Genomic DNA, 53,627 nt, shown 5'->3' on the forward strand with positions numbered 1-53,627 from the left:
ATTCATCCAGTTCCAATACTCGTTAACGGAGATAAAAGGTGGATTCATCCAGTTCAAATACTCGTCAACGGAGATAAAAGGTGGATTCATCCAGTTCAAATACTCGTCAACGGAGATAAAAGGTGGATTCATCCAGTTCCAATACTCGTTAACGGAGATAAAAGGTGGATTCATCCAGTTCCAATACTCGTCAACGGAGATCAAAGGTGGATTTATCTAGTTCAAATACTCGTCAACGGAGTTCAAAGACTTATTATTGCATTATTTAAGACGCATCTCTTCTGGCTCCATGCCCGATGCCCATTAAATTTTAGGCGAACTGAGGGCATTCAATAATAGCAGCGACCACGGCAGTTTAATATCAGGTATGAGCCATGAGTACTTTCTCAGTACAGGCAATGCAGCCGGGAGTACAAAACGTAGAGAGCGTAGGGATGTAGGCCGATCGCCATTTTCATCTACGAGATTATATTTCTGAGCTAATTCGGCAACAATCTGCACGCGTCCTGTATGGCGGATTATATTTGGCTCACTAGCAAGTGCAGCGATCGCTCGTCCAGTTAATAAGGGAGTTTCCCAGTTGTAGCGATCGCTTAAAAATGAGAAATTATTTTCAGTAACATTGGTTTGATTCATTTCCGAAGCAAAACGCGAAAAAAGCTCAGTACCAACAATACCCGGCCAAATTGAAACAGAAGTGACGTTATGGGGCTTTAACTCAACAGCCATATTAGCAGCTAGGCGATCGCAAGCTGCTTTGCCAACACCATAAACTGTATTAAAGAGATAAAACATACTACCCCATGAGGAAATAGTGCAAATGAGTCCAGAGTTACGCTTAGTCATCATCCGAGCCGCAAAAACACTTGCAACATAGTGGCTCCGAAGTCCAACGTTGTTGCTAGCATCCCAAAGACTAGGTTCAGAATCCCAAAAGGGTTGTCCCTGAGCGTCTTTTAATGCCTGAACTCCTGAATAAGCATTATTTACTAGTAGGTTGAGTTGGCCATTTTGCTCATCTTGAATGCGATCGAAAAGCAAACGCACCTGCTCATCGTCGCTGTGGTCTACTTGGACGGGAATGCATACACCACCGACTTCCTCGATGGCTGATTTCGTTTCACTAAGACTTCCTGAAACCCCATCACTGGAAGAGTTGTTGAGGCTGCGACCCGTGATGTATACAGTTGCACCTGCTTCACCAAGGCCAATGGCAATTCCCCTACCAATTCCCCGCGTAGCACCTGTTACTAAAGCCACTTTACCTTCAAGATGTTTCATGAGCGCTCATTTCTAATCTTTTACCGTTAAATATTGATTATTACAATATTCTTTTGTAGCTGTGACTGAAACAACTTCTACTTCTATCGGTTTTTCTTTAGTTCCTTCGATCAGAAACTCACTAGCTCCTTCACGAGGTTTTTTCGGATTTCCCCAATCATAGGTGTAACCTAAACCCGTCCAAGGATAATGTTCTTGATTAGCGACTGCATAAGAAGCTGTGTATATCTCTTGCAAAATCGGATAACTAGCAGGAATCGGTATCTTAAAAACATTACAACTAGAATCATTAATTTCTGGGTCTATGCATGGTCTACTTAAATCCTCAGCTTTCACCCACATTTCGACAAAATGCGTTTTATTTGAATTTCTATTTAAAATTAAGCCTAAATACTGCTGTAACCTCAGAGAAAGCATAATATTACCGGGAATATTTATACCGATCCCCTTACAATTTTGACAAAATTCCTTAACTTGAGGAACGGCTGTTAACCAAGTCCGTGCTTCGATACTTTTTTTTGTACCTACTTTCCAATCCTCGGTTGGGTTTTGGACATATTTCCAACTTGCCATCAGATATTCAATTTTGCCGTTATTTTCTCTCCACTTTATTTGAGGATTAGTTTTTGATAATAACCAAAGATTTTTTACTACTTTATCTTCACTCGGTTTTTTGGCATCCTCAATAGCTGCATCTAACTGCTTTTTCAGAGCTTTATAACTTTCTGGTTTATTTTTCTCCAGATACTCATTGACATTGGGATTAGTTTCTAATTGCGCTACTAAATCCTTTCTCAGGTTTGATGTACTCTGTATGGGAATTTCTGTAGCTAGCAAACTGGAATATCCGACTGCCAAAAATGCACCTGTCAAGCCTAAAAATACTTGAGCCTTTAATTTTTTCATTAAAATAATCCTGCGGATTTCCAACAATAGGGTGAATGTTCCAGCCCATGTAATATATGGGTTCAACTCAAAGATTGAATCTGATTTTATATTTATGTTTGGCTGAGATAATATTGTGCTTAATATTTTTAATTAACTCTATCTGTAGAAAAATGAATAGAGCTAGTAGTCTGTCACAGGTATCACAAGAGATTAATAGAACTCATAATCAACAGGGGCTAATATTAGACAAAATTCGCCCTCATCCCCCAACCCCTTCTCCCAATTTTGGGAGAAGGGGAGCGAATTTAAAAGTCCCTCTCCCAAGCTTGGGAGAGGGATTTAGGGTGAGGGCTTTTGATTCATGCAACAAGTCTATTGTTTACTCAGCACTTTCTTTTTCCGACTGACATATCTGCGACAAGAAGCGATCGCAGTTGAGCAAAACAAATTTACGTATAATCACTTACAAAATCCAGCCATTTTCAGATAAATCAACTATATCTTACGGATACAGTAATGCTCATTAGTATGCATTTGCAAAATCTTACAACGCAACACTAACAATCAATCCCCTGCGGAAAACATTGTTTTTTCGTTTATATGAGGGGTCTAACCCTCTATTTATCATCTGTATTCACTACTGGGAAGGGGTTTTGGTCAAGCCATGCTTGTTGTTAATCGGCTTGAGCGTTTATTCACAGGATGACGCTGGCTAAACAAGCGATTAAACTATGGATAATGTCGAGCAATTGTTGCTTTTAACACCACTTACATAAATTTAATCTCATTGTTAAATCTAAAACCTCATCCTGTTATATAAAATACCAGTTATGTCAGCGTATCAAGGAAGTTGTGGGGAGACCACTGATGTGATTATTAGTGTTCACAACCAAGAAAACCTCGAATTACCAGCAAAATCTGCTCCTGTGGGTGCTCTTGCCACAAGACAAGGAACTTTTTCTACGTTTCTTGCTCCCTTGACTCAGGATACTTTTAAACAGGTGGTTCAGGATGTCGAGCAAAAATTACAGATTGTTCATCAAACCCTATCAATGCTTGATTCTCATGGGTTTGAAACCATTCTGCAAGAAATGTTGCATTCCATTACCTTAAAAACCGGGGAATTACTAGGGGCAGACCGGACGACGATATTTTTATTGGATGAAGAAAAACAAGAACTTTGGTCAATTCTAGCTGAGGGCGAGGGCGGTCGCTCTTTAGAAATTCGCATCCCCGCAAATAAAGGTATTGGTGGTGAAGTCGCCACTTTTAAAGAAGTTATTAATATTCCCTTTGATTTTTATGACGATCCGCGATCGCATTTTGCCCAAGAACAAGAAAAGAGAACTGGCTATCGCACCTACACTATGTTAGCTTTGCCACTCTTAAATGAACATGGGCAATTAGTTGCAGTAGTGCAATTACTGAATAAATTAAAATCTGTAAATAATCACGATGCTCCACTTGCAGAGCGCATTGATACCAGAGGTTTTAGCCGTGCTGACGAACAATTATTTCAAGAATTTGCCCCTTCGATTCGTCTGATTTTAGAGTCCTCGCGCTCTTTTTATGTAGCTACTCAAAAACAAAGAGCAGTGGCGGCGCTGATGAAGGCAATCAAGTCACTTTCTCAAAGTAGTCTTGACTTAGAAGACACCCTCAAACGGGTGATGGATGAAGCCAAAGAATTAATGAATGCCGATCGCAGTACACTATGGTTGATAGACCGCGATCGTCATGAATTGTGGACGAAAATCACTCAGGATGATGGTTCAACGAAAGAGTTACGAGTTCCTGTAGGTAAGGGCTTTGCTGGGATAGTAGCGGCTTCTGGCAAGAAACTGAATATTGGCTTTGATTTGTACTACGATCCTGACTCAGAGACAGCCCAAAAACTAGACCAGCAAAATGGCTATCGCACCTGTAGCTTGCTTTGTATGCCAGTATTTAATGCCGATCAACAACTGATTGGCGTTACCCAACTCGTCAATAAAAAGAAATCCGGGGATTTTCCCCCTTATAATCCAGCTGATTGGCCCAAAGCTCCCGACTGCTTCCAAGCTAGCTTTGACCGCAACGATGAAGAGTTCATGGAAGCTTTTAATATTCAAGCGGGAGTAGCGCTGCAAAATGCCCAGTTGTTTGCCACAGTCAAGCAACAAGAACAAATGCAACGGGACATTTTGCGTAGTCTTTCCAATGGAGTGGTTTCCACTGATAAAACTGGGTTGATTATCGCCGCTAATGAAAGCGCTCAACGTTTGCTAGGACTGGCTGTAGATGACCGTTTAGAAGGTAAATTAGTTAATGATGTCATTGCCATCAAAGAAGGTGACTTTAGCAAGTGGTATCAAGATGCTTTACATGCAGTTGACTTAAAAGGCCGCCAGCAATATTACCCCGATCGCACACTCTTAACCACTGGTACAGAACAACATAGTATCAATTTATCGATTAACACAATAGCCGATGCTAGCGACCAAGAGCAAGTCCGGGGAGCGCTGGTGGTGATGGAAGACATCAGTGATGAAAAGCGGCTCAAGAGTACGATGTACCGCTACATGACCCAGGAATTAGCCGAAGAATTGCTGAAACTAGATGATGCTAAACTAGGAGGCGATCGCAAAGAAGTTTCTATATTATTTTCCGATATTCGCGGCTACACCACATTAACAGAAAACTTAGAAGCAGAAGAAGTGGTGAGTATGCTCAATGAATATTTTGAATCAATGGTGGAGGCAGTCTTTAAACATAAAGGCACTCTTGACAAATATATCGGCGATGCCATCATGGCTGTATTTGGTTCTCCTCTACCATTAGAAGAACACGCTTGGATGGCAGTACAAACATCCTTAGAAATGCGCGTTCGTCTACACGAATTTAATCAACGTCGCCATACGGATGATAAGCCCAGAATTAAAATTGGTATTGGCATCAACTCAGATACCGTAATTAGTGGGAATATTGGCTCTAGTAAGCGGATGGAATTTACCGCCATTGGCGATGGCGTTAATCTTGGCTCTCGATTAGAAAGTGTTAGTAAACAGTATGGTTGCGATATTATTATTAGCCATAACACTTTTAAACCATGCCAAGAAAACATTTGGGCTAGAGAACTAGATTACATTCGTGTCAAGGGTAGAAACGAACCAGTAGCCATATACGAATTACTAGGTTTGCGTTCCAATCCGATTGAAAGCGAAAAATTGCAAGTGATTGAGCACTATCATAAAGGGCGTGAGTATTACCTCCAGCGGCAGTTTTCTCGTGCCAGGGCTGAATTTGCTAATGTTTTGGCAGCAGACAGCCAGGACAAAGCTGCTATGTTGCATCTGTTGCGTTGTCAGCATTGGTTACAATCACCCCCAACAGAATCAGATTGGGATGAAGGAGTCTGGACATTTCAGGAAAAATAACCCTACCTACTTTTAGTTTAGGGCTTGTAACTAATATCAATTTTAAAAAAGCTGTACATTAGGGACTTATATCGTGTCCGGTTAAAGATTTATGATTAAGACGGCAGGGGAGCAGGGGACAGGGGGAAAGAGGGTTTCCTGGTTTTTGTACAGATGCGGGAATTATAACTAATTAGGCGGACATGATATTACAAGAAATAAATTATCCAATCTTGTGGGGTGGGCATCTTGCCCGCCTTTGACTATGGGCTCTCGTGTCGCCCACCCCACAATAAATAGTTGTATATTTTTTTTTGGGAGTCCCTTAACTGATTATTTGTCACTGTTAACAACTTGTGTAGCAGATTTCAAGTAGGTGAGGTACACAAGCTAAGTCTTTTACCCAAGTATAAAGCGTATTTTTCTCCTGAATTCAGAATTCTGCTGTATTAATCTGTCTCTATAAGGGAATGATTAATTCTCACTCACTCAGACAATATTCTATAACCATAATGATAGTGAAGCAGATAACATTCAACCTTAAATATTTAAAACAATAGGCTGTTTAATATAGATTAGCTTGCTATATTAGGAAATTAAACAATATGTTGAAAAATAACTTTTAGTAAATCTCCTTGTTTAAAAGGCTTAGTTAAATAGCCTGATGCTCTCACCATCTTAGCTTTAGCTCTATCTAGGAATCCTACTTTTTCTGACACCATAATCACAGGTGTATTTTTAAAATATGAGTGTTTACGCAGCAAAGAGCAGAGTTCATATCCATCGAGATTAGGCATTGATATATCCAACAAAATTATGTCGGGTTTTATACGGATAATCTGCATTAAAGCTTTTAAAGAATCAGTGACTCCGATAACGGAAAAGGTCTGCTCATCTAAATAACTTTTAATAGCATTCAATACCGTAGGACTGTCATCAATACACAAGATTGTGTAGATTTTTCTGTCAGCAGGTGGTTGGATGATTTGCTGACCTCTGTGTTCATTAGTATTAATCGAGTAAGCTGCTGGCTTATAGCCGTTTATTTTAGGCAACTTTGGCGTAGTTTTGGCTTTAGATTGTAGCTCATTTATTTGGAAAAATTGTGAGGTATGCGATTGATAACTTGGTGATGTTTGACGATAAACCGCTTCTCTTTCAGAGACGCTAACGCGAACATTTTGGGGCGTTAAACATCGTTCAACTAATAAACGAACATTTAGATGACAAAACTTTGGCATATCATCCAGAAAACTCTCAGGAATAAATTCATAACTTCCCTCCTCTAAATTCAGAAATGACTCTATAACTTCTAGCGCCAATTGCTCTATCAGCATTGCTGCTTGAGAAGAACTAATATATTTCTGATTGACTAACCAGCAAATCGCCAGATAATCTGGGTTCGGTATCGCCTGATTTTCAATACCAGTTTCAAATATCGCCCGCAACTGGTCTTTGATTCCGTCAGGGAGAGTAGAAATTTGCTCGCTCAAGCGTTGCAAATTTCTATAAAGCGGCTCAAACATTTTCTCTGAGTAGCTGGCATAAATTAATTTCCCCTCATCTACATATATTGACCAAGAGCCTGATGTGCTAAACACTTGTAAACAACCAGTAACCGACTTACCAGTGATTTTTTTCAACAAAGGTAGGGGCTGGAGCTTTTGAAAAAATCTGTATCTACTAATCGGAAGTGTCTTCATTGCGATCGCTTTGGAATAAAATTAACATTTGCAGGCAAAATTAGTGAATTACCTTTTCGGAATTCACCGTGACTTTGTTGGAAGCACTTTTCAGATAAATATAGCGGTCATATTTGAGTTAGTACAGAGATTCCACACCCCCCAACTCTTAATTCACCAATCTCTGTTAAGCTATAATCCGCAACTTACAACTAAACCAATTAATGCTACTGACCAATAGCAAAATTGCCCGACTAGTTGTCAGGATATAGTATTTCAAAAATTAGATTGGTTTTCTGTATCTTTAGCTAATCTAGCCAATCTAACAGTAACTCAAGTGCCACACAAAGACCATTGGCTCTCGCCCATCAGTCACAAAAGTATCATTGTTATCCGTATTTTGCAGCCTAAAATTATAGATACTTTAGTTCTCTTGCAAAAGTTTTTTGTCCCTCATTCTGAATTCTGGAGCGACCAAAATCTACTTTCATGTAAATGTAAATGTTTCTCCATCAAGGTTTATAGGCATTAAGTCCGCGCTGAGGAAGTATGTTTTTATATCCGTGACGAAAGTCGTCGGGTACTTTTTCAAGAAGTTTATTCTTGAGGGTAACTTCACAAGAGAAAAAGTATTATTCAAAACTAAGCATTCCAAAAGTTCAATATCTTACTTAAGTTTGTGATTGTAGAGCAACTCTTAGTCTTGGGATTCGGCAAAATGATCGCTTGCACAACAATAATGGTAAACCTCCGGCCAAGAATGAGTTTGCTGATAATTGCCGCCATGATGGTGTGTGGTGAGATGCACAGGCGACCAAATCAGCAGAAGGGAATCTCTTCATAAGTACTGGAAACAGGTTCTAATGTTGTGTGGGTCTAAATAGTCACCCTGCACAAATTGGAGTGGCAAATTCAAGAACTTACAGGAAAATTCTTGATTAGTAGTAGATACCTTGCAAAATAGCTGTTTTCAGCTAGATGGTAGATAACAAGTAACATACTCACTAAAACTTAGGTTACTATAATTTTCAAAAAAAATTAGCAGAAATATATAAACTTCATGATAAATCAGTAAAGTAAACATGAAAACTAATTAATATCATCTTCCAGAAAATTGTTATAAATATTTATTTGTTTAGATGTCCGGGAAAGCTGAAAATGTATAGTAAAAGATAATTATATGTCTGCTGATTGAATCAGACTTATCAAAAACTGAATCATTTTATGGTAGCAATTGATCCGAAAAATCCCAAGTTTTAAAAATTACAAATATAAATACAAAATTGTACGCTTAGGTGTAGCCCGTCGTAAACATCACAATTAACCCATAAGATTATATGTAGCGAAAAGACGCAAAGAATTTCTTTGCGTCTTTGGCGTGAGATTTATAAGTGGAAATTCTCACCGTTATACTTCTCCATCTACTTAAAATTGCTCCCGCCAGCACCAACTTAAAAGTGTACCACCAGCTACCAGCTTCGCTACTTCCAGTACCCAATAACTAGCGTGTAATAAATTCATTGTCGACGGAATAGCAGCAGCAGCTTCAAATAGGTTGAGTTGAACTCCTATAGCACACATCTGCGGAGTTAAGAAATAGGTGTCAAGTACAGCTATAGTTAGCAGCAGCACAGATAAAACAATACTGCCAATACTCCAGTGATATCGGGTTTTGCTCAAGGCTAGTGCCCCAGTCAGGACTACAGCAGCTGATAATAATTCCATCCGATTGAAGTTCCAAAAAATCGTATAGCCTGCTGTCGTAAAACCAGCTTGACTCATCATCCCAGAAAGATAAAGGCTAGGCATAATTACCCAGTCCAAAACTAGACTAGCACTGAGCCAAAAGCCCAAGGTCAATACGATCGCGGTTTGCCAAATTGGTCGTTTGAATTCTAGGTTAGAAATAGCAGTCATAAAATAATTGCGTGTGTTGTATTTCTTTAGTTTCTAACTTCACCAGCAGTTTGACAACTAATATCAACTAACCTTTACAAAGCGATCGCTCTTATATTCTGAAGTCAATACCAAGATTTTTTAAACTAAGTTAAGAAATCTTAAGTTTTTATAAAAAGTAATTTAAATAGATTTTGTCTGCTTAGAAATACCCAATTTTTTCTATCGAAATTAACTTGTCAAGCAATATTTGGATGTGAAAGCAGACACTTGAGTTATTTTGTACCTCATATACTTGAAAACTGCTGTATAAAAATTCTTATTTGATTAGCTTCATATTGGCTGATAGAGTAACCCAGAATATTCATCCATGAATTATCTCTGGCCCGATGATAATCCTACCATCACCAACAATAGTATTTTGGAACAAGGCATTGTTAATGTAACCGAAATCACTAAGGTAAGACCCTTTGAGGTTTTATAAATATTAAGATTATTTAAATTACTTTCTAAATAAATTTTGCCTGTTAGAAATACTCAACTTTTTATATTGTAAAATCACTAAGCGATCGCACTCACAGATTCCCGCTTTGACAGCTATCTAGCACAACAGTAACGTTGTCAGTTTTCAACGCAGATATGATATAAAAATAGCGTGTGTTCCATGATATCTTAGACTACACCAGTTGCGATCGCATATAGTGGCAATATTTTGCTATCTATGTGAATTAGTGTACTGTTGAGTTCATCCGGGAAATCGCGATCTTTTACCCGGGAACCATGCACGCAAAAGTTAAACATTAGACTTCTTGCAAAGTGGCGAAAAGGATAAGGGGTAAAGGTATAGAATTTTCTCTTACCCTTTAACCTTTCCCCAAAATCTTGGCATTTGTTACTTTTGCAAGACATCTATTGTATGTACGTGCATCTAAAATCGACAAAGCGACGGATTTCGGGCAACGCAACGCATAATTAAATTCACCAGATGTCTCTTAGATATAGCTACTATCCAAAATATCTTGTTGTATCAGATATCTATCTTTAGACATATTTTATTGTTGATATCTGGTTGTTCAGTACACTTCGCATGGTGGATTGACTGAAATATATTTACAAATGTTATGATTTGTATTACTGTAATGTTATGATTTGTGTTGAACTTTTCAGTAACCTACTAGTAAAATATTTGCTGGTTCAGCTTGAAAAGCCTTTATTTAGGACTAAGAAAGCAATTTAAGCAAACTTAGAAACCTTTAACACACACAACCGTTCCTTAAAAAAGTTAAATTTTTGTTGCCAGTAACTCAGATATTTAAATTCTGAATTTTCAGGGGTTGCTGAAGTATGTTTATTAAATACTGACCACTAAATTGACTAAAAAAGGAGTTATTGTACTGATATCATGAACAGAATACAGTGAATCATCTTTGTTTTGAGCCATTTTATGGTTTGAGACTAATGCAAAAAACAGCGAGATGAGGATTAATCATGCCTGTAATATCAAATGTCAGCCTGGAGATAGACAATGATAAACAATATCAGTAGTTTACTTAGATATGAGTTGTGCAAGGTCTAACGAGCGGAAAGTTGCTAAAGACAAATATAGTGGAGCTAATAAAAATTCAGATAAACTTCCTAAAAGTCCACTGTTATTCTTAAGCAAAGAGAGTGTAGAGAGTTTAGTAATATAAGGTTTGAGACTAATGCTCATAAACAGCGAACTAACGATTAATCAGGGTTCTAATCTAAAATTGAAGCTGGGAGATCAACGATACAATCAGTTATCTCGGTTAGAATTTTTGCGGAATCGTACAGTTGGAAAGCCACTATATTTAGATATAGTGGAATCAATCTGAATTCAGATGAGTTTCCCAAAATAAAAGTCAATAATCCACAGAATAAGCAAGCAAGTATTATTCCAATATATTGCTAGTGAGTTTACTTGACTTGTTTGAGGTTATGCCGAATTAAAGGTTAACCCATCTATAAAATTTACTCAAATGAATGGTGTTGTTTAAAAACATTGCCAATCAGTAATAAGCGTTAGCTTTTGATTGAAAGCTAATTTTGTCCTGTCTTTTATCTGAAAGGGTAAAGAGCATGGTTGCTTGCTGGCATTCATTAGGGTAAATCGCAATTATTACCGAAATCTCACAATCTTTCTAATTGGAATAAAGGCAACACAATGAATAAAGTTCAAGCATCATTTGAAGCTACTGAATCTGCGTTTCACGTGCAAGGTTACGAAAAAATCGATTTTAGTCTTGTCTATGTGAACGGTGCATTTGATATTGAAAACAGAGAAATTGCAGATAGCTATGCAAAATTTGGTCGCTGTCTGACTGTAATTGATGCCAATGTTCATGAACTTTATGGCGATCGGATCAGGTCATATTTTAGACACTATGACATTGAACTGACAGTATTTCCGATCATCATTACAGAGCCAGCTAAAACCCTGGCAACCTTTGAAAAAATTATTGACGCTTTTTCGGACTTTGGCTTAGTTCGTAAGGAACCAGTATTAGTTGTTGGTGGTGGTCTAGTTACTGATGTAGCTGGCTTTGCTTGCGCTTCTTACCGTCGCAAGAGCAACTATATTCGCATTCCTACCACATTGATTGGTTTAATCGATGCAGGTGTGGCGATTAAGGTAGCAGTTAATCATCGCAAGTTGAAAAATCGCTTGGGAGCATATCATGCACCTTTGAAAGTGATCTTAGATTTCTCATTCTTGAAAACCTTGCCAACGGCTCAAGTTCGTAATGGGATGGCAGAGTTAGTGAAAATTGCTGTAGTCTCCAACTCTGAAGTCTTTGAACTGCTATACGAATATGGCGAAGAACTCCTTTCCACTCATTTTGGACATGTGAATGCGACACCGGAAATTAAAGAGATTGCCCATAAAGTCAACTACGAGGCAATCAAAACTATGTTGGAGTTAGAGACTCCTAACTTGCATGAACTAGACCTCGATCGCGTCATCGCTTACGGTCATACTTGGAGTCCTACCCTAGAATTAGCACCTCAGATACCCCTATATCATGGTCATGCGGTCAATATAGATATGGCTTTGTCTGCAACCATTGCAGCACAACGAGGCTATATCACCACAGGAGAGCGCGATCGCATCCTAGACCTGATGAGTCGTATCGGTTTATCACTCGATCATCCTCTTTTAGATAGTGATTTGCTCTGGGATGCTACCCAATCTATAAGCTTGACACGAGATGGAAAGCTACGTGCAGCTATGCCTTGTCCGATTGGCGAGTGCTTCTTTGCCAACGATCTGACTCGTGAAGAACTTGATACTGCCCTAGCTGAACACAAACGTCTTTGTGCTAAATACCCTCGTGGCGGAAAAGGTGTTGACGCATACATTGAAAGTCAAGAAGCCAAGCTAGTAGGGGTGTGAAAATATGACGAGTGTTTTAGGACGAGAAACAGCTAGACCGATAACGCCACACAGTATTTTAGTAGCCCAGTTACAGCAAACCCTGAAATTAGCAGAAGAGAACAACATTCCCGTAGAGATATTGGATTCTTTGCGGCAGGGAGTTCAATTAGCGGCGGGTTTAGATCCCTATTTGGATGATTACACCACCCCAGAATCGAGCGCATTGACAGTATTGGCGCAAAAAACTAGTAAAGAAGACTGGAGCAAACGCTTCAGCGATGGTGAAACAGTGCGTCAACTTGAGCAGGAGATGCTCTCAGGGCATCTTGAAGGACAGACATTGAAAATGTTTGTTCATATCACCAAAGCAAAGCGCATTCTAGAAGTAGGAATGTTCACAGGGTATTCAGCCCTAGCAATGGCAGAAGCATTACCAAGTGATGGGCAACTTATCGGTTGCGAAGTAGATCCTTATGTTGCTGAATTTGCTCAAGCTTGCTTTAGTGAGTCTCCCCACGGTGACAAAATCATTGTGGAAGTAGCACCTGCCTTAGAGACACTCCACAAGCTGGCCGCCAGAAAAGAAGTATTCGATCTGATCTTCATTGATGCCGATAAAAAAGAGTATGTAGAGTACTTCCAGATCATTTTGGATAGTAACTTACTGACTCCCGACGGATTAATCTGTGTGGATAACACTTTGTTGCAGGGACAAGTTTACCTACCACCCGAACAACGCACCGCCAATGGTGAAGCGATCGCTCAGTTCAATCGTATTGTCGCCGCCGATCCTCGTGTAGAACAAGTTCTGTTACCCATCCGAGATGGTGTGACTCTGATTAGACGCGTGGTGTAGCGAAGTTTGTAGAGACGTTGCAATACAACGTCTCTACAATAAACACAAAGGAAAGACTTATGGCACAATCAATTTCTTTATCTCTGCCTCAATCTCCAACGTCATCAACAGGTGTTAGCGTAAAGATAGTAGCTTTATTCAAGACTCTCGGTACTCTGACATTATTACTAATAGCCTTGCCGTTCAATGCTTTGATAGTGTTGATATCTTTGTTGTGGGGAATTTTGCGTTGGGCTACGCCCCGCCGTAGGCGTTCGCCGTTTACGAAAAAAGCTATCGTAGCTGCTCATCCTCAGACTATCTTGGTAAGTGGAGCCAAGATGACTAAAGCATTGCAACTTGCTCGCTCTTTCCATGCCGCAGGACACAGAGTTATTTTGATTGAAGGTAACAAATACTGGTTGTCTGGTCATAGATTCTCAAAAGCGGTAAGTCGTTTTTATACGGTTCCGGCTCCACAAGAAGATCCAGAAGGCTATATCCAGGCGCTAGTAGAAATCGTCAAAAAAGAAAAGGTTGACGTTTACGTACCTGTATGCAGTCCTGTCGCTAGCTATTATGACTCTTTAGCAAAGCCTCTACTATCAGAATACTGCGAAGTTTTCCACTTTGATCCAGATATAACCAAAATGTTGGATGATAAATTTGCCTTTACCGATCGGGCGCGATCGCTTGGTTTATCTGTCCCCAAATCGTTTAAAATTACAGATCCTCAACAAGTTATCAATTTCGATTTTAGTCAAGAAACCCGCAAATATATTCTAAAAAGTATTGATTACGACTCCGTTCGCCGCTTAAATTTAACCAAACTTCCCTGCGACACCCCAGAAGAGACAGCAGCTTTTGTCAACAGTTTACCCATCAGTGCAGAAAAACCTTGGATTATGCAAGAGTTTATTCCTGGTAAGGAATTATGCACACATAGTACAGTGCGGGATGGGGAATTAAGATTGCATTGCTGTTCAAACTCTTCTGCGTTTCAAATCAACTACGAAAACGTCGAAAATCCCCAAATTCGTGAATGGGTGCAACACTTCGTCAAGAGTTTGGCACTGACTGGGCAAGTTTCTTTCGACTTTATCCAATCTGAAGATGGTACAGTTTACGCCATTGAATGCAATCCCCGTACCCATTCCGCAATTACAATGTTTTACAATCACCCAGGTGTTGCAGATGCCTATCTTGGTAAAACTCCCCTAGCTGCACCTCTGGAACCCCTCGCAAGTAGCAAGCCCACTTACTTCCTATATCACGAAATCTGGCGACTAACTGGTATTCGTTCTTGGAAACAATTGCAAACATCGGTTAATACTTTAGTGCGGGGCACTGATGCTATTTATAGTCTTGATGACCCTATACCATTTTTGACTTTGCATCATTGGCAGATTCCTTTGCTTTTGCTGAAGAATCTACAACAACTTAAAGGATGGGTAAAAATAGACTTCAATATTGGCAAACTAGTGGAATTAGATGGCGATTAAAATAATTCGTAATTCGTAATGACGCTCGCGGACTCGCTAACGCTGCGCTAACGTAATTCGTAATTGAAGAAGAATTCAGTAGATCATAGCCCCCTCTTCGCTTGCGGGGAGGGGGTTGGGGGTGGGGTTCTTATAGCCCACTCAACTAATAACCGCTATATAAATTCTAACAATACATAAGGAAGATAAATCATGCCAGTACTTCGTATCCTTCATTTAGTTGGGTCTGCATATAATGATTTTTACTGTGATTTGTCACGCCTTTACGCCCAAGACTGTCTTGCAGCAACGGCGGATCGATCGCAATATGATTTTCAGATTGCATACATCACACCCGATCGCCAGTGGCGATTTCCTCCTTCCCTCAGCCCTGAAGATATTGCTGACACCAAACCGATGACTCTGTTTGATGCCATAGAGTTTATAACAGCGCAAAACATTGACCTCGTGCTACCACAAATGTTTTGTATTCCTGGAATGACTCACTACCGCGCCCTATTCGACCTGCTGAAGATTCCTTACATAGGTAATACTCCAGATATCATGGCGATCGCAGCACACAAAGGCAGAACCAAAGCAATTGTCGAAGCCGCAGGGGTAAAAGTGCCTCGTGGAGAACTTCTTCGTCAAGGAGATACACCGACAATTTCACTTCCAGCGATCGTCAAACCTGTAAGTTCCGATAACTCTTTAGGGATAGCTTTAGTCAAAGAGGTTACTGAATATGACGCTGCCTTGAAGCAAGCATTTGAATATGCTTCGGAGGTGATTGTAGAAGAATTTATCGAACTCGGTCGAGAAGTCAGATGCGGCATCATTGTCAAAGATGGGGAACTAGTGGGTTTACCCCTTGAAGAGTATCTGTTAGACCCTGACTCGAAACCCATCCGCAACCATGTTGATAAACTCCAACAAACCGACGATGGCAACTTGCGTTTCGCCGCTAAAGATAATAAGAAGTCTTGGATTGTAGACCCTAACGATCCGATTACCCAAAAGGTTCAGCAAGTGGCTAAGAAGTGCCATCAGGCTTTGGGTTGTCGCTACTATAGTTTATTTGACTTCCGCATCGACCCAAAGGGAGAGCCTTGGTTCTTAGAAGCTGGATTGTATTGTTCTTTTGCCCCCAAAAGCGTGATTTCCTCTATGGCAAAAGCAGCCGGAATCCCTCTAAATGAGTTATTAATCATGGCTATCAATGAAACTTTGGGCAGTAATCAAAAGGTGTTGCAAAATTGCTCGTGAATTTATCGCTATAGATTTTTCTGCTTGTAGTGGGTAGGAGAGCGATCGCTAATTAAGAGTCGGTTGAGAATGCGATCGCTTCTCTACGAAACGCTGCACCTAGCTGTAGAGGTACGCCAAGAGCTTTCTGCATAGATTTGGGAATTATAACTAATTAGCCGGACATGATATTACTCTAACGTTTGTAAACCAAGAAACCCGCGATCGCATCCAAAAGTGCTTCAGGCTCATCTGCGCGGATTAAATGACTGCTATTCTCAAAAATTCTCAAATCTGCATTAGGAATTGCCTGAGCAATTTCTTCAGAAAATTCTGGGGCGCAAATCCAGTCATGCCGACCTGCAATCACTAAAGTAGGTGCGGTAATTTTGTGTAACTGGTCAAGAATATTGTAGTTGCGGAGGAAACCGCCAAAAGCAACATTAATCGCATCAACTGAGAGAATATTTCGCTGCCAAGCAATGGCTGAGGTGGTGGGATTATATTTTAGCGAATACATCGATCCCAACACTTGAAAATACTGTCTTAGCTGTTCTTCATTTTCAAAATTTCCATCCCAAAGCCTTTGAGCGCTTGTTTTTTGTTCTTCAGTTCCTTTTGATGCGAGGATTTCCTTAGCCCGTTCTAAAAAGCCACTATGAGCTGCCGTGGCAATCACAATCAGATGAGAGACATTCTGAGGATAGCGGACTGCATAAGTCAGAGCCACCATACCACCGTAAGAACCTCCAATCACAACGATTTTGTCCAGACCAAGGTGTTGGCGCAACGCTTCCATATCTTCAACATTATTGTCTAGAGTATAGGTTTCTTTAGGCCCACGGGCAGACCTGCCTTGACCGCGATGGTCAAAATAGACTAGTTGAAGTTTTTGGCTTAAAGTCGAGAAGGTTGGTTTGAAGGAAGTATGATCCGCACCAGGCCCACCGTGAATTAGAAAGGCGACAGGTTTAGAGCAGATGCTCGCACCATCCACCACTAATGCAGAACCTTCCACATCAAAGAAAATCTCTGTATCTCTTATTTTCGCTCGCATTTTCGGGATTGTATACAATTATGTGATTTACGCCTAATTATGAATGACTTAGCGCAGCAAGACGTAGCCCATTAGACCTCTTGTAAAAATATATTTTTGCACTCTTTAGGTTAAAGGTTAAAGGGTAAAGGGTAAAGGGTAAAGGGTAAAGGGAAAGGATTTTGAGTTTTTTTACCCTTTTCCCCCGTCCCTTATCACTAGAGGGGGCCCCACCTTCTCCTTTACCCCGACAAATGCCAAGAAGTCTATTATGAATTAGTAATTATTTTGTTAACTACCAGCTACCGTAAATCCCTGTTTTTCAAACACACTTTTGGCTTGGTTGCCCGATAAAAATTGCAAAAAATCCTTAGCGGCATCGACATTTTTACTGCTTTTGAGAACTGCGATGGGATAGACGACGGGAGAATGGGTTTTTTCAGATGCAGTTGCTACAATTTTGACTTTTGGCGTACTTTTGGCATCTGAGAGGTAGACGATCCCAGCATCAGCATTGCCTGATTCTACGTAATTGAGGGCTTGACGAACGTCTTTGGCATAGACGGCTTTGCTTTTAATTTGGTCAAGAATTTTTAATGAAGTTAAGACTTGTTGAGCATATTGTCCAGCGGGGACACTTTTGGGTTCGCCTAGAGCAATTTTCTTAATGCGTGGTGAAGTTAAGTCTTTGAAATCAGCCACAGTTATGGAATTTTGGGGTACTATCAACACCAATTGATTTTTCAGTAAGTCCTTGCGAGTCCCATCAACTAACAAACCTTTTTTCTGTAAAGCATCTATCTGTTTAGTTGCAGCTGAGATAAAAACGTCAACTCCTGCACCCTGTTCAATCTGCTGTTGCAAAGCGCCTGATGAACCAAAGTTGTAGCTCAGAGTAACATTTGGCTTCTCTTTAGTGTAGAGAGGTTTGATTTCGTCCATTGCATCTCTGAGGCTAGCAGCTGCTGATATCGTCAAATTTGCTGTTTGGGCTGCTGGGCTAGGAGTTGAGGATAAGTTAGGTGTAGTCGTTTGACTACAGCCAACGATTAGTAAAAATGAGATAAATACCCAACTGACAAAAGTCAGCATTCGTTTATTATTCATTTGCAGTCTCTCAAGCATTTTTTCTTAATTAATTCATAATTTACCAATCTAGCGGACTAGTAACCAAAAAAACTGGTAAAAAATCACAGATTACCACTTATAACTGACTGTTATCAATAACTGTACCGATACTGACTAAAATTTTGCCAGCTTTTTACCAACTTATATGGTAAAAAGCTGAAAATCTGGTAATAATAATGCATCGGGTGTTTTTTAGTACCAACTATTTCAGGAATCAAGTTGGTCTAATAGTATTTGAGGTGTGAGGTTAATGTCTGGTTTTTTACATAATTCATTGTTGATTGCTCCAATCTTATTAGTAGTTAGTCTGGTGAATGCTCAAGGTGCATCAGCTATTCCAGCAGATATGCAGACTACTCAGTCTCCGGCAAAAGAAGGTGTGGTTGCTCAAACAGATAATCAAGCTGTTTTGACTGCACCTATCGGCGTTACTTCATCTGACCAGAGCCAGCAGTTCAACGATCGCAGCAGCAAAAATCCGAACTCAGTTATGAGTCAGGTTACTTCAGTCTCTCAACTATCTGATGTACAACCTACAGATTGGGCATTCCAGGCTTTACAATCTTTAGTTGAGCGCTACGGTTGTATAGCTGGATATCCTAATGGCAGCTTCCAAGGAAATCGGGCAATGACTCGTTATGAGTTTGCCGCAGGTCTTAACGCTTGTCTGAATCGGGTTAATGAATTGATTGCTACTAGCACAGCAGATTTAGTCACAAAAGAAGACTTAGAAACCTTGCGAAAATTGCAAGAAGAATTCGCTGATGGACTAGTTGAAATACGGGGACGGATAGATGGGTTGGAAGCTCGTAATGCAAACCTGGAAAATCAACAATTTTCAACTACTACCAAGTTAAATGCAGAAATAATTTTCTCTGTTGGGAGTGTGTTTGGTGGGGATAGAGCGCTAGATTCCGATCGCTGGAGAAGAATTGAAGCAGCTCCTGCGGGTACAGCTAGAGAGGCTGCAAGAGCTAACGAGTATACAGCATCGGGTGGACGAAGGCTTCAGGACAATGCGATTTTCAGTGATCGCATCCGCTTGAATCTAATTAGTAGTTTCACTGGCAAAGACCAGTTGTTTACCCGTTTAGAAGCGAATAACACCACAGCCTTTAGTGGGGCAGTCACAGGTACAAACATGACCCGTGTATCGTGGGACGGGAACAACGACAACAACATTGTACTGGGCAAATTATATTATCGCTTCCCGGTAGGTGACAAAATCAATGTCATTGTTGATGCTATTGGTGGGGAATTCTACGACAACTTCAATACTGTTAACCCTTTGCTGTCCTCAACCCCGATTGGATCTCTTTCGCGGTTTGGTCGATTCTCCCCTATTTACCGCGCCAGTAATACGGGTTCTGCTAGTAATACAGGTTCAGGGGTCAGCGCCATCTTTAAATTGAGCGACGCGATTACTTTATCTGGGGGTTATCTTGCTAGAAGAGCTAACGATCCTAGTGCTGGTGCAGGGCTATTTGACGGTAGTTATGGTGCTTTAGCTCAATTAGCATTCCAGCCCAACCAAAACTTAACTTTTGCTTTGAGCTATGCACACTCTTACTTTACTGGTAGTAATAATGATGTTTCCGTTTCGGGGGCTTATGGTAGCGCTTTCGCTAATACCCCATTTGGTGCTGGTGTTGCCACTTCAGCCAATCATTATGGGATAGAAACCAGCTATCGTTTTAACCCCCAATTTGTACTTTCTGGTTGGGTTGGGTATAGTCAAGCGATCGCAGAGGTTAGTTCTGGTGCAAATGTTAATAGAGGTGATAAGGCAGACATCTGGAACTGGGCGGTCACTTTAGCTCTCCCTGATTTAGGCAAAAAGGGTAACTTGGGAGGTTTAATCTTTGGTCAACCACCCAAGGTGACGAGTAATGACTTTGGCCCTGCTGTTCTTACTGCTACTAGTAATCTTCGTGAAGATAGCGATACATCTTTCCATTTAGAAGGACTATATCGCTACCAAGTGAATAACAATATCTCAATTACACCAGGCTTGATTGTGATATTTAACCCAGAGCAAAACAGCAATAATGACACTATCTATACAGGAGTTGTTCGTACTACATTCCGATTCTAGATAATTTTGCATTAAAAAGACGGCAGTCGTTACAACAGGGAGACAGTCTGCTAGGTGGCTTTGCCGACTTGTTAATAGAATGCCTTCCCGAATTGTGGAGACTGCCATTGCAAAAGGAAATATGAATTTTTACCCAAATATTGTTTTGAAATGTAGCAAGATCCTGTAGCACTTCCCTACGGGACGCTACGCGTTAGCGGAGCTGATACGTGAAAGCTAGCTATGCGTAGCATCTCCGACAGGAGAAGGATACCCGATGGAACGATCTAATTGGAGTACGAAGACCTCAAAAAAGATGAACTTGCACCGAAAACTTATCTTGCATCTGTCAAATAACAGTCTGAAAAGTGGTTAGTTGAACTAACTACTTTGTATTCCTTTTATTACCAAATAAGTTGGTTTAAAAAGATGCAAATACCAAACAAATTATTTAGTAAATTATTCACGTATATTTTCTATATTAATAGTAAAAATTCATATATTTTCTATTTGTAATCATACAGATTCATTTAATTACTTGTTAATATTTACGTGTAAAGAAAAAACCAGTAGGGGTCATCAAATGCAAGTTAGCGCTCGTAATGCTCTCAAAGGAACTGTAAAAAACATCGTCGTTGGCTCTGTAAATACTGAAGTAACGATAGAAGTAGCACCAGGGGTAGAGGTGACTGCAATTATTACCAAATCATCAGCAGAAAATCTCAAACTTACTGAAGGTAAAGAAGTCCACGCCATAATTAAATCATCAGACGTAATGATTGCCGTAGGCTAAGTAATTGTTGAGATTCTATTAAGGGGGGGGCAGTTTGATTGCCCCCTGTAAAGCGATGTCTACGACGGGCTACGCCTACGGGTAGGTAACTCGTTACTACAACTTTCCTATCAATAATATGTAGATAAGCTAAACCAAAGATATTTAGTCTATTAGCCACATCAGCAAATGTCTGCATAGGATTGCGATCGCAGGCTTCCGATGTCCCAAGATAGTGATAAACTGCTGTACTAGTAATTGTTCCAAGTATTCTTTGAGAATTATCAAGTCATATCGCGCACCATGAAGGGGGATAAATCTCAACCCAAAGGCAGCAGTTATAGATGCCGTACTGATTCTTGCATCAGCCCTTAGAAAGCAATAATACCTAAAAGACCCCGCAGCAAGGCTGTGGGGTTCATTTCATTGGGCATTCAACCCAGGACAAAGAGCAAACTGGTAGTAATAGATCGGTGCTAGTCAAAGAGCAGGGATAATCGAATAAAAGACTATCACGACATCTCCGCAGAGGTAGCAGCACCACATTTGCGACACCGATAGCGTACCACTCCGTGGAAGCAAGCTACGCGTAGCGTCTCCAAGAGTTGCGTTAGCGAGTCCGCGTACTCTTTCAGAGAAGCAAGCTACGCTTTTAGCGTCTCGTAGAGAGCGTCATAGCCCGTCGTAGACATCGCTATATTTGCACATAGCTCTTTTAATAGTGCCTGGAACAAATACCAACTTTACAGGTATTAAATCAGGAAAATGTATAGACAAGTACAATACTTGCTACCAACTAGGTGGTAAATTTTACGACTGATAAAGAATTAAAAAGCGATGAACTTAACACCCAGTGAGTTAGAACGCTATCACCGCCAAATGATGCTTCCCAATTTTGGAGAAGCAGGACAAAAGCGCTTGAAGTCTGCAACGGTTTTGGTTACAGGTGTAGGAGGATTAGGCGGTACATCAGCGCTATATTTGGCAGTAGCGGGTGTTGGGCGGCTAATCCTAGTTCGGGGTGGTGATTTACGGCTAGATGATATGAATCGTCAGGTTCTAATGACAAATGATTGGGTAGGTAAGCCCAGAGTATTCAAAGCCAGAGAAACTCTGCAAGCTATTAATCCTGATATTCAGGTGGAAGCAGTTCATGATTACGTTACAAAAGAGAATGTAGACTCTTTAGTGCAATCTGCTGATATAGCTGTTGATTGCGCCCACAACTTCACAGAGCGGAACTTGCTCAATGAGGCTTGCGTGCGATGGCAAAAACCAATGGTGGAAGCTGCAATGGACGGAATGGAAGCTTACCTGACAACCATTATTCCTGGTGTCACTCCTTGTCTATCATGCTTGTTTCCAGAAAAGCCGGATTGGGATCAGCGTGGGTTCGCGGTTCTCGGTGCTGTTTCTGGGACACTAGCTTGTCTTAGTGCATTAGAGGTAATAAAGCTGATTACTAAGTTTAGTGAACCCCTATTGTCACAACTGCTGACAATCGACTTAATGCGAATGGAATTTGCCAAACGACATTCTTATCGCGATCCTTCTTGTCTGGTGTGTGGTAGCAGTTCTTGCTCGGAAAATTCGTAAATAGTAGGATAATCGTAGCGATCGCTCTATAAGCGGATCGCCACAACTTATCTACTCATTTCGAGCTATTCTGTAGCAATTATGACATCTGACGCTTTAATCACAGCGATCGCTTGTTTTCCCTCTTGAAGTTGGAGATGCTCTACCGACTCCTTGGTAATAATTGCAGTTACTTCCACCCCAGGCACAATTTCTAATGTTACCTCAGAGTTGACTGCTCCTGGGTGAATTTTCTTAATAGTTCCTTTTAAGGAATTACGAGCGCTAACTTCCATATTTTGAGCCTCCCTAGTTATAAGATAATTCTGAACTGAGTAATACTAACAACTATAAGATTGTTGGATTATCCTCATTTAGCTCAAAGCAGAAGAAGCCCCACGTCTCACTCTGTACTCAGAGGAGCGTGGGATGAATTCTGGGCAATGAGGAATTGACCAACGAAAGATAGTGAAAGCAGTTCACTCTTGCATGTTGGTCGATGACGAATTGCCTATCTCCGGGATTTTTAATGAGTCAATAAGGTCTTCAACAACGTGAGTCATCGTCGTATCCTTCATTGCTGCATATAGTCGCAACTTATTTAATCTGCGTTCACTCATTCGCATTTTGAACCATTCTGTTTTCATTTTGTACCCACAGATTACCTACATTTATGATATTATCAGATGACAAGGAGGTGATTAAAAGTGTTGAAAGCAGTTAAGGTCAGGCTATACCCAACAACCGAGCAACAAGAAAGACTAGCCAGATCGTTTGGTTGTGCAAGGTGGTATTGGAACTATGCGCTCAATGCTTGCATTCAACACTATGAACAAACTGGAAAGTCATTAAAAATGAGTGAATACAAGGGTTTACTGCCTCAATTGAAAGTGGAGTACCCTTGGTTAAAGCAAGATTGCTATTCGTCAGTTTTGCAGTGCGTAGCTATTAATCTAGACAAAGCTTACAAAAACTTTTTTGAAGGACGGGCTAAGTTTCCCAAGTTTAAATCAAAAGTTGATAAGCAGTCTATTCAGTATCAGCAAAGCGTTACCGTTGTAGGTGATAATTTAAAAATTCCTAAGATTGGTGAAGTGAAGGCAGTATTTCACAGACAAGTTTTGGGAATAATTAAAACTGTCACCATCAGCAAAACTGCTACTGACAAGTACTTTGCCTCAATCTTCGTTGAGGGTGAATGCAGTGATAATAAATTGGGTGGAGATAAAATACTCGGTATTGATCTTGGGTTAAAGGACTTTGCGATTGTCCACGATGGAGAGGAAGTTACCAAGTATTCCAACCCTAAACACTTGAAACGTCACGAGAAAAATCTAGCCCGGAAGCAGAAAAAATTTGCTCGAAAAGTTAAAGGAAGTAAATCAAGACACAAACACAAAGAACTAGTGGCAAAGGTTCACGAACGAGTATCAAATTCCCGCCAAGATTTTTTGCATAAACTCAGCAGAAAGTTGGTTAATGAAAGTCAAATTATTGTTGTGGAAAACCTTCACATAAAGGGAATGGTACGGAACCGGAAGCTATCTAAAAGTATATCCGACGTAGGCTGGGGGATGTTTGTTAATTTCGTTGATTACAAGTTAAAGGACTCATTGGGTCAGCTTGTTGAAATACATAGATTTTTCCCCAGTTCAAAAACTTGTTCATGCTGTGGTCATGTTGTTGATGAGTTGCCGTTAGATATCAGAGAGTGGGATTGTCCGAAGTGTAAATCTCATCACGATAGGGACGGCAATGCCAGCCAGAACATCAGAACAGAAGGCATTCGGATATTATCTATGGACGGAGGGAACCCCGTTCTTGCCGAGTCGAGGCGAAGTAAGACCAAGAAACCGCAAGGGGGAAAGGCATTTGTCAATGAAACCGGAAGCCCACACCCAATCTGTACTCAGATGGGTGTTGGGTAGTTCACTGAGATATCTTCAGCCTTACAGAATAACTTAGATATCAGATTAGTATTAGAAAATGAACTCTCCGTTGTAGGCGTCTTTAATCAGAAGGGTTTTCAGAAATATTTTGGTTTCAAAGGAGAAGGAGGAGCAGATAATATGACAATATTTCTCACATTACTAACGTAACGACCTCCAGCTTTGTCACCTGGGACTACTAAACGAGCAAATCCTTCATCTATTAAAGGCACAACATTACCATCACTACCTTTTTTTTCAAATGCAACTAGCACTGTTTTCCCTTCAAAGTTAGGTTGAATTTCACCAATAGCTACGACTGCACCATAGCAATCTGTGGCGTCAACTAGAACATATTGCCTCAGAAAAGAGTTTTTACTATTCACCCCAGAATTCCCAGGTTTTAGACCACCTCCGGCTTTCGGATTATTAATCAATTCCCATAGAGGAACTCCATAGTATGTTTCTGTTCGTGGCCCTGAGCCGGTTTGAAAGCTCACAGTGATTTCAGTAACTAATGCTGGATTTTGTTTCTTTAAAGCATCTCGCAAATTCTTCAGTTTTTGCAAGTTATAAGTGGTTGGATTATTGAGTTCTCCACCCAAGCGAAAACTTTGCGAATAACCTCCAATACACTTATTTTTATCCCAGACAGAAGGTGTTTTTTCTTCTTTTTCTGAGGGAAGAATACTTCTTGAGTCAGCTAAAGTAGGCTGCCATAAAACCAGTATCGATAGCATTAAAGACGCAATGGGGATCGTGCGGGTAAAACGCATAAAACATTTCTCCGTTTACTATTGAATATTGAAAAAACTAGATTGTTTTGCTCAAAGGTATTTGCTCACCAAAAATTAGTATCGTTATCGCCAAAATTGAGCATTTTGACAATAGATTCTGTTAGATAAGAAGAAAAACGGTTCTATCGTTAGACTTTCAACTCCTTACCAGACGCTACTAAATAGCTAGTTTTTAATAACTGATATTAAAAACTAATGAATCCTGATGCCAAAATTAGTCGCAAACCTCTTGTTAGATTTGCGTTTTTCCAATTGGATAAGTGTATCTGTGTAATCTAATGAAGATAATACCAACTTATTGAGTAAAATACCAACTAATATAGTAATCAAACACGAACAAAATTAATTTTTATTTCTTTTCAAAATAGTTCAGCTTAATATTGTATAGAAACTAAGCTGTCGTTATTTACCTTATAAATAGGTAACTATCAAGTTAATAAACTCTTGATAAGTGAGACTCACCTGTAAATTGGAAAACTGTCCGAGTTATGGGGAAGGGTTGTAGTTGTCACGACACTATAGTTGAAGCAAAAGCATAGAACGACTAGACTATTCCGTGTATACAACCAATAGACCAAATAAATGCTACAATTCCTGATGCAGTGAATAGAGCGATATAGCCATCTATCGCTCTATTTCATCAACTGTTTAAGAGCTTCGCAAAACGCCTATTTACTTCCATTCTAAGTCTTGCCTAAGCGCTGTTCTTTCTGGCTCAACTCCTGCGTTTTAACAACTGCAATCTTAAGTATCAAACTAAATATCAAAATGCACTACTGTGCCATCGTCATTTTGACTGCAATATCGCATGGTTTACCAAAGTACGGTGAACTTGTCACTAAAATATTTACACCAGTACTAGCATAATCCTTTATATTTTCAGAGGTAATACCACCAGCAGCTGCTAGTTTTAAGTTTGGATACTGCTGCTTCAATTTCAAAACTAGAGGCTCAAGGTCTGGTAGGGAAATTTTATCAAACTGAATTAAATCTACACCTGCTTGAGCAGCTATCCAAGCATCTTCTGGTGTATCTACTTCAACGCAAATATGTTGTTCTGGAAACTGTCGTCGCAGTTCATTCATGCGCTCAATTAACCCACCTATACCTCCCAGAAATATCAGGTGTTGGTTAAAGATCAGAACTGTTTCAGATAATCCTAAGCGATGAAAAAAACCTCCGCCAGCTAGAACTGCTTTGATGGAAAGCGCTCTAGTACCTGGAAAACATTTACGAGTAGTCACAATAGAAACAGACTGATTTACAGTTTTAGCAGTATCTACTAATACTCTTGTACGCGAAGCAATGCCGGAGGCGTATTCCATCAAATTTAAAGCAACTCTCCAGCCACTGTGCAAAGCTTGAGCAGTGCCACTAGCTTGAAGAATTAATTGCTTTTCCTGGCAGACTGTACCACTTTCGACTTGATAATGAACTTCGGCACCACAATATTTTAATACTCTGGCTGCTTCTTCAGTAGCGCAAATGGTCATCGGATGACGGGTAGAAAACTCGATTTCACCAGGTTGCTTGCCAATGCCAAGCCCGTAGGTTGTCAAATCTAGGTAGGGAACATCTTCCTGAATTAACCTAGCGATCGCCTCATCTGAGAAGAAAACACTCATTTTAGTTTTATGATCGGCTGACAAATAAATAGCTCAATCAAGATTCCCACTAAACCTAATCTCATTCAGTTGTAGGAATTGTAATAATTACTACTATTCTCCCAAATAGTTGGTAAAAAAATAACTTTATTAATAAAGAATATCTACCTCAGTCGCTAGAATTAGTTAAATGCTGAAATTGTCAATTACTGATTTATAATATCAAGCTTGAATTTAGCAATCATACAGATAGTGTAAATTACAAACATAATCCAAAGAAGATTGAGAATGCTAAATTTAGATGCCATTGATCGTACAACAATGCAATCAGTTCCATACAGTTATGCTGTGATAGAGAATTTGTTGCCCAAAGCAGCTAGGTTGGAACTTGCTGCCAGCTTTCCCCAAGAGCAGTTTCGCTTATCAATAGGGTCAGGATATGGATATCTTTGGAGTGAGATGCGCTCAGATAATTCCTGGCACATGGTAACTCCAGTAGCATCGACTGCACTACAGTACCGATTGGCTCTCAGGATTGCTTTTTTCACAATCTTGATGCAGGTGCTTAGTCGATAGTAAAAATCCAATTTCTACACAAAAGGCGATCGCCTCTATTCTCTGGAAACAAGTAGTTAACTAACAATACAAAAGGCAGTTAGCTTTCTTACAGATTATTCTGATTATATGAGTGCAACTATAGCAATCATACCTACTTTGTAAGCATATCTGCAATTTATTCAGAAGTTAGGGATATGCTTACAAACGATTTAGAAATGCGATATTTTTAAACCTAATTTTCGCTTATACAGTAGTAAAGCTATACCATCCGTGACTAACATAGCAGGTATTGAATCTGATTCAGGAATTGGTGTAATTTGACCCGAACCACTGATTGTGTTGCTAAACTGGCCAAAATCATTCACTCGACGACCAGTAGTAACTAAAAAGTATTTCTGTCCTGTAAGGAGTTCTTGGTTGAAAGTAACAGTACTACCATTAGTAGTAGTATTTGCTATAAGAACATTGGTTAATTGTTCAGTAGGATTGAAACTGTCCTGATATAAAGCTAAGAAAATATCCCATTTTCTATTTGCAGGTGGGGTAGGTTCAGATTCACCACTTATATTATATAAACCTGATTGATCCACCGTAAAATCGAATACACTGTAAGGTACACTCATTCCCAAATTCCCATCTTTTTCACCACTGATAAGAGTGGGAGGATTCCCTGGTGCTACACGCCGCCAAATTGGTTCATTTGTTGTATTTCCCTGATAATTAAAGGTAGCAGCTTTGGAGGGTTGAGCGGTAGAAACAGTAGCTAATGCTACCCCCAGAATAACCATTAATGGTTTTTGAAAAAACTTTGTTTTTAACATAAATTATCTCCTTGGATTTACTAATAGCTTGTTTCAAAAATCTTGAGAGCGAGAAACGTATCAAGCAGATTCTCGATTGTGAGCGACACTCGACAGATGGCGATCGCATAGATAGGATTGCTGGCAAATGTCTCGACTTCCTCACTACTAATGCTTAAATAGTCATTAATATGAGCATTTAAACTTTATGAATTATTCAACAGTATTTATCGCATATTTTTTTATACGAATTTGTGTTTTTGATTGAAGCTATCATACCAACTTGGTTGGAAAAAATCAATTCAACTACGTAATTAAACGCTGACTTGTATCAAAACTTTAAGTAAAAAGTTTTTTTATTTTGCACGACTTACACACATAACAAGACTTCATGAGCAACTACGACTGTGGTGCTTTTACGATGCCCACGGCGAGCGTACCCCTGCTCAAAAACCAGCTATGCAGAAGCTGTAAAGCTTGTGAGATAGCTATGCTTAGGGTGCAGCCTCTGTCTCCGACACGCTATTGGCGTTCGTAGAGAAGCGATCGCAATCTCTACGACGGGCTACACCTACGCAACATAGCTATTTGCTCTCAAAATCCAAGCAAGTTCTTGCATAGTGCGGGGAATGTGTTTGTTTGCTTTGTGCCTTCTTTCACTATGAAAGAAAGCAAATGTGGAGGCATAACAGCTTATTAATCTTGTCCCTCGACAATTTCTTTTTGGATAAAACTAATTTGTGCAGCTAATTCTTGCCGAGTAGAAGCTTTGAATAGATATCGGAAAAAAAACCAGATTAAGTAACCAATTCCAGTCAACTCAAAAACTAGATTTAACTGGGGAATGTCATTTATTACATCTAATACAGCTAGAATTATTTTAACTGCAACAGTCGCTGTAATAATTGTAGTAAAACAAATAACTGGCATCTGGTATTCAGTGGAAAAACTACCTAAGTATTTAGGCAATTTCTCCAAAAATGCAGAGAATTTACCACCAATCTGCTGCCATTGAGGTAAGGGTTGATTATCAGCTATTAGCAATGGTTGAGTATTAATCTCTGAACTTTCAAATCCTGCGATAGGTTCGGTTGATGTAATATCAAAAGATTTAGATTGTTTTATTTCGCTCTCCCGATGTAATGGTTTATCAGCAGGTAGTAGAAATGGCTGAGTATTAATCTCTGAACTTTCAAATCCTGCGATAGGTTCGGTTGATGTAATATCAAAAGATTTGGATTGTTCTACTTCACTTTCCCCAAGTTTACTCTTTTCTTCAGCGATAATAGTTTTCATTTGCTCACCACGGATATCAGATTGAGCGAGTTTCATCAAAGGGGAGTAAATGGCATTGTACATATCCCTTGCCATATTCACCGCACCTTCAAAACCCATATAAGGGCCATTGTGGTAGCCATGACCATTCACATAAGGCAAATGCAACTTCTTCACCAATGCACCCACCCTCGGGCCAGTCAACACCAAATCAGGCTTGACCATCTCCAGCACCTCGAAGAACTCAAGTTCATTGCCATCATCAATATAGATAGTCCCTTCTTCACCTCTGGCAATTACCTTTTCAAAATCCTCTTGGTGTCCAAACTTGGACGACATCGCCACCACTTTCATCCCCAAATCGTCTTCCAGCGCTTTCGTCCAGTGCCACAAACGCGGGCCACCAGTCCAAATACAGACCTTTTTCCCAGTCAAGCGCTCTTTATACCAAGCTAACTTCGACTCATATAATGAAGAGGCAAATGATTTAATTTCTGTCCTCAATATAGATATCTCACCAAAGAGAAATCGACGATATTTTCTCAACTCTCAACAACAGAATAACGCAATTATCGGCTTTGAGGCTCTCGATATGATGACTAATTGTAACCACGAATACTCTTTGTAAATTAATTGATCAGCGCAAGTAAATTGGCCAGATGTATGATATTCTTTATTTATAGGGAATCTAAAACCAGAATAAAAACTCCTTAGATTCCTTTGAAGTGAGTATCAGACCAGCCTCATCAGTTATTGGTGATGGCATAACGTTAATCGAAGTGGAGCAAAACCGCCTAAAAATCGGTTTTTCGTTTGGCGAAGCTGTTGCCATAGCGTAGGCTGGACTGATTTTTTTATGTATCTTCTTTGCAGCGAAAATAATACTTGTCTTGCTGTGAGTAAACAGAAATTTCTCATTCACCTGCCGTATCTGTGGAAGTTTTTTGGATTTTTGGTGACAGAATTGGAACTAATTTTTAGCATCCTTGTTGTATCTCGCATCCCGCTAATATTTACTGCCATATCTGTAAGAAGCTGTTTAACTTCTAGCAAATAACTGCAATATTTATAGTGCTGGATAGACGGTTGATGTCCACTATCTAACAGCATCAATTCAGTCACAAACTGGGTAGTAAATACTTTCAAGATTTACAACTCCAATTTGATTCAATACTCTGCTTGATTACACCATAATCTGGGAGCCGAATTAATAAGTCTGCGCCATTATTGAGGTTTTTATGCGGAAAATCGCTATTTATGGAAGAGGGGGAGTTGGCAAGTCCACAACAACTCAAAATGTAGTGGCTGGACTCACTGATCTGGATCGTAAGGTGATGGTTGTAGGGTGTGACTCAAAAGCAGACTCCACCCGGCTCCTCTTGGGGGGATTCCACCAGAAGATTGTACTCGACACGTTGCGTAAAGAAGAAGATGATGATTTGAATCTAGAAGACTTCCGCCAGGTGGGATGGGGGAAGACGCTGTGTGTGGAATCGGGTGGGCCGGAACCTGGTGTAGGATGTGCAGGTAGAGGCATTCTGACATCAATTGGGTTGCTGGAACAACTTGGTGCTTATGATGATGCAGTTAGACTTGATTATACATTTTATGACGGTCTGGGTGACGTGGTATGCGGTGGATTTGTCATGCCCATTCGTGAAGGCAAAGCTCAAGAGGTTTACATTATCACTTCTGGGGAAATTATGGCAATGTATACCGTCAACAACATCTGCCGAAGTATTCAAAAGTATGCACCCATAGGCGGTATACGTCTGGGAGGATTGATTTGCAACTCTCGCAAAGTCGATGAGGAAGATGATTTGATCGAGGCTCTGGCAGAGAAACTGGGGACTCAAATGATCTACTCCATACCCAGAGACAATATGGTGCAGCAAGCAGAGTTCCACCGCAAGACGGTGATTGAGTATGCTCCTGAGTCTGAACAGGCGCAACACTATCGCAACCTAGCAATGGCAATTGACCAGAATACAGATTTTGTCACTCCGAAATCTATGTCTAACGATCAGCTAGAGGAACTGCTGGTACAGTTTGGGTTGTTTAGACACCTCCAGACATTAGGTATTAGCCCAAACTCTACAAAGGTTGCAGATTCATTTTCGGAGATACCTCTTGAATAGGACGATGCAGTAGGGGTTATCCCTCATACAAAGTGTCTGGAGCAATTGGCGATCTCTGACTCGAAAAAGCAGAAAAACTGCGTAAACTTCTTACCACCATTTGAGAAATCGGCGTTCTGAACCACGCCAAAATTCGTCTACCTCATTGAAGGAGGAGAACTCATTATGTTGACCGAAGAGGTTTTAGTCCAAAAATTTATCACCGTAGTCAAGGAACGCTGTGCCAAAGTAGGTGAGTTGCTCCAGTACTGCCACGTCGAACTCGTAAACTCTTACTGGGGCTGCCCTCCAAAACTTATACAACATTTTGTTGTTTATTATCCTAATATGCTGTTTGCCTCAATTAATGACAACAAAGATGTTTTCAGAGGCGTTGCTCAAGATTTGGGGATATGTCAGGCTGTTTGCATAAATGCCACACGCATTATTCGCGATCCCGCCTCAAGGTTGAAGGAAAAGAACCCGATCTTATGGTTGGAACTCCAGTGGGTGGCAGTACCAACTAAAAAAGGCAATTGGCATTTAGATCAGGATTTACCGCACTCGGACTAAGTACAGCTTTGCGTGAAACCGTGGCGAATTGAGGGTTGAAATTTAAACGCAAAGGGGCGCAGAGTATAGCGCAGAGTAACGCAAAGTCTGTTTGAGTCCATTCGCTACGAATTAATGCAAAGCTGTACTAAGTTTTCTGTTGGTGATGTAGCTTGCCGACTGCGATTGCTAAATCACTAAAATAGTATCCAAAAATGCAAGTATTTTAGCGATATGTATGCTATGCTTGCAGAAAATAAGCAAAATTGTCAAAACATCAATATGTCTGACAACAAAAGCGGCAAATACGAGAAAACCTTGCGATTGACCCAACAGATTTAAGTTTGTCTGCTGTGGCTTTTTCTAACGGAGATATACAGCCTCATGAAACTGGATGTGAATCTTTGCAATAACCTGAAGTCAATTAGAACTCGCTTGGGTATGAGTCAGCAAGAATTAGCTAATATAGCTGGCGTAACTCGTCAGAGTATTGGTGGTGTGGAACTAGGGCAATATGCTCCTTCTGTTGCTATGTCGCTGCGTTTAGCCAAAGCTCTTGGCTGCCAAGTCGAGGACTTATTCTGGTTTGAAGAAGATTTACCAGAAGTTGAGGCAATTCTTGCGGGATCAGTCCCTAAGCAACAGCGATCGCGAGTTAGTCTAGCGCGGGTTGGGGATCAATGGATAGCTTATCCCCTCGTTGGGAATGATGCTTTTCGGATCGAAATGATTCCAGCTGATGGTGAGACGCTTGCAGCGATCTACCCTGATGCTAAGGAATCCCCAAGGGTGGAAGAGTTACCCAGCATCAGCAAATTGCCCTTAGCGTCAGAAGTAGCTAGTAATGAGCGTCAATCGGAGGGTGAAGCACAAAACCAAAACGTTACAAATAAAGTCCTGGTTCGGATTCTGGATGATATAGACAAACTACACAATACAGTTGTGATTGCTGGTTGTACACCTGTGCTTTCCCTCTTGGCAAGAGCAACTGAACGTTGGCATCCGCAACTGCGAATTCATTATCGTTTCGCCCACAGCAAGGCTGCATTGCATAGTCTGTGCAAAGGTGAAGTTCATATTGCAGGAATGCACTTATACGATCCCAAAACTGGGGAACATAACATTCCCTTTGTGCGGGAAGCCTTAACAGGCAAGAGTGCCGTTTTGATTACCCTTGGAGTTTGGGAAGAAGGTTTGTTAGTCCCACCAGGAAACCCAAGGGGAATTAAAACAGTTTCCGACTTAGTAGAATTTGGAGCAACTATTGTTACCCATGAAGCGGGTTCTGGCGGTCAGATGCTTTTAGAACGGAAACTCCAAGAAGAAGGAGTGCCATCCCAGACTGTGAAAGGATTTACCCATATCGTCCACAGCCATCAAGATGTTGCCTTATCTGTAGTCTCAGGAATTGCTGATGCAGGGATCAGTACGGCATCTATAGCTGCTGCTTTTGGGTTGGGATTTATCCCCCTTCATAGTGCGCGATACGACTTGGTGATTATTAAAGAATACTTGGAAGAAGAACCAGTAAAACAGTTCCTCAGTATCTTGGGACATCAGCTAGTGCGATCGCAATTAGAGATTCTCGGCGGCTATGACACTAGCAAGATTGGGGAAGTTGTAGCAAATATTTAAATAATTCGTAATTCGTAATTCGTAATTCGTAATTACGCACGCAGACTCGCTTTTCGCGTCGCTAACGTAATTTGTAATTATTAACCCACGGCTAAAAAATATGTCTTTTACTTTCCACAACTCAAGTTAGCTGCTCTGTCTTTCAATTGCGAATTACTGAAGCAAATCAAAATCACTCAACAAGTTAGCTGATCATGAATCATGACTTCACGATGAATAAACATCCCGTTCACATTAACGATACAACCTTGCGAGATGGCGAACAAGCGGCAGGTGTAGCCTTTAATGTTGAAGAAAAAATTGCGATCGCTACTTTTCTTGATGCCATTGGTGTTCCAGAACTGGAAATTGGCGTTCCGGCAATGGGACAAGAAGAAGCAGAGTCGATCCGAGCGATCGCTAATCTGGGATTAAATGCCCAGTTACTTGGTTGGAACCGTGCTAAATTGTCCGATATCCAGGCATCTATAGATTGTGGTTTGGAACGGGTGCATATTTCCGTTCCCGTCTCAGAAATTCAGATTGCCGCTAAGTTTGGGGGCAAGCAGCAGGTAATGCTGGATCTGCTGCGGGATGCGATTAATTTCGCTTGCGATCGCGGTTTAGCTGTATCTGTTGGCGGAGAAGATTCTTCCAGAGCCGATCCATCTTTTCTATTGGATGTGGCGTATTATGCTCAAGAGTTGGGAGCTTTCCGGTTTCGCTTTTGTGACACTGTAGGAATTCTCGACCCTCTGAACACTTACAGCAAAGTTCGCTCCCTTGTGCATCATCTATTCATTCCCATAGAAATGCACACGCATAATGATTTTGGACTGGCAATGGCGAACTCGCTAGCTGGTATTGAAGCAGGAGCGCGATCAGTTAACACTACAGTAAATGGGATTGGTGAACGCGCAGGTAATGCGGCGCTGGAAGAAATTGTGATGGCACTGAAACACCTCTACAACATCCCAACAGGTATTAATACAAAACGGTTGCTGGAACTGTCACGGTTAGTTGCTAAAGCTGCTAATTGGCCGGTTCCTCCCTGGAAAGCGATCGTGGGTGAAAATACTTTTGCACACGAGTCAGGGATTCATGCTCACGGTGTGTTGCAAAATCCTGGTACTTACGAACCTTTTGCGCCGGAAGATGTTGGTTGGGAACGTCGCCTTGTTGTAGGCAAACATTCCGGTCGGCATCTGATCATCAGTGTGCTGCAAGAACATGGAATCATACTCAGTCAGCCAGAAATTCAATCAGTGCTGGATGCTGTAAAGCATGAGTCTGTAAAAGTTAAGCGCAGTCTCACTGTTGAAGAACTCCTGAGTTTTGTTCCCCAAAGGTGAACTCAATGAGGAGTCGGGAAGGTTAAGAAAGCATCACAATTCCGTCCCTGGTTAGCGATTGCAGTTATTGTACCAACTGCTAGAATATTACCAATTATGTTGGTAACAGCTATGCCGAGAAAAGAGCAAGGATGGATCACTTTTCAATTGTCTCCAGAAGAACGGCAACTTCTAGAGGAGTACTGCAAGCAGTTCCAACGCACTAAGACTGATGTTTTGCGCTCCCTATTGCGTAGTCTCCAAGGACAATCACTCAAACAGCAGGGAAAGCAATTTGATTCTGGGGAGATCGATCTGGACTTATTTTGAGCAGTGGTGAAAAACCGCTATTGGTAAAGCGAGTTGTCTTGCACCTAAACAAATTTGCAATGGGGTTGGTAATCCCTCTGAAATTGTAAAAAAGCGTTCAAGTTCAAAAATTGACTATGACAAATCTTACAAAATTATTGCGATCGCGTGAAATTCCTTTCAATTACGAAATTGATTGGAATAACTCTCAATACGGTTTGGTTAAAGCAAGAGACGCGATAAATCGCCGTCTCTACAATAATCTTCTGTGGCTTGAGCCAAGCTTCTTGATGCAGAGGTAAATCGATTTTTGATCCTCCAATACCACTTGATGTCCAGGGTAATCATGATTGGTTAATTTTAGTAAAGCGTTTTTTCTACCATGCTTAATTTTGATTCCATTCGTACCACAGCAATGCAAAAAGTCCCATACAATTGGGCTTTGATCAAAAACCTGCTTTCACCAGAAGCAAGCTTAGAACTAACTGCGAGTTTTCCCCACGAAGAGTTTCGCCTGTCGGAGGGAGAGGGATATGGATATTCTTGGGGAAAAATGCTTGCAACTAGCGAGGATATTTCCTTGATGCTCAAATCTAGCGATAATCGCTGGCGAGAGCGGATGGCACAAGGCAGACTTACTTATGACTTGAGACACCTGAGTAAAGTCTGGCGACAGTTGATAGAAGGATTGTGGACAGATTCTTACCGCGCAGCCATAGCTGAAATGTCTGGGTTGGAACTAAAAGACTGTGTAATGGATATTGGATTTCGTCGGTATAGCTCAGGACAGTTGCATCACCCTCATACAGACGAGCGGAACAAAGTTTTAACTCATCTGCTATTTTTCAATCAACAATGGTCTGTAGATTGGGGAGGCTGTTTGCGAATTCTCAAAGATTCCCAGCCGGAATCTGCCTTCCAAGATATTCTACCCCTTAGTGATTCGTCAGTTGCGATCGCACGTTCTGACAATTCTTGGCATACGGTAACTCCGCTTACTTGTCCTGCATCTGAGTATCGGCTAGCCTTACGAGTTGCTTTTTTTCGGAACGATCTAATTTCAGATTTCGGAGAAACCCAGCTAGCTGCGTAGTAATCAAGTCTTTTCTCTCTATTTTTGTCAGTTAATCAGCCTCCTGATTTTCTGCTTCCTCCTTGTTTTCCTTAATCGTAAAAAAGTGTTCAGGTTCAAAAGCTGACTATGACCAATCCTACAGAACTACTGCGATCGCGCTACGGTGAAGTTCCCTTCAATTACGAAATTGACTGGAACGCCTCTCTAGAAACGCTAATAGCCCACCGTTCAGTCCGGTCTTATCTATCTGATCCTTTACCACCAGGAACCCTAGAATGGCTAGTTGCTGCTGCTCAATCTGCTCCTAGTTCAGCTAATATGCAAACCTGGAGTGTGGTAGCAGTTGAAGATCAAGAACGCAAAGCAGAATTATGCAGGCTGGCTAATAACCAAGTATGGATTAACCAAGCTCCCGTATTCTTCGTTTGGTTAGCAGATTTAGGTCGTCTGGCTCATGTTGCTGACACTCGCGGACTAACTCCCGTAGCTCTGGATTACGTAGAACTGTTGGTTAAAGCAATAGTCGATGCTTCAGTCGCAGCGCAAAATGCGATTGTCGCTGCTGAATCTGTTGGTTTAGGAACGGTATACATCGGCGCAATCCGCAAAAGTACTCAAGAGGTAGCCACATTGTTGAATTTGCCGCCTTTTGTGTTCCCTGTGTTTGGGTTGTGTGTGGGTTATCCCAATCCTGAAGCACAACCTGTTGTTAAGCCGCGCCTACCTCAGCCAGCTGTATTCCACCGGGAAACCTATAAATTGGCAGAGCAAGATGAGGCGATCGCTCACTATAACGATATCATGAAAGAGTTCTACACTGAACAAAAGATGAATGTTGCTGGTGATTGGTCGCAACATTCAGCCGAGCGAATAGCCACTTTAGACTATTTAAAAGGGTGTAAAGATTTGCGTGAGACTCTGAATAACTTCGGCTTCAAGTTGTTATAAAAGGAATCAACAGCCAAAAGACACAGAGAACTCTAAGCATTCACCGTACCCTTAATCTTAAGTAAGCTAGCAAGAGCGGCGACTAAAGGAGAACTTCTGATATCTGCACCAAAGCTTTTGACGCTTAAAGACTCAAAACCCTACACTCAGTCTCAAAAGACGATTTCGGTGCGTAAGTCTAAGCAATAGATAAGAACTTACGCACCGTGACAAAATTATGTCATTGCGAGTGCAGCATCTCCAATAGAAGCAATCTCAAACCTTAGTTTTCAGTGCGTAAGTCCTAAGAGGATGTCTGAGAAGTATCAAATATTTCTTGATCCCCCCTAACCCGCCTTAAAAAAGGGGGGAATAAGAGTCTTAAAGTCCCCCTTATTAAGGGGGATTTAGGGGGATCTCCAAGGATTAGGCGTATACAAAAAAGCTTTTCAGATATCCTCTAAAATAGACTCGCTAACTTGTCAAATATAGCAATTCTCCTGCTTGAAACCTTTGTACGAATTTGGGGAATCTGAAGGCATTTAAGCAGTCAACAGGCGAACAATTTAATGGGTATTCCAGCAAGCTTTATCTTTCAAAAAAGGGCTAACCTGTAAGAATCGCTCTTTGACTGAGAATTGCTGATCAAAAATGTAGAATTACCTCGCAAAACCAAAGGAGCTTCAAACAATGAATAATCTATCTACCAAAGACCTCAACAGACTACGCTCTCAAAGCAAAATAATTGTTAGTCGAGTGGAGATTTTCATCGAAACCTACTTATCAGAAACCTCCCTTGATGAGAATCTGGTTAACGAAACCTTAGAAGAGATCGTCAAAGCTGCGAATAACTTAACAACCGCAGCATCAAAGATGAAAACTGCCGAAACCGCACATAAACTCAACGGTTCCAAATAGTTTAATAGGGCTGAGTTAAACCCCACAGCTAAATAATGGGGATTGAATACAGTTCCAAGTGCTGAGTAATCGATGCTAGATACTCAGCACTATTTCAGTTATGGAGATAAATGAATCTAGTCTGTTAGGAAATACCATGCTAAAAGGAATAACTTCAAAGTTCAGCAACTGGTTACAAAGAAATACAATTGTACGTAACCTGGAATTTTTCCAAGACTTTATTATAATTTCTCTCTGCCTTGGTTTATTCTGTGTAATGCTCATCCGACTCGGAGATATGTTCTTCTCCTTTTTGAATCCATTAGATTTGCGGCAAGTAACATCTGATATCCTGTTCATTTTGATTTTAGTAGAGTTATTTCGTCTGTTAATCGATCATCTACAACAACAGCGTACATCCGTAACAGCAGCAGTAGAAATTACTATTGTTTCTGCTTTAAGAGAGGTTATTTTACGCGGTGTACTCGAAATTCCTCGTGACCAAATTTATGGAATAGCTGTATTTTTATTAGTTTTAACAGGAATTATGGTGGCTTTACCTTGGATATCTCGTTTTCTTGAACAGGTCAAAATTGCTAACCCAGAAGCAACAGAAAAAAAGCAATTGTTGGCTGAGAATACTTTAGCTTCTGATTAATTGTAACTACAAATACTGTTTGAAAATTAGTTGGAGATCGCAAGTATTTTTAATAAATGTATGATATTCTTTATATATGGAGAATCAAAAGTACAAAATTCTTCAAAAAAATAAAGTAGACTCCAAGACCAGCAATTCTCATTATGAGCTTAGGGCATAATAATATCCAAAGCCTATTTGATCATGTGTATCAGATTCCAAGCGATATTGCAGAGATTTAATATCCTTGTGTTTCTGTTTCATACATTGTTTGACTTCACAAATGGAAAGTAGTAACTCGTTCATCATCATTTACCAACGAGTAAAACCTTTTTCGATAACTTGCTATTCTATATTCATTCCAGCGAGCTTTTACCTATCAGACTTAAGCTACTCTGTGAAAGAATTCTCCTCATCAGAATTGCTGTTGTTATTTAGAAGGATTTAAGTGCAATCTAAATCGTTGTAGAAATCAAAAAATTGTGAAGTATTGCTTGTTAAGCACTAAACACTAACTAACACATGAGTAGAATACCATGCTTGAGAATCTTCTGAATAACCATAATTTACCGTATCCTGATACGATACATCCCATCATTGTCCATTTTGTGATTGCGATGGTCTTGTTTGCCTTCGTGTGTGATGTCATTGGATACTTTACTAGCAACTACCGTCTTTTTGAGGTGAGTTGGTGGAATATGTTTTTCGCTACAATCTCCATCTTCATCGCCGTTATTTTTGGTCAATTTGAAGCAGGTTTAGCACAACCTTATAACGCAGTTCAACCAGTACTTAATTTACATACACTCCTTGGCTGGTCACTTGCAGGAATTCTGGCAGCTATTACAGCTTGGCGTTACGTGATTCATTGCCGCACTCCAGAAAAGATATCAGTTTATTACCTAGCAGCAAGTCTACTTTTGACTGTTTTGGTAGGCATACAAGTGTATTTCGGAGATGAATTGGTTTGGGTATATGGGTTGCACACTGTACCAGTTGTTGAAGCTATAAAGGAGGGCTTACTGCAATGAACCCTGAAGTTATTGAGCAATTAAAGACTCAGATGGGAGCAAATGGGTTGCCCTACACTATACCCATTCACCCAAATTTAGTTCATCTCACTATAGGTTTGTTCATCCTTGGTATTACCTTTGATTTAATTGGTGCGTTCTTCCCGCTACAACAACCAATCTTCAAGTTTCTAGCAGTTCCTGCCACTCGTTCCAGCTTCTTTGATGCTGGCTGGTACAATATGCTAGGTTCGGCACTCATCACAATTTTTACGGTAGCAGCAGGTTTTTACGAAATCATGTTGGCAGAACCCCTGACTGGGGTAAAGAGTGCCTGGGGATTGGAAGCAATGGAAACAATGCTTTGGCATGGAGTGGGTGGTGTTTTTCTACTAGCGCTGATTCTTGGGATGGCTATTTGGAGAGGATTTCAACGCTATATTTGGCATCAGGATGACAGTCAACAAGTGCAGTGGACTTATTTAGTTTCTGGGCTGTTCATCATGTTCATCATGTTTATCCACGGTACGCTAGGAGCGCACTTAGCTGCTGAGTTTGGGGTTCACAATACTGCTGATATGTTATTGCGCTTGGGTAAAGACCCCAATTTGTCCTTTGTCATTCGTTATTTGTCCTTTGTATAGATACTAATGACCAATGACTAATGACTAATGACCAATGACTTTTATGGCTATGAAAATCCGAAATATTTTGATCTTGAGTGCGATCGCGATCGCCTTAACTGCTGTTAGTCTTTTGATAGGGCAGTGGACGTATTCCTGGATGCCTCCTCAAGCCGCAGCAGAATCGCAGCTTGTCGATAAGTTGTTTAGTTTTTTAATCACGCTGGGAGCATTTATTTTCCTTGGAGTCACGGGAACACTTATCTACTCAGCGATTTTCCATCGAGCAGAGGAGTATGATACCAGCGATGGCCCCCCAATTGAAGGAAATATCACACTAGAAATTGTCTGGACTACAATTCCTGTATTGCTAGTGTTTTGGATTGCCACCTACAGCTACCAAATCTACGAGCAAATGGGGATTCAAGGCCCAATGGAAGCTATGCATCTGCATATTCCAATAGGGATGAAATCGGCATCTGCTGCACCAATTAACGGAGATGCAGGGATAGTTTCCGCCTCCCCGACTTCCTCAATTGTATCAACTGATGCTACATCAAATGTAATCCCATTTGAAGACATTGAAGTTAATGCCAAACAGTGGGCTTGGGTTTTCCGCTATCCAAAAACAGGAATTACCAGCACCGAACTACATTTACCCGTCAATCATCGCATCCGTCTAGCTATGCAATCTGAGGATGTTCTCCACGGCTTTTATATTCCGGCTTTCCGAGTCAAGCAAGATATTATTCCCAACCGCAACATTGACTTTGAATTCACCCCTATCCGTATTGGTAAATATGAATTGACCGATTCCGAATTTAGCGGTACTTATTTTGCAACCATGCGGGCGAATGTTGTTGTCGAGTCCCCTGAAGATTACAAAAAGTGGCTTGCAGAAGCGGCAAATCGTAAACCATGTACTGCAAATAATCAAGCAGCTTCCGAATACGCCCAAGAATCAAAAGAATTAATCAAAGGCTGGGTTACGGTAGCACCTGCACAAGCCCCTGTAGTTAATTACAGCAATTAGTCGTAGAGACGCGATTAATCGCGTCTGTTTTGGACAAGTGACAAATGACAAAAAACAAAGCATAAAAGACAATGACAAATATTTCCGTTGAAGACATTACAAGTGACGCACCTCAACAGGAACCTAGAACAGACTGGAAGCAATACTTTAGCTTTAGCACAGACCACAAAGTTATCGGTATTCAGTACATTGTTACCGCTTTCATTCTCTTTTTAGTTGGTGGCATATTTGCAATGATCATTCGTGGGGAATTGATTACCCCAGAATCAGACCTCGTTGACCGTAGTGTTTATAATGCAATGTTCACCATGCACGGCACTGTGATGCTATTTGGATGGACATTCCCCATACTTACAGGTTTTGCTAACTATCTTGTACCTCTGATGATTGGGGCGCGAGATATGGCGTTTCCCAGACTCAATGCTGTCGCCTTCTGGATGATACCGATCGCTGCTATCCTACTGATGGCCAGCTTCTTTGTACCCGGTGGGCCAGCGCAAGCCGGTTGGTGGTCATATCCTCCCGTTAGTCTGCAAAACCCGACAGGCAACTTAATCAATGGTGAAGTAATCTGGCTTCTAGCAGTGGCAATATCAGGTGTTTCCTCAATTATGGGGGCGATTAACTTTGTCACCACGATTGTGAAGATGCGTGCGCCTGGTATGACACCGTTCCGTATGCCCATCTTTGTTTGGAATGTATTCAGCGCCCAGATTATCCAACTGTTTGGACTACCTGTCTTAACAGCAGGTGCAGTCATGCTTTTACTCGACTTAACAGTTGGAACTAGCTTTTTTGACCCCACCAAGGGAGGCGACCCTGTTCTATTTCAGCACTTTTTCTGGTTCTACTCTCACCCTGCTGTTTACGTAATCATTCTGCCGGTCTTTGGAGTCTTTTCAGAGATATTTCCTGTTTTTGCTCGTAAACCTCTGTTTGGCTATAAGATTGTCGCCATTTCATCACTTCTCATAGCTGGAGTTAGCGGTATAGTCTGGGTACACCATTTATACGTCAGTGGTACTCCAGGCTGGATGCGGCTGTTTTTCATGCTCACAACAATGTTCGTTTCTGTCCCCACTGGCATTAAGGTGTTTGCCTGGACTGCAACGATTTGGGGTGGCAAGCTCCGATTTGATACACCAATGTTGTTTGCGTTTGGTGCATTAATATTGTTTGTATTTGCAGGTATCACTGGCATCACCCTTTCCTCTGTTCCCATTGATGTCCATGTCAACAACACTTACTATGTGGTGGGTCACTTCCACTATGTTCTGTATGGTACAGTCACGATGGGGATGTTTGCTGCTATTTACTTCTGGTTCCCCAAGATGACTGGACGTATGTATTACGAAGGCTTGGGCAAGTTGCACTTCTGGCTGGCGTTCATTGGCACTAACCTCAACTTCTTTCCAATGCACCCACTAGGATTACAGGGAATGTTGCGTCGAGTTTCTTCTTATGCCCCAGAGTATGAATTTTGGAATATTATCGCCAGTATCGGCGGATTTTTACTAGGTGTATCCACTTTACCCTTCATTCTGAATATGATTGGTTCTTGGATACATGGCGAACAAGCACCGAAGAATCCTTGGCGAGCAATTGGACTGGAGTGGCTAGTTGCTTCACCACCTCCTGTTGAGAACTTTGAGGAAATTCCAGTTGTTCTAGGTGAACCCTACGGCTACGGTAAATCTGAACCATTGGTAGCCGAGCATTAGTGGCGATATTGTACAGACGTTATACAACGAATTTCTCTGCGCCCTCTGCGTCTCTGCGGTTAAAAAGTAATTGAACCGCAGAGGCGCAGAGAACACAGAGTTAAGAGGTTAAAGAGGAATTTCTTGCCAAAATTTGTACTTACTTTGGCTACCACTAACCTATATTTAGGAGTATTCAAGCAATGGATAGTTCCATCATTTCAGAAGAATCACATTATCCCTCACACGAGCATACCCATGATGAAGAAGGCAGCAAGATGTTCGGCTTCATTGTCTTCTTGCTGTCAGAGACTTTCATTTTCCTCGGTTTTTTTACAGCATATATTGTCTATAAAACAGCAAATCCTGACTGGCTACCAGTTGGTGTTTCTGGACTGGAAGTCAGAGATCCGGCAATTAATACGGTAATTCTTGTTTCTAGTAGCTTTGTCATCTACTTGGCAGAACGCGCCCTTGCACGTCACGACGTGATAGCATTTCGCCAGTTTCTAATGCTTTCCATCGCAATGGGAAGTTACTTCTTAGTCGGACAAGCGATCGAATGGAGCCATCTTTCTTTTGGCTTTACCACAGGTGTCTTTGGTGGGATGTTCTACTTACTGACAGGTTTCCACGGTTTACACGTTCTGACTGGCATTTTGTTGCAGATACTTGTTTTTGGTCGCTCTTTCATTCCTGGTAACTACGACACAGGTCATTTTGGTGTAAATGCCACTTCTATTTTCTGGCACTTTGTTGATGTCATCTGGATTGTTTTGTTTATCCTGATTTATATCTGGCAATGATACTTTGTGGTCTGAGCTTTTGTGTGGAAAATAGCTATTAGGACTTACACAACACCTTCCGCCTAACGTGTCGCAGATAACCTTACGGTTCATACGCCTCACTGCGATGGGCGATCGCTATAACAAATACCTGCACCACTTCATCGTCTATGGAATAAATCACCCTATAGTCGCCGATTCGGTAGCGATAGTACCCTGCATAATCCCCCTTAAGGGCTTTGATGTTAGGGTGGGACTGGGGAGTTTGCTCTAGCTGCTGCAAACATCGGGCAATTTTCTTTGCTAGGGCTTTATCAGCATTGATATAAACCTTTTGGGCATCGGGATGGAGAACAACTTCATACATCAGAGCGAAGGTTTCTCCAGGGTGTGTAAAGGGTTTTAGGAGTTGCTGATGAGTGCTTGACTCGCTCTAGCAATCCAGGAATTGCCAAAAGTTCTTGGGTTGCAGCTTCGCTTTCAGCATTTGCTAAATAAGCTGCAAAATCAGCAAGTACCTGTAATCGCTCTGGCGATAGTTGCTTGAGTAAGTCATTAAGCTGGCGCTGTAACTCTGTCACAGCTATTAAATCTGCTGATGACCTATCCTCAATCGGCGAATTATCCGTAGTACTCATCGCTTGTTTTGCAACTTCAAGGTTTACCGTCTATTGTAGCTCCCTGTGCTGCCACTAGCAGGTCTGACAATGCTTGAATTGCTTCAGGAGTTGCTTGAGGAGACCAGACAACTCCTTGAGTTGATGCCAGTTGATTTAGAAGTGCTTTGGTTGAATCACTCTCTTCAGTATCTTCTAAGCTTTATCCTTCTTCTTTCGCAACTGCAAGAAGGAGAAAGTGGATTAGTCGAAGTTTATCTTGATGAGATAGTTGACTGACAGTTGGTAAAATTTCGCCCAGAGCCATATTGCTTATTTTGAGATGATATACGTTTAGTTTAGCTCAGTCACACATCAGCACTTTCTCAGGCGATCGCAAATATGCTAAGGAAAGACTCTAAAATAGATGCAACCCAAATTCATCAAATAACTTATGCCTCTTGATGAACTTGTACCTTTTCTTAAAGAATTATCTCACTCTGACAGTGTTTGAAATCAGCCCTAAAAGAGTGTGACTAGGAAACACAGACAAAGCATCCGCTTTTTAATGAAAACTAACAATCGATAACGCAAAATCGACATTTTGAAGTGTGCTTTGTTGCCTTAATTATTTCCAAGTTGCCTAACTTAGAACCCTCCCAGGACATTCCAGGAGGGTTGTATTTTGCAACTAAACCAACAGATTTGAAACAACTATACAATTTATGATCGACAATGTACTCTTGTACCTTAAAAGCCAATGCCGATCGTATTTAATGTAGTAGACGTTGAGGACAAAGAGCATTACTTGAACTATGAAGACATAGAGGAAACAAAGGTAGCTGATGAAGGATTACGCAACGATGATTACCTCGATGCTCAATGCTTTTTCGTCCTCCTCAAAAATGGAGATATACTACTTCTAGAAATGGCTAGACAAAACCAAGTAAGTAAAAACTTCCTTTACCGCTTACTGATGCCAGGAGAATAGCCTCCTTTAATATCTAGGGCTGCCTGGATGCCGACCGTTGCTATTCTTAAATCCATCGTGGACACACGAACCTGTTGCGATCGCAGTTGATCAAAGACTGCGATCGCATTCCACCAAATATCTCTAAACTACGTCACAATGACTGAAACAAAGCGGTCTAAAGCTATACCAGGACTTCTGTCAAGTTCTTCTAAAGAAATGCCATGCTGGGTAAAAACTAAGATGTCAGCATCTTGTCAGGAATTCTTCTCATCATCAAAATTGTCTGGAAAACAACATAAATATAGTTGCTTTCCTAATCAATCTTGCCTATACTCCTCAATGTAAGTTTTACTTGCCATAGTAAAGAATATTGGCACACAGATTGCTAGGAGAGTGCAATGATCAATCATCGGGCTTTGCGTCATGGGTATTTGGTAATTCTCGTGGCGATTCTTTGCATCGGCTTTGGTAGTATATTCAACCAAGAGCCAACTTTTGGACAGTCTTCAGGAAGTAGAAATGTCATTGTGGCGATGACAACCAGTATTGAGGATAGTGGGCTGCTAGATGATTTAGTTCCGGCGATTGAAAAGAAAACAGGATATAGGCTGAAAAAGGTTGCAGTCGGCACCGGACAAGCTTTGGCTCTGGCTGAAAAAGGTGAGGTTGACGCGCTATTCGTCAATTCACCGAAAGCCGAACGCAAAGTTTTGTCGGGTGGTGCGGTGATTAATCGCCACTTGGTAATGCACAATGACTTTGTGATTGTCGGGCCAGATGCAGACAAAGCAAAGATTCGAGGGAAAAAGAATGCTGTGGAAGCGTTCAGTCTGATTGCTAAAAATCAAGCATTGTTTGTATCGCGGGGTGATGACTCAGGTACTAACAAACTAGAAAAAGATTTATGGAAACAGGCAAACATCACACCATCTGGAACTTGGTATCAGCAAACAGGTTCAGGAATGGCGGAAACTTTGCAAGTTGCTAATCAAAAACTGGGATATACCTTAGCAGATCGGGCAACGTATATATTTCAGCAGAAAAATCTGTCTTTGCCTGTACTGGTGCAAGGAGATAGGAAACTGTTAAATCTTTACCATGTGATGGAGGTAAATTCTAAGAAGTACCCCAGAGTCAATAGTGCAGGAGCTAAAGCGTTTATTAATTTTGTCTTATCTCCTGAAGGACAGACAATAATTGCAGCCCACGGGAAAAAAGAGTTTAAACAACCGCTATTTTATGTTGATGCCGGTAAAACGGAGAAAGATTATGGCTTTTAAAGAAACTTGAGTATCAGCTCGTTAAGAGTTGCTTTACTGCATATTTGAGTATTATTTCCCAATTTTTTAAGAGATTTGTATTTGTAAGCTTACCCCGGTCTAAAGACATCGGGCTTTCAGTAGCCCTGAGCTATCGGTACTGAGTTCACAGCACAAATAACCCGAACCTCCAGGCAGGCTTACAGACTGCCCCAAAAGAGAAATCATTTTTGCACCATTCAAATCAGCGTCACCATGCCAAGAACAGTTACCACACTTGAAACGCTTATCGGATCTCAACCCAATGTACAAGCACTGGTGGCAGGTTTGGCTAGTGTAGGCTGGTGGCACTGCAACTACTTCCACTCCTTCCTTAATGCCCTTGTACTCAAGGAAGTACCGCAATTGATAAAACGACCAAGAATTAGAGCGTCTGCGCTCAACCTTGTTTCTAGGTTGCTGATTGGTGCGCTCCCTAATCCCTGTCAGGTTTTCAATAGCAACAATTGCTTTGATGGATTTCGCTTGCTGAATAATTTGGTAGCTGATTTGATGGTTAAGCCATTGCTGAAATCTTCTCTCACGCCCCGACAGCCGTTGCAAAATCTGTTTTGCCCTGCGGCGAGTAGACCTTGTGCCTTTCGTAGCTTTTTGTTGGAGAGAAGCTCTAGTTCTGCTATATCTATCCCGAATATCAGTTACTTGTTTTCCGTCCCATTTATCCCCATTGCTAGTTACAGCGATATCCCTGCGCCCAAAATCTACACCAATAACGTTGGTGGGTTTGAGTGGTTCAGGAACTTCATCTTTGACTTGAATATGAACATAGTAGGAACAATCCCGATGTTTACACAACTGCGCCGATGTTGGCTTTTTACCTTTGAGCTTTCCTCTTTGGTAATTGCCAACATCAATCTTGATATGCTCCCTACTATCCAGCAAAGTCAGGCTAACACTCCAGTCTTTCTCTCTAAACGCAAAAATCCTAGCGTCGTAGTCGGCGCTAGTAGGCTTAAAGTCTTTGACTGGTTTACTTTGCTGCTTTGCTGTTTTGCGGTTGGCCCCTACTCTGGCACAAGCCCTAACAGCCAAATTAGCAGACAACCCAAACAACAAACGCAAGTCTTGATAGACCATGTTTTGAATGGTTGTCTTGCTTGTTATTTGAGGTTTAACTTGCTGATTGGCATAGTTGCAAGCATCCGCAAACGCCTTCAAAGTTGCCTCTATTTGGGCAACTTGTTCAGGAGTGGGGTTAAGCTTGCAAACTAGTGTCAGTACTTGTTCCATACGATAAATTATATCACAAGTGATGGCTATTTAAAAATAGCCGAGTCTTGTTTCCTGCGCGACCTAAAGGTGCGCGGCTTCCACACTCCCGCGAGGTTTTTAGGTGAATACAATCATCGAAGGAGCTTTCAAAGCTTTTGAGCTATTAAGCAGTGGTGATAGTGACGTTTTCCAAGTCATGACGATGACATTGTTTGTATCTGGAACAGCTACAGCCATTAGCGTTTTACTGGGACTACCATTAGGACTGTGGCTAGCATTAGTGGATTTCATCGGCAAGCAAACTCTGACTAGTTTGATTAACTTCGGTATGGGATTACCACCCGTCGTAGTCGGTTTATTCGTCAGTATGTTTTTGTGGCGATCTGGCCCATTGGGAAATCTGGATTTAATTTATACACCCATAGCTATGATCGTCGCCCAAACCATCATCGCTTTTCCAATTGTTGCTGGCTTCAGTTTTGCGGCAATTATCAGTATTAATCCGAAGCTACGCTGGCGATTGTTATCAATGGGGGCGACACAGTGGCAAGCCAACTGGTTGCTAATCAAGGAAGCACGGTTAGGGTTAATGGCTGCAATCATGGCTGGTTTTGGTCGCGTCATCTCAGAAGTTGGTGCATCCATGATGGTGGGCGGCAATATTAAGGGACAGACTAGAGTCTTGACTACAGCGATCGTTACGGAGGTAGGGAAAGGAAATTACGATGTTGCAATGGCGATCGCATACATCCTCCTCATCATCACATACACCGTGATCGTGTTGCTGACTATCTTACAGCATGACAAGAAAATTCTATGAATACTAACGAATATGTCCTGAATATGCGGCAGGTTAGCGTTGATAGCAAAACACGTAAAAATATCCTGTCAATTGAAAATTTTACAGTCCGCCCTGGAGAATTGGTTGCTGTACTTGGCCCCAATGGCGCTGGTAAAAGCACTTTGCTAAGAACAATCAATCTTTTGCAACCTTACCGTGGTGAGATGCAATTATTTGGAGAGGATGTCCGTAATACCAATAAAACATTGTTGCGTCGTCGTTCGGCTTTGGTCTTTCAGGAAACCTTACTACTGGATGACACTGTTTTTAATAATGTTGCCAAGGTATTAAAGTTTCGCGGCACACCAACACACAAGATTAAGCAAAGGGTACATACTGCACTGACAACTTTTGGCTGTGAACACTTAGCAAATCAGTCAGCGCGTTCTCTGTCTGGTGGTGAAGCGAAACGAGTTTGTATTGCCTGCGGTTTAGTTGCTGATTCCGAATTGCTGCTTTTGGATGAGCCTTCTGCCTCTTTAGATGTGGGAATACGTCCCCAGATGATCGAGAAAATTAGACAATGGGTGCAAGCGAGGGGTTCGGCAGTTATATTAGTCAGTCATAATTTTACAGATATACTGCATTTTGCCGATCGAGCGATCGCTTTATTTGACGGCTGTATTGTCCAGGATGATAACTTGGAAACTATCATCCGCCGACCAGCTAACGAGCAGCTTGCCAGACTGGTAGGGATAGATAATATTATTCCGTGCCATGTAGAACGGAGTAGCCGTGGAAATTTTATCAAACTTGCAAACGGGATAGAGTTTTTATATCCTGGGGAAATCACAAAACCAATTACTACATGTTGTTTATCTGGCGATACTTTCAATCTTTACGATGCAAGTTCTTCAATGCGACACAAACTGTGTTCGGTAATTATTGAAGGACTAGTTGAACGGGTTTTAAATGGTATTGGGATTTGTAGTATTTGGGTTAAGGTGGGAGAACAAACTTTAATCGCCAGGGTGCCTCGGAATCATATATTTGGCAATGTATATCCCCATGAGATAATTAAACTAGCATTCAATCCTAAAGATGCACATTTTGTTTAGAACGAGAGACGGTTTTATACTAGAAATAGTGGAATAAATAAGAATTTAGTCAGTCCAATTAGCAAAATATTCTAAAATTTTACACGCGGCAGTATTTATCTTATTAAAACCATCATCTGGTGCAAGTATTTGTTCGGGTTTATGAATATACTCAGCACTCTAAATGGGCAGTCAAAACTGTTTCGACAACACCGGATTTTGATGCAGTCTGAATTAGTGCTGCCGCGACTTTTTTAGCCTGTGAAGCGGTTGACCAACTTCCTTCCATCATCGCAACCACGATCGCACCTTGCACGAGGAGAAGCAGTTGCCTGGCCAACTGTTCGGGTGATGAAACTTCTGCGGCTTGAGCTAGGCTCTTGATGTAGTGGTAGATAGATTGTTGATGCTCTAATGCCACTCTATGTCCAGGGTGGTCAGCATTGGCTAGTTCCACTGAAGCATTAATGAATGCACAACCTCGAAAATCTGGGCCCTCAAACCATTCCCGTAGGGCATCGAATATTGCCAATAGTTGTTGGGATGGGTTAGAAGCTCGTTGCTCAATCGTGGTTTTGAGCCATTCACACCATTGTTCATCCTGTTGTCGCAGCCACGCTTCAATTAATGCATCCTTTGACTTGAAATGATTGTAGAGTGACATTTTAGCAACGCCAGATTCCGCAACAATTCTGTCAATACCGACATTGCGAATTCCTTCTCGATAAAACAAGCCTGATGCTGTATTGAGGATGCGATCGCGAACAGATTTACGGATTGTTTTCGGTTTAGTCATTTTAAACACCAGGTTATTTAATTAATCTGGAAGTTCAATTAAGTTTGTTTTACCCAATTGGTTAAATAGCAAATAATATTATTTATCGATTACTTATTCTATTTTTTCATTCGCCAAAGCTTTGATTTTTTCTGAGGATTTCAGAAAAAACTATCTGTAAATAATAAAAGGTTTATCCCAAAAGTGATTGATGAACTGCAAGCAGACCAAAGTCCCCCCGAACTTCAGAACTGCTACCGATCAAGTACTTCCACAATCCTCCAGAAACTTGTGGAGCAAGACCATCAGTTCATCAAACAATTGGTTAACTTATGGGATTTGACTTCATCACTACAGCGCAAGTGCTTGGAGATCCTTTGTGCGTGAAGTGGTTTAGATTCCCTATAAATAAAGAATATCATACATCTGGCCAATTTACTTGCGCTGATCAATTAATTTACAAAGAGTATTCGTGGTTACAATTAGTCATCATCTAGAGAGCCTCAAAGCCGATAATTGCGTTATTCTGTTGTTGAAAGTTGAGAAAATATCGTCGATTTTTCTTTGGTGAGATATCTATAGTGAGGACAGAAATTAAATCATTTGCCTCTTCATTTCCAGTTAGAATAGTCTGTCTACTCTCTTGACTCAAAGTCTTTTATATAGAATGAATGGGATTACTTTGAATCTATACAGAACTGTCTATTATAAACTGGATTAATGACTATTTTGCAATATTAATTTGCGTTATTGTTATCAGCTTTACTATTATTAATTAGAAAGGTTGATAGGATTTTGAAATCAAGGAACTCCAACAAGTTTCTGACAAAAATTACATATTAGAAGAGTCTGTCTTCTGATAAATTGCAACTGGAGCCATCAGCCATGCCAATGAAGTTGTTTAAGTGCGACGAAACGATTCCCGAACGGGAGAAGCACATATATATTAAAGAGAAAGGAGAAGATACAACCCAGTTTCTCCCTAGCGCCCACGTCGAAACCATTCCTGGCTCATTATCTGAGCGCGGATGCAGTTATTGTGGTGCAAAGCTAGTAATTGGTGGTGTTCTCAAAGACACTATCCAGTTGATACATGGGCCTGTGGGCTGTGCTTATGATACATGGCATACCAAACGCTATCCCAGCGACAATGGCAACTTCCAACTCAAATATGTCTGGTCATCGGACATGAAGGAACAGCATGTTGTCTTCGGTGGTGAAAAGCTGCTGAAAAAAGCGATGCTGGAAGCCTTTGCCGAATTTCCTGACATCAAGCGGATGATGGTGTACACCACCTGCTCTACTGCTTTGATTGGCGATGATATTAAGCCTGTAGTCAAAGAAGTAGAAAAAGAACTTGGTGATGTGGATATCTTCACTGTGGAGTGTCCGGGTTTTGCTGGGGTGAGTCAATCCAAAGGACACCACGTGTTCAATATGGGGTGGATGACTGACAAGGTTGGAACTTATGAGCCAGAAATTACCAGCCCATATACTATCAATGTCATTGGTGATTACAACATTCAAGGAGATACCTTTGTCCTTGAAAAGTATATGGAAAAAATGGGTGTGCAAATTATTGCCCATTTTACTGGCAATGGTACTTATGACTCATTGCGTGGAATGCACAGAGCGCAGTTGAATGTTACCAACTGTGCGCGTTCTGCGGGATATATTGCCAATGAGCTAAAGAAAAAATACGGCATTCCTCGTATCGATGTGGATACTTGGGGCTTTGACTATGCCAAGGAAGGGTTACGCAAAATCGGGGCTTTCTTTGGGATTGAAGATAGAGCCGAAGCGGTGATTGCTGAAGAAGTCGCTAAATATGAGTCGAAGTTAGCTTGGTATAAAGAGCGCTTGACTGGGAAAAAGGTCTGTATTTGGACTGGTGGCCCGCGTTTGTGGCACTGGACGAAAGCGCTGGAAGACGATTTGGGGATGAAAGTGGTGGCGATGTCGTCCAAGTTTGGACACCAAGAGGATTTTGAAAAGGTAATTGCCAGAGGTGAAGAAGGGACTATCTATATTGATGATGGCAATGAACTTGAGTTCTTCGAGGTGCTGGAGATGGTCAAGCCTGATTTGGTGTTGACTGGCCCGAGGGTGGGTGCATTGGTGAAGAAGTTGCATTTGCCTTATGTGAATGGTCATGGCTACCACAATGGCCCTTATATGGGTTTTGAAGGTGCGGTGAATATGGCAAGGGATATGTACAATGCCATTTACTCCCCTTTGATGAAACTCGCTCAATCTGATATCCGTGGTGAGCAAAATCTGCCAAGTACCAATGGTAATGGCAACGGTAAAGCAACCAAAGAGCTATCTGAGCAAGTCGTTTCTTTAGTTCAACAGCAAGTTAAGGAAGCCACTTCACAGGTTAAACAGCCAGCTAAGGAAGTTGCACCACAAGTAGCTAAAAAAGCTGTACCACAGGTTCAACCACAAGCTAAGGAAGTTGCGCCACAAGTTCAACCACAAGCTAAGGAAGTTGCACCACAAGTTCAACCACAAGCTAAGGAAGTTGCGCCACAAGTTCAACCACAAGCTAAGGAAGTTGCACCACAAGTTCAACCACAAGCTAAGGAAGTTGCACCACAAGTTCAACCACAAGCTA

At 41.1% G+C, this 53,627-nt stretch carries 49 protein-coding genes and 2 pseudogenes; 33 read left to right on the forward strand and 18 right to left on the reverse strand.

The genetic code is table 11. From position 1 onward, the window contains the following. Positions 1–303: 303 nt before the first annotated feature. Both ACM0OX_RS19560 and ACM0OX_RS19565 read right to left on the reverse strand, forming a co-directional pair. Positions 304–1,281: an SDR family NAD(P)-dependent oxidoreductase gene (locus tag ACM0OX_RS19560; RefSeq protein ID WP_414516709.1), complete on the reverse strand. Its 978-nt coding sequence runs from the start codon at positions 1,279–1,281 to the stop codon at positions 304–306. A 12-nt stretch (positions 1,282–1,293) separates the two neighbouring features. Continuing rightward, the gene (locus tag ACM0OX_RS19565) at positions 1,294–2,187 is read right to left on the reverse strand and encodes a hypothetical protein (RefSeq protein ID WP_414516710.1); all 894 of its coding nucleotides are present in this window, start codon (positions 2,185–2,187) and stop codon (positions 1,294–1,296) included. A 343-nt stretch (positions 2,188–2,530) separates the two neighbouring features. On the opposite strand from ACM0OX_RS19565, the gene ACM0OX_RS19570 reads away from it, so the two are divergent. Together ACM0OX_RS19570 and ACM0OX_RS19575 are read left to right on the forward strand one after the other, a co-directional pair. Next, positions 2,531–2,659 carry a hypothetical protein gene (locus tag ACM0OX_RS19570; RefSeq protein ID WP_414516711.1) on the forward strand — a complete coding sequence of 43 codons (129 nt, stop codon included), beginning with the start codon at positions 2,531–2,533 and terminating at the stop codon, positions 2,657–2,659. Positions 2,660–2,999: 340 nt separating this feature from the next. Next, positions 3,000–5,585, forward strand: coding sequence for a GAF domain-containing protein (locus ACM0OX_RS19575; protein WP_414516712.1), 2,586 nt, complete (start codon positions 3,000–3,002; stop codon positions 5,583–5,585). Between the two features lie 575 nt (positions 5,586–6,160). Here the strand turns inward: ACM0OX_RS19575 and ACM0OX_RS19580 are convergent. The 3 genes from ACM0OX_RS19580 to ACM0OX_RS19590 all read right to left on the reverse strand — a co-directional run bounded on the left by ACM0OX_RS19580 (position 6,161) and on the right by ACM0OX_RS19590 (position 9,943). Further along, a complete protein-coding gene (locus tag ACM0OX_RS19580) occupies positions 6,161–7,267 on the reverse strand; it encodes a response regulator (RefSeq protein WP_414516713.1) in 1,107 nt (368 codons plus the stop codon). 1,404 nt (positions 7,268–8,671) lie between these two features. After that, complete coding sequence (locus ACM0OX_RS19585) at positions 8,672–9,163, reverse strand: hypothetical protein (protein ID WP_414516714.1); 492 nt, start codon at positions 9,161–9,163, stop codon at positions 8,672–8,674. A 651-nt stretch (positions 9,164–9,814) separates the two neighbouring features. Next, complete coding sequence (locus tag ACM0OX_RS19590; protein ID WP_414516715.1) at positions 9,815–9,943, reverse strand: hypothetical protein; 129 nt, start codon at positions 9,941–9,943, stop codon at positions 9,815–9,817. A 1,384-nt stretch (positions 9,944–11,327) separates the two neighbouring features. On the opposite strand from ACM0OX_RS19590, the gene ACM0OX_RS19595 reads away from it, so the two are divergent. From ACM0OX_RS19595 to ACM0OX_RS19610, 4 genes are all read left to right on the forward strand, one after another. Continuing rightward, a complete protein-coding gene (locus tag ACM0OX_RS19595; protein ID WP_414516716.1) occupies positions 11,328–12,557 on the forward strand; it encodes a sedoheptulose 7-phosphate cyclase in 1,230 nt (409 codons plus the stop codon). Between the two features lie 4 nt (positions 12,558–12,561). Next, positions 12,562–13,395, forward strand: coding sequence for an O-methyltransferase (locus tag ACM0OX_RS19600; RefSeq protein WP_414516717.1), 834 nt, complete (start codon positions 12,562–12,564; stop codon positions 13,393–13,395). A gap of 59 nt (positions 13,396–13,454) precedes the next feature. Next, positions 13,455–14,876: an ATP-grasp domain-containing protein gene (locus tag ACM0OX_RS19605; protein ID WP_414516718.1), complete on the forward strand. Its 1,422-nt coding sequence runs from the start codon at positions 13,455–13,457 to the stop codon at positions 14,874–14,876. A 192-nt stretch (positions 14,877–15,068) separates the two neighbouring features. Beyond that, complete coding sequence (locus tag ACM0OX_RS19610; protein WP_414516719.1) at positions 15,069–16,121, forward strand: D-alanine--D-alanine ligase family protein; 1,053 nt, start codon at positions 15,069–15,071, stop codon at positions 16,119–16,121. 175 nt (positions 16,122–16,296) lie between these two features. On the opposite strand, the gene ACM0OX_RS19615 is transcribed toward ACM0OX_RS19610, so the two are convergent. Together ACM0OX_RS19615 and modA are read right to left on the reverse strand one after the other, a co-directional pair. After that, positions 16,297–17,157, reverse strand: coding sequence for an alpha/beta fold hydrolase (locus tag ACM0OX_RS19615; RefSeq protein WP_289798630.1), 861 nt, complete (start codon positions 17,155–17,157; stop codon positions 16,297–16,299). A 270-nt stretch (positions 17,158–17,427) separates the two neighbouring features. Beyond that, complete coding sequence (modA, locus tag ACM0OX_RS19620; RefSeq protein WP_414516720.1) at positions 17,428–18,243, reverse strand: molybdate ABC transporter substrate-binding protein; 816 nt, start codon at positions 18,241–18,243, stop codon at positions 17,428–17,430. Positions 18,244–18,514: 271 nt separating this feature from the next. Between modA and ACM0OX_RS19625 the strand changes: the two genes are divergently transcribed. Further along, the gene (locus ACM0OX_RS19625) at positions 18,515–20,359 is read left to right on the forward strand and encodes an iron uptake porin (RefSeq protein ID WP_414516721.1); all 1,845 of its coding nucleotides are present in this window, start codon (positions 18,515–18,517) and stop codon (positions 20,357–20,359) included. Between the two features lie 562 nt (positions 20,360–20,921). Beyond that, positions 20,922–21,131 carry a TOBE domain-containing protein gene (locus ACM0OX_RS19630; RefSeq protein ID WP_179076568.1) on the forward strand — a complete coding sequence of 70 codons (210 nt, stop codon included), beginning with the start codon at positions 20,922–20,924 and terminating at the stop codon, positions 21,129–21,131. A 198-nt stretch (positions 21,132–21,329) separates the two neighbouring features. On the opposite strand, the pseudogene ACM0OX_RS19635 reads toward ACM0OX_RS19630, so the two are convergent. Further along, a pseudogene (locus tag ACM0OX_RS19635) lies at positions 21,330–21,479 on the reverse strand (substrate-binding domain-containing protein); the annotation flags it as partial. A gap of 468 nt (positions 21,480–21,947) precedes the next feature. On the opposite strand from ACM0OX_RS19635, the gene ACM0OX_RS19640 reads away from it, so the two are divergent. Continuing rightward, a complete protein-coding gene (locus ACM0OX_RS19640; protein ID WP_174709890.1) occupies positions 21,948–22,706 on the forward strand; it encodes a HesA/MoeB/ThiF family protein in 759 nt (252 codons plus the stop codon). Positions 22,707–22,771: 65 nt separating this feature from the next. Here ACM0OX_RS19640 and ACM0OX_RS19645 read toward each other — a convergent pair whose 3' ends face one another. Beyond that, complete coding sequence (locus ACM0OX_RS19645) at positions 22,772–22,981, reverse strand: TOBE domain-containing protein (RefSeq protein ID WP_229490067.1); 210 nt, start codon at positions 22,979–22,981, stop codon at positions 22,772–22,774. Between the two features lie 411 nt (positions 22,982–23,392). Here ACM0OX_RS19645 and ACM0OX_RS19650 point away from each other — a divergent pair, with 411 nt between their 5' ends. Further along, entirely contained in the window at positions 23,393–24,613 is a 1,221-nt protein-coding gene (locus ACM0OX_RS19650; RefSeq protein WP_414516722.1) for an RNA-guided endonuclease InsQ/TnpB family protein, read from the forward strand. Positions 24,614–24,711: 98 nt separating this feature from the next. Here ACM0OX_RS19650 and ACM0OX_RS19655 read toward each other — a convergent pair whose 3' ends face one another. After that, entirely contained in the window at positions 24,712–25,389 is a 678-nt protein-coding gene (locus ACM0OX_RS19655; RefSeq protein ID WP_414516723.1) for a hypothetical protein, read from the reverse strand. Positions 25,390–26,183: 794 nt separating this feature from the next. Further along, positions 26,184–27,035, reverse strand: a complete 852-nt coding sequence (modD, locus tag ACM0OX_RS19660; RefSeq protein ID WP_414516724.1) for a ModD protein — start codon at positions 27,033–27,035, stop codon at positions 26,184–26,186. Positions 27,036–27,302: 267 nt separating this feature from the next. On the opposite strand from modD, the gene ACM0OX_RS19665 reads away from it, so the two are divergent. Further along, positions 27,303–27,590: a hypothetical protein gene (locus ACM0OX_RS19665; RefSeq protein WP_414516725.1), complete on the forward strand. Its 288-nt coding sequence runs from the start codon at positions 27,303–27,305 to the stop codon at positions 27,588–27,590. A 191-nt stretch (positions 27,591–27,781) separates the two neighbouring features. On the opposite strand, the gene ACM0OX_RS19670 is transcribed toward ACM0OX_RS19665, so the two are convergent. Then, complete coding sequence (locus ACM0OX_RS19670) at positions 27,782–28,393, reverse strand: PEP-CTERM sorting domain-containing protein (protein ID WP_414516726.1); 612 nt, start codon at positions 28,391–28,393, stop codon at positions 27,782–27,784. Between the two features lie 11 nt (positions 28,394–28,404). On the opposite strand from ACM0OX_RS19670, the gene ACM0OX_RS19675 reads away from it, so the two are divergent. After that, entirely contained in the window at positions 28,405–28,551 is a 147-nt protein-coding gene (locus ACM0OX_RS19675; protein ID WP_414516727.1) for a hypothetical protein, read from the forward strand. Positions 28,552–29,068: 517 nt separating this feature from the next. On the opposite strand, the gene ACM0OX_RS19680 is transcribed toward ACM0OX_RS19675, so the two are convergent. Both ACM0OX_RS19680 and ACM0OX_RS19685 read right to left on the reverse strand, forming a co-directional pair. Next, positions 29,069–30,151, reverse strand: a complete 1,083-nt coding sequence (locus ACM0OX_RS19680; protein ID WP_414516728.1) for a CAAD domain-containing protein — start codon at positions 30,149–30,151, stop codon at positions 29,069–29,071. Between the two features lie 414 nt (positions 30,152–30,565). Beyond that, a complete protein-coding gene (locus tag ACM0OX_RS19685; protein WP_334727309.1) occupies positions 30,566–30,793 on the reverse strand; it encodes an IS1-like element transposase in 228 nt (75 codons plus the stop codon). 92 nt (positions 30,794–30,885) lie between these two features. Between ACM0OX_RS19685 and nifH the strand changes: the two genes are divergently transcribed. The 15 genes and pseudogenes from nifH to ACM0OX_RS19760 all read left to right on the forward strand — a co-directional run bounded on the left by nifH (position 30,886) and on the right by ACM0OX_RS19760 (position 44,278). After that, positions 30,886–31,785 (forward strand): nitrogenase iron protein, encoded by a 900-nt coding sequence (gene nifH, locus ACM0OX_RS19690; RefSeq protein ID WP_414516729.1) that lies wholly within the window; start codon positions 30,886–30,888, stop codon positions 31,783–31,785. Between the two features lie 165 nt (positions 31,786–31,950). Then, positions 31,951–32,337 carry a hypothetical protein gene (locus ACM0OX_RS19695; protein WP_094344901.1) on the forward strand — a complete coding sequence of 129 codons (387 nt, stop codon included), beginning with the start codon at positions 31,951–31,953 and terminating at the stop codon, positions 32,335–32,337. Positions 32,338–32,700: 363 nt separating this feature from the next. Continuing rightward, positions 32,701–33,951, forward strand: coding sequence for a substrate-binding domain-containing protein (locus ACM0OX_RS19700; protein WP_094352055.1), 1,251 nt, complete (start codon positions 32,701–32,703; stop codon positions 33,949–33,951). 194 nt (positions 33,952–34,145) lie between these two features. After that, positions 34,146–35,282, forward strand: coding sequence for a homocitrate synthase (nifV, locus tag ACM0OX_RS19705; RefSeq protein WP_414516730.1), 1,137 nt, complete (start codon positions 34,146–34,148; stop codon positions 35,280–35,282). A 111-nt stretch (positions 35,283–35,393) separates the two neighbouring features. Beyond that, positions 35,394–35,534: pseudogene (locus ACM0OX_RS19710) on the forward strand (CopG family transcriptional regulator); the annotation flags it as partial. A gap of 173 nt (positions 35,535–35,707) precedes the next feature. Beyond that, positions 35,708–35,872: a hypothetical protein gene (locus ACM0OX_RS19715; protein WP_414516731.1), complete on the forward strand. Its 165-nt coding sequence runs from the start codon at positions 35,708–35,710 to the stop codon at positions 35,870–35,872. 80 nt (positions 35,873–35,952) lie between these two features. Continuing rightward, positions 35,953–36,663 (forward strand): 2OG-Fe(II) oxygenase, encoded by a 711-nt coding sequence (locus tag ACM0OX_RS19720; protein WP_414516732.1) that lies wholly within the window; start codon positions 35,953–35,955, stop codon positions 36,661–36,663. Positions 36,664–36,771: 108 nt separating this feature from the next. Further along, positions 36,772–37,593: an NADPH-dependent oxidoreductase gene (locus ACM0OX_RS19725; protein WP_334837853.1), complete on the forward strand. Its 822-nt coding sequence runs from the start codon at positions 36,772–36,774 to the stop codon at positions 37,591–37,593. Between the two features lie 669 nt (positions 37,594–38,262). Then, positions 38,263–38,490 carry a hypothetical protein gene (locus ACM0OX_RS19730; RefSeq protein WP_094332482.1) on the forward strand — a complete coding sequence of 76 codons (228 nt, stop codon included), beginning with the start codon at positions 38,263–38,265 and terminating at the stop codon, positions 38,488–38,490. Positions 38,491–38,626: 136 nt separating this feature from the next. Beyond that, complete coding sequence (locus ACM0OX_RS19735) at positions 38,627–39,127, forward strand: phosphate-starvation-inducible PsiE family protein (RefSeq protein ID WP_414516745.1); 501 nt, start codon at positions 38,627–38,629, stop codon at positions 39,125–39,127. A 515-nt stretch (positions 39,128–39,642) separates the two neighbouring features. Beyond that, positions 39,643–40,137, forward strand: coding sequence for a DUF2231 domain-containing protein (locus tag ACM0OX_RS19740; protein ID WP_335220809.1), 495 nt, complete (start codon positions 39,643–39,645; stop codon positions 40,135–40,137). Beyond that, positions 40,134–40,760 carry a DUF2231 domain-containing protein gene (locus ACM0OX_RS19745; protein WP_414516733.1) on the forward strand — a complete coding sequence of 209 codons (627 nt, stop codon included), beginning with the start codon at positions 40,134–40,136 and terminating at the stop codon, positions 40,758–40,760. The genes ACM0OX_RS19740 and ACM0OX_RS19745 overlap by 4 nt, the downstream gene beginning before the upstream one ends. A gap of 49 nt (positions 40,761–40,809) precedes the next feature. Beyond that, a complete protein-coding gene (locus tag ACM0OX_RS19750) occupies positions 40,810–41,772 on the forward strand; it encodes a cytochrome c oxidase subunit II (RefSeq protein ID WP_414516746.1) in 963 nt (320 codons plus the stop codon). Positions 41,773–41,843: 71 nt separating this feature from the next. Next, positions 41,844–43,493, forward strand: a complete 1,650-nt coding sequence (ctaD, locus tag ACM0OX_RS19755; RefSeq protein ID WP_414516734.1) for a cytochrome c oxidase subunit I — start codon at positions 41,844–41,846, stop codon at positions 43,491–43,493. A 182-nt stretch (positions 43,494–43,675) separates the two neighbouring features. Continuing rightward, positions 43,676–44,278: a cytochrome c oxidase subunit 3 gene (locus ACM0OX_RS19760; protein WP_414516735.1), complete on the forward strand. Its 603-nt coding sequence runs from the start codon at positions 43,676–43,678 to the stop codon at positions 44,276–44,278. An 82-nt stretch (positions 44,279–44,360) separates the two neighbouring features. On the opposite strand, the gene ACM0OX_RS19765 is transcribed toward ACM0OX_RS19760, so the two are convergent. Both ACM0OX_RS19765 and ACM0OX_RS19770 read right to left on the reverse strand, forming a co-directional pair. Beyond that, a complete protein-coding gene (locus ACM0OX_RS19765; protein ID WP_414516736.1) occupies positions 44,361–44,624 on the reverse strand; it encodes a type II toxin-antitoxin system RelE family toxin in 264 nt (87 codons plus the stop codon). Then, positions 44,617–44,895: a hypothetical protein gene (locus ACM0OX_RS19770; RefSeq protein ID WP_414516737.1), complete on the reverse strand. Its 279-nt coding sequence runs from the start codon at positions 44,893–44,895 to the stop codon at positions 44,617–44,619. The genes ACM0OX_RS19765 and ACM0OX_RS19770 overlap by 8 nt, the downstream gene beginning before the upstream one ends. Before the next feature lie 69 nt (positions 44,896–44,964). Between ACM0OX_RS19770 and ACM0OX_RS19775 the strand changes: the two genes are divergently transcribed. The 3 genes from ACM0OX_RS19775 to ACM0OX_RS19785 all read left to right on the forward strand — a co-directional run bounded on the left by ACM0OX_RS19775 (position 44,965) and on the right by ACM0OX_RS19785 (position 47,106). Continuing rightward, the gene (locus ACM0OX_RS19775; RefSeq protein ID WP_414516738.1) at positions 44,965–45,153 is read left to right on the forward strand and encodes a hypothetical protein; all 189 of its coding nucleotides are present in this window, start codon (positions 44,965–44,967) and stop codon (positions 45,151–45,153) included. Positions 45,154–45,613: 460 nt separating this feature from the next. Continuing rightward, entirely contained in the window at positions 45,614–45,844 is a 231-nt protein-coding gene (locus tag ACM0OX_RS19780; protein WP_174709866.1) for a hypothetical protein, read from the forward strand. 380 nt (positions 45,845–46,224) lie between these two features. Continuing rightward, on the forward strand, positions 46,225–47,106 hold the full coding sequence (locus ACM0OX_RS19785) for a substrate-binding domain-containing protein (protein ID WP_414516739.1): 882 nt from the start codon (positions 46,225–46,227) through the stop codon (positions 47,104–47,106). 99 nt (positions 47,107–47,205) lie between these two features. On the opposite strand, the gene ACM0OX_RS19790 is transcribed toward ACM0OX_RS19785, so the two are convergent. Then, positions 47,206–48,375 carry an RNA-guided endonuclease InsQ/TnpB family protein gene (locus tag ACM0OX_RS19790; RefSeq protein WP_414516740.1) on the reverse strand — a complete coding sequence of 390 codons (1,170 nt, stop codon included), beginning with the start codon at positions 48,373–48,375 and terminating at the stop codon, positions 47,206–47,208. A 103-nt stretch (positions 48,376–48,478) separates the two neighbouring features. On the opposite strand from ACM0OX_RS19790, the gene ACM0OX_RS19795 reads away from it, so the two are divergent. After that, entirely contained in the window at positions 48,479–49,177 is a 699-nt protein-coding gene (locus ACM0OX_RS19795; RefSeq protein ID WP_414516741.1) for an ABC transporter permease, read from the forward strand. After that, positions 49,174–50,256, forward strand: coding sequence for an energy-coupling factor ABC transporter ATP-binding protein (locus ACM0OX_RS19800; protein ID WP_414516742.1), 1,083 nt, complete (start codon positions 49,174–49,176; stop codon positions 50,254–50,256). Before ACM0OX_RS19795 ends, ACM0OX_RS19800 begins: the two co-directional genes overlap by 4 nt. A gap of 151 nt (positions 50,257–50,407) precedes the next feature. Here the strand turns inward: ACM0OX_RS19800 and ACM0OX_RS19805 are convergent, their stop codons facing one another. Beyond that, positions 50,408–51,031 carry a TetR/AcrR family transcriptional regulator gene (locus ACM0OX_RS19805; protein WP_414516743.1) on the reverse strand — a complete coding sequence of 208 codons (624 nt, stop codon included), beginning with the start codon at positions 51,029–51,031 and terminating at the stop codon, positions 50,408–50,410. 864 nt (positions 51,032–51,895) lie between these two features. Between ACM0OX_RS19805 and vnfD the strand changes: the two genes are divergently transcribed. After that, positions 51,896–53,627 (forward strand): nitrogenase vanadium-iron protein, alpha chain (gene vnfD / locus ACM0OX_RS19810; RefSeq protein ID WP_414516744.1); only part of this gene is annotated, 1,732 nt, incomplete at its 3' end.

Source organism: Nostoc sp. PCC 9305, assembly GCF_963920915.1.
In the GTDB taxonomy this organism is placed as follows: Bacteria; Cyanobacteriota; Cyanobacteriia; order Cyanobacteriales; family Nostocaceae; genus Nostoc.

What these genes read in the sequence shown, in the direction of transcription:
- ACM0OX_RS19715 (WP_414516731.1), top strand. Translation starts at nt 35,708, where the DNA reads ATGACAAATCTTACAAAATTATTGCGATCGCGTGAAATTCCTTTCAAT.
- modA (WP_414516720.1), bottom strand. Translation starts at nt 18,243, where the DNA reads ATGAATAATAAACGAATGCTGACTTTTGTCAGTTGGGTATTTATCTCA.
- ACM0OX_RS19760 (WP_414516735.1), top strand. Translation starts at nt 43,676, where the DNA reads ATGGATAGTTCCATCATTTCAGAAGAATCACATTATCCCTCACACGAG.
- ACM0OX_RS19580 (WP_414516713.1), bottom strand. Translation starts at nt 7,267, where the DNA reads ATGAAGACACTTCCGATTAGTAGATACAGATTTTTTCAAAAGCTCCAG.
- ACM0OX_RS19560 (WP_414516709.1), bottom strand. Translation starts at nt 1,281, where the DNA reads ATGAAACATCTTGAAGGTAAAGTGGCTTTAGTAACAGGTGCTACGCGG.
- ACM0OX_RS19610 (WP_414516719.1), top strand. Translation starts at nt 15,069, where the DNA reads ATGCCAGTACTTCGTATCCTTCATTTAGTTGGGTCTGCATATAATGAT.
- ACM0OX_RS19805 (WP_414516743.1), bottom strand. Translation starts at nt 51,031, where the DNA reads ATGACTAAACCGAAAACAATCCGTAAATCTGTTCGCGATCGCATCCTC.
- ACM0OX_RS19750 (WP_414516746.1), top strand. Translation starts at nt 40,810, where the DNA reads ATGAAAATCCGAAATATTTTGATCTTGAGTGCGATCGCGATCGCCTTA.
- ACM0OX_RS19625 (WP_414516721.1), top strand. Translation starts at nt 18,515, where the DNA reads ATGTCTGGTTTTTTACATAATTCATTGTTGATTGCTCCAATCTTATTA.
- ACM0OX_RS19740 (WP_335220809.1), top strand. Translation starts at nt 39,643, where the DNA reads ATGCTTGAGAATCTTCTGAATAACCATAATTTACCGTATCCTGATACG.
- ACM0OX_RS19585 (WP_414516714.1), bottom strand. Translation starts at nt 9,163, where the DNA reads ATGACTGCTATTTCTAACCTAGAATTCAAACGACCAATTTGGCAAACC.
- ACM0OX_RS19770 (WP_414516737.1), bottom strand. Translation starts at nt 44,895, where the DNA reads ATGAGTACTACGGATAATTCGCCGATTGAGGATAGGTCATCAGCAGAT.
- ACM0OX_RS19655 (WP_414516723.1), bottom strand. Translation starts at nt 25,389, where the DNA reads ATGCGTTTTACCCGCACGATCCCCATTGCGTCTTTAATGCTATCGATA.
- ACM0OX_RS19605 (WP_414516718.1), top strand. Translation starts at nt 13,455, where the DNA reads ATGGCACAATCAATTTCTTTATCTCTGCCTCAATCTCCAACGTCATCA.
- ACM0OX_RS19670 (WP_414516726.1), bottom strand. Translation starts at nt 28,393, where the DNA reads ATGTTAAAAACAAAGTTTTTTCAAAAACCATTAATGGTTATTCTGGGG.
- ACM0OX_RS19595 (WP_414516716.1), top strand. Translation starts at nt 11,328, where the DNA reads ATGAATAAAGTTCAAGCATCATTTGAAGCTACTGAATCTGCGTTTCAC.
- ACM0OX_RS19645 (WP_229490067.1), bottom strand. Translation starts at nt 22,981, where the DNA reads ATGGAAGTTAGCGCTCGTAATTCCTTAAAAGGAACTATTAAGAAAATT.
- ACM0OX_RS19615 (WP_289798630.1), bottom strand. Translation starts at nt 17,157, where the DNA reads ATGCGAGCGAAAATAAGAGATACAGAGATTTTCTTTGATGTGGAAGGT.
- ACM0OX_RS19790 (WP_414516740.1), bottom strand. Translation starts at nt 48,375, where the DNA reads ATGGAACAAGTACTGACACTAGTTTGCAAGCTTAACCCCACTCCTGAA.
- nifH (WP_414516729.1), top strand. Translation starts at nt 30,886, where the DNA reads ATGCGGAAAATCGCTATTTATGGAAGAGGGGGAGTTGGCAAGTCCACA.
- ACM0OX_RS19575 (WP_414516712.1), top strand. Translation starts at nt 3,000, where the DNA reads ATGTCAGCGTATCAAGGAAGTTGTGGGGAGACCACTGATGTGATTATT.
- ACM0OX_RS19565 (WP_414516710.1), bottom strand. Translation starts at nt 2,187, where the DNA reads ATGAAAAAATTAAAGGCTCAAGTATTTTTAGGCTTGACAGGTGCATTT.
- ACM0OX_RS19665 (WP_414516725.1), top strand. Translation starts at nt 27,303, where the DNA reads ATGCTAAATTTAGATGCCATTGATCGTACAACAATGCAATCAGTTCCA.
- ACM0OX_RS19745 (WP_414516733.1), top strand. Translation starts at nt 40,134, where the DNA reads ATGAACCCTGAAGTTATTGAGCAATTAAAGACTCAGATGGGAGCAAAT.
- modD (WP_414516724.1), bottom strand. Translation starts at nt 27,035, where the DNA reads ATGAGTGTTTTCTTCTCAGATGAGGCGATCGCTAGGTTAATTCAGGAA.
- ACM0OX_RS19570 (WP_414516711.1), top strand. Translation starts at nt 2,531, where the DNA reads ATGCAACAAGTCTATTGTTTACTCAGCACTTTCTTTTTCCGACTGACA.
- ACM0OX_RS19730 (WP_094332482.1), top strand. Translation starts at nt 38,263, where the DNA reads ATGAATAATCTATCTACCAAAGACCTCAACAGACTACGCTCTCAAAGC.
- ACM0OX_RS19785 (WP_414516739.1), top strand. Translation starts at nt 46,225, where the DNA reads ATGATCAATCATCGGGCTTTGCGTCATGGGTATTTGGTAATTCTCGTG.
- nifV (WP_414516730.1), top strand. Translation starts at nt 34,146, where the DNA reads ATGAATCATGACTTCACGATGAATAAACATCCCGTTCACATTAACGAT.
- ACM0OX_RS19725 (WP_334837853.1), top strand. Translation starts at nt 36,772, where the DNA reads ATGACCAATCCTACAGAACTACTGCGATCGCGCTACGGTGAAGTTCCC.
- ACM0OX_RS19720 (WP_414516732.1), top strand. Translation starts at nt 35,953, where the DNA reads ATGCTTAATTTTGATTCCATTCGTACCACAGCAATGCAAAAAGTCCCA.
- ctaD (WP_414516734.1), top strand. Translation starts at nt 41,844, where the DNA reads ATGACAAATATTTCCGTTGAAGACATTACAAGTGACGCACCTCAACAG.
- ACM0OX_RS19695 (WP_094344901.1), top strand. Translation starts at nt 31,951, where the DNA reads ATGTTGACCGAAGAGGTTTTAGTCCAAAAATTTATCACCGTAGTCAAG.
- ACM0OX_RS19735 (WP_414516745.1), top strand. Translation starts at nt 38,627, where the DNA reads ATGCTAAAAGGAATAACTTCAAAGTTCAGCAACTGGTTACAAAGAAAT.
- ACM0OX_RS19630 (WP_179076568.1), top strand. Translation starts at nt 20,922, where the DNA reads ATGCAAGTTAGCGCTCGTAATGCTCTCAAAGGAACTGTAAAAAACATC.
- ACM0OX_RS19775 (WP_414516738.1), top strand. Translation starts at nt 44,965, where the DNA reads ATGCTTGAATTGCTTCAGGAGTTGCTTGAGGAGACCAGACAACTCCTT.
- ACM0OX_RS19640 (WP_174709890.1), top strand. Translation starts at nt 21,948, where the DNA reads ATGAACTTAACACCCAGTGAGTTAGAACGCTATCACCGCCAAATGATG.
- ACM0OX_RS19600 (WP_414516717.1), top strand. Translation starts at nt 12,562, where the DNA reads ATGACGAGTGTTTTAGGACGAGAAACAGCTAGACCGATAACGCCACAC.
- ACM0OX_RS19765 (WP_414516736.1), bottom strand. Translation starts at nt 44,624, where the DNA reads ATGTATGAAGTTGTTCTCCATCCCGATGCCCAAAAGGTTTATATCAAT.
- ACM0OX_RS19780 (WP_174709866.1), top strand. Translation starts at nt 45,614, where the DNA reads ATGCCGATCGTATTTAATGTAGTAGACGTTGAGGACAAAGAGCATTAC.
- ACM0OX_RS19590 (WP_414516715.1), bottom strand. Translation starts at nt 9,943, where the DNA reads ATGTTTAACTTTTGCGTGCATGGTTCCCGGGTAAAAGATCGCGATTTC.
- ACM0OX_RS19800 (WP_414516742.1), top strand. Translation starts at nt 49,174, where the DNA reads ATGAATACTAACGAATATGTCCTGAATATGCGGCAGGTTAGCGTTGAT.
- ACM0OX_RS19700 (WP_094352055.1), top strand. Translation starts at nt 32,701, where the DNA reads ATGAAACTGGATGTGAATCTTTGCAATAACCTGAAGTCAATTAGAACT.